The organism is Streptomyces sp. NPDC042371, from assembly GCF_056437465.1.
In genome coordinates this window covers 113,619-167,218 of sequence record NZ_JBWKAP010000009.1, presented here as the reverse complement: position 1 = coordinate 167,218, position 53,600 = coordinate 113,619, and the positions used below count along the sequence as shown (strand labels likewise).

Here is a 53,600-nt window from a genome sequence, read left to right as displayed (position 1 = left end):
GACGGGGGCGTCGAGAAAGGCCCCGGCGTCGGCCTCGAACGACATGACCTGGGAGAACAACGCGTCCTTGTTCCCGAAGTACTTGAGGATCAACGGCGCACTCACCCCGGCCCGGTCGGCCACGGCCTTGAGGGTGATGTCACCGTGCGCGTGCCGGGCGAGGAGATGGCGTGCGGCACGGATGATGGCCCCCTTGCTCGCCTCGGCGTCCCTGCGCCCGGCGGGAGGGGCGGGGTTCGGGCGGGGGTCGGCGTGCGAGAGCGCGTCGGCGTTCGACGGCCCGTCCGCCTCCGCAGCCGCGCCCCCCTGGGAATCCGCGCCCGCCGCCGTCGTGTTCCTCGCCGCCATCGTCAGCTTCCCTCCAGCGCGGTCTCCTGGGTCGGCCCGCCGCGTCCGGCGGTCTTCCGGTCGCTCTTCGGGGCCGTGTCCGAGGGTATGGCGAGTGCGGTGACACATGCGATGAGCGCGACCGTGCCCGCCAGGGTGAAGGCGAGTTGGTAGCCGCCGAGCGTGGGGAAGCGGACGCCGTCGGCGGACGAGGCGTGCCGGACGAGTACGGCGGCGACCGCCGCGCTGGAGACGCTCTGGCCGATCGTCCGCATCAGGACATTCACGCCGTTCGCCGACGCGGTCTGCTCGACCGGGACCGCGCGCAGGATCAGCGTGGGCAGCGCCGAGTACGCGAAGGTCGTCCCGGTCGACACGACCGCGGCGCCGATCATGATCACCCACAGCTCCCGGCTGTCGACGATGCGTACGGCATAGCCGAGCGCCATGATCGCGCCGCCGACCGCGAGGGTGACCCGGGGCCCGCGTGCCGTAGAGACGCGGGCCGAGAAGGGCGAGAGGACCAGCATGATCACGCCGTTGGGCAGCAGGCACAGACCGGTCGCCACGATCGACAGCTCCAGGCCGTAGCCGCTCTCCGCGGGCGCCTGCACCAATTGCGCGGTCACCAGCGAGTTGGCGTAGAAGGCGAACCCGGCGAGCAGCGCGGTCACGTGCGGCAGGGCGACGCGCCGTCCGGACGCCAGGCGCAGGTCCACCAGCGGCTGCTCCGCCCGCAACTGCATCCGCCACCAGACGGACAGGATGACGACGGCACCCGCGAACAGCCCGAGGACGGGCCCACTCCCCCACCCCCACTGACCGCCCTGCGACACCGCGAGCAACAGGCAGACGAGTCCGGCCGCCAGGCCGAGCGCGCCCCACGTGTCGAACCGCCCCGGCGAACGCACCGGAGACTCCCGCACGGCCCACCGGGCGAGCAGGAGACCGGCGGTGCTCAGTGCTGCCGTCACCCAGAACATGACGTGCCAGTCCGCGTACTGCACGATGAGCGCGGCCAGCGGCAGACCGAGCGCCGCGCCGATCCCGACCGTGGAGCTCATCAGGGCGACGGCGGACGCGGTGCGCTGCGGCGGGAGTTCGTCGCGCAGGATGCTGATGGACAGGGGCACCACCGCGGCGGACGCGCCCTGCAGGGCCCGTGCCGCGATCAGCAGCCGGATGTCGGACGTGAGCGCACAGAGCACCGAGCCCCCGGCCATCAGGCCGAGGGCGATCAGCAGGACGCGGCGCTTGCCGTACATGTCACCGGCCCGGCCGAGTACGGGTGTGAGCACCGCTCCGGACAGCAGTGTCGCGGTGACCAGCCAGGACACGGCACCGGCCGAGCTGTCCGTCAGGCGGGGCAGATCGGGCAGCAGCGGCACGACGACGGTCTGCGTGACGGCCATGAGGATGCCGCCGAAGGCGAGCACGGGGACAGCCAGCCGACTGCGCAGCCCTCCCGCGCCACCGGCTGTCGGAACAGGCGCCATGGCCTCTCTCCCCCTGCTGTGAGGTGAATAGCCATTCACCATATCGGGTGAATGGCTATTCACCGAGAGGTGCCGAGAGGAATTAGGGAGACAGTGGACCCTCGGACCCCGGCCGTACACCGTCGCCCCTTGGCCGTGAACCGCCCAGGCGGGCCGCGCACCTCCTGCCGCGACAGGTCCGCGGCGGGCGGCTTCGGTCATACTGCGGCCCATGAACCGACTCCGCTTCGGCCTGGTGGGCACGGGCCCCTGGGCCTCCGCCACGCACGCCCCCGCGCTGGCCCGGCACCCGGGCGTGGACCTCAGTGGCATCTGGGGCCGCCGCCCCGAAGCGGCGGCCGCGCTCGCCGCCGAGCACGGCACGCGGGCGTACGCGGACGTGGACGAGCTGTTCGCCGCGAGTGACGCCGTGGCGTTCGCGGTACCGCCCGACGTGCAGGCACCCCTCGCCGCGCGGGCCGCGGCGGCGGGCTGCCATCTACTGCTGGACAAGCCCGTGGCCACGACGCCCGCCGGGGCGCGGGACCTCGCGGCGGCGGCCGAGCGTGCGGGGGTGGCCTCCGTGGTCTACTTCACGCTGCGCTTCACCCGCGCCTCGGCGGCCTGGCTGGCCGACCAGGTCGCCACGGGCGGCTGGTTCACGGGCCGCGCCGACTGGTACGGCTCGTTCTACGCGCCGGACGGCAGCGCCGCGTTCTCGTCGCCCTGGCGCGCGAGCCGGGGCGGCCTGTGGGATGTCGGCCCGCACGCCCTTTCGATGCTGCTGCCCGTACTCGGCGACGTCACCGACGTGACCGCGGCACCGGGCCCCAGGGACACGGTCCATCTGATCCTGCGGCACACGGGCGGCGCCTCCAGCACGGCGACGCTGACCCTCTCGGCACCGGCGAAGTGCGAGGGCGTGGCGGTGGAGCTGCGCGGCGAGAACGGCACGGCGGTGCTTCCGTCGTGGGAAGACGCGGGCGACCCGTTCGGAGCGGCGGTGGACGCGCTCGTCGAGTCCGCGGCCACGGGCACGCCGCATCCGTGCGACGTACGGTTCGGGCTGCGCGTCTCGGAGATTCTGGCGCGGGCGGAGGAGCACATCACGGCCACGTGATCCGCCCGGGACAACCACGGGCGGCCGGTACCGTGGCCGCTACGTAATGGCGAGTGACGGCACCGACCGCATCCGGTGGTCCTACGGAACCGGCGCGGGGAGCAGAGCTGTGCGGTCCTGCGCTGCTCCGATTCCGACCACACGGATCAAAATACGAACAGTTGTCCCACACGCTTCCCACATCGGCCCTGTAGGCCTAGGGGGTACCCAATGCCGGGGAATTTCAGCCATTCTCGAACTCCCCGGACAAGATGCCCCGCTGTTGTGCACGGGCGCCCGCCGACGATCAAACCTGCAGGTCGGTGACCCCGCAAGCTCCATCATGCCCGAGCAACTGATCGTTTTCTTCGGGCAATGTTTACTACCAAAGCCGATGTGAATATTTAGACTGATCACGCTCCAACTCGGCGTGCACCAAGAGGGATTACCCACCATGAACAAGACGGCGCTCCGCGCTCTGCTCCGCGAACGACGCGCCCTCATAGCCCCCGAATCGCACGGCTTCGCCCGCCCGACAGGCCAGGGCCGGCGCGCCCCCGGCCTGTCACAGCACCAGGTCGACCAACTGCTCCACCGCACGTTCGGGACGTATCACCGTCTCGAGTCCGGCAATTACCCCAATCCGCCGACCTCGCTGCTCCGGGACGTGGCACGCCTGTTCGGGCTGAACGAACAGGAGTGGGTGTCCCTCTGCCGGTACGCACTGCTGCAGGACCCGCCGGGACCGCTCCACCTCTCCTCCGGCAAGGAGGTGCCCGGCGTCTGGCAGGAGGCGGTCGACGGCATCGGACACATGGCCTACGTGACCGACGCGTCCTGGGAGATGCTCGCGTACAACACCGCCTTCGCCGGCATGTTCCCGAGCGGCAAGGTCCCCGGCAACACGCTGCGCTGGATGCTCCTGGACCCGCACGGGCGCGAGACCCTGATGGACTGGCACACCGCCTGGGCCCCGATGGTGCTGCCTCAGCTGCGGGCGGCGCTCGCCACCAGGCCCGACGACGACATCCTGCGGCAGATCGAGAAGGAGATCCTGGCCGACCCCGAGACCGCCGATCTCTACGCCGCGGGCAACTCCCATCCACACCCCGACGGCGACGAGCGCCCCCTGCTGCACGCCCTGGAGGGCCCCGGCTGGGTCACCATGTGCGCGGCGCAGCCCCTGACGGCGCCCGGCTCCCGGCTGATGATCCTGGTGTTCCACCGCGGCACGCACCGCATCCACTCGCGGGCGCCCATCCTCCGCTCCGACTGAGCCCGCGCACACACCTCATACGCGCATCTCACACACGCGTATCGCACACACGCGCATCGCACACACATTCGAGAATACGGCGCTCGACAGGGCACTCCCGGCACAGTGCAGTACTTTGGCCACACCCCCACCCGCTTCGCCGATCCATGGGGAGTCGCCTCGTGACTGCTCACGTACTCAGACCACACACCGTCTTCGGCGACCACAAGGTCACCACGGCCGAGATAGCCGAGGACGTGAGCGCGCACCACGCCGACCACCCTCGGTTGCGCGCCATCCTCCGCGTCATCGGCAATTGCGGCGTGCAGACCCGCCATTTCACGCGCCCGCTCGGCTCCCCCACGGTGTCCGGGACGGCCGACGTCGGCGAACGCGCGCAAGTCGCCTTCACCGACGCGCTCGCCATGGCCGAGCGCGCCTCGGCCATGGCCCTGGACAGCGCGGGCCTCGCCGCGCAGGACATCGACGCGATCGTCACCACGCACACCACGAGCTGGGCCGTCCCCAACCTGGACATCCACCTCGTCACCCGCCTCGGCCTCCGTCCCGACCTGCGCCGCATCGCGCTCACCTCGGTGGCCTGCCCCGGCGGCACCCAGGCCCTCACCCGCGCCGCCGACCTCATCGCCGCACGGCCCGGCAGCAAGGTCCTGGTCGTGGCCTCCGAGGTGCTGTCCAGCATCTACCACCACAGCGACACCACCATCGAGTCGATGATCTACAAGGCGCTGTTCGGGGACGCGGCCTCCGCGACCGTCGTCACCGACACACCGCTGGGTCCCGGACTGGCCATCGAGGACACCTTCGAGTACGTCCTGGCGGGCAGCCTGGAGCGCCAGCGCGGCCGGATCTCCATGGACGGCATCCACTTCGACTCGACCAAGCAGGTCCTTGCCGCCGTCACGGACGTGATGCCGCACCTCCTGGAGTGGCTGGGCCCGCGGCAGCTCGACTTCGCCGTCATCCACCCCGGCAGCCCGCGCATCATCGCCGACACGGCGGCCGCGCTGCGCATGGACGAGCACGACTCCCGGCACTCCACGGACACGCTCAGCCACGAGGGGAACCTCGGCGGCGTGAGCATCCTGCGCGTCCTGGAACGCACCCACGCCGACCCTCCGGAGGACGGCGCGCACGGCGCGGCCATCGCCTTCGGACCCGGCTTCGCCACGGCGGCCGTGCGCTGCCGCTGGCAGACCTAGGCCCTCAGGCCCCCGGCGGAAAATCGGTTGCCGCCGCTTCGGCCCGCTGCTGAGGTGACCGCATGGATCATGCAGCGGTACTGGCCGCGTACGACCGCCAGCTTCGGCACGACACGCAGGGCGAAGGCGGTGACACCCGGGTCGAGCGGACCGGTGGCGTCGTCCGTGTGACCGGCTCGGCACACGACTGGAACGGCGTCCTGTGGACCGACATCGACGCGTCGACGGCGGACGCCGTGATCGCTGAGCAGGTGCGCCACTTCACCGACGCCAGGCGCGAGTTCGAGTGGAAGCTGCACTCCTACGACCGGCCCGAGGACCTCGGCGGGCGTCTTCTCGCGGCCGGGTTCGAGGCCGAGCCGGTGGAGACCGTGATGGTCGCCGAGGCCGCCGCCCTGCCCGCGGGCCCCGAACTGCCGGACGGCATCCGGCTGCTCCCGGTGACGGACGCGACAGGCGCACGGCTCATGGCCGAGGCGCACCTCGCCGCGTTCGGGGAGGACGACGCGGCGCTGAGCGAGCACCTCGCCCGGCGTGTGCTCGCCCAGCTCACCGAGGCGCCGGACGAGATCGTGGCGGTCGTCGCGATGGCCGGTGACCGGCCGGTGTGCGGCGCGCGGATGGAGTTCCGCCCCGGCACCGACTTCGCCGGGCTCTGGGGCGGCGGCACCGACCCGCAGTGGCGCGGCAAGGGCATCTACCGCGCGATGGTGGCCCATCGCGCCCGCATCGCCGTCGAGCGCGGCTACCGCTATCTGCAGGTGGACGCCTCGGACGACAGCCGCCCGATCCTGGACCGACTCGGTTTCGCCACGCTGTGCACGACCACGCCGTACGTGTACCGCCCGTAGGCCGTGGGCGTTCCTGCCGTGCGCGTTCCGGCCGTGGGCCGAGGCCTCATCCGAGGAGCTTGGCGATGGCTTCCGTGGTGTCCGTCTCGCCGAGGCGCGGGAAGATCTTCTCGACGCTGTTGCGGTGGGCGTCGGCGTCCATGTCGGTGACGGCGTCGACGGCCACGGTCACGTGGTAGCCGTGCTCGTGCGCCGCGCGGGCCGTCGACTCCACGCCGATGCTCGTCGCGATGCCCGCAAGCACGACCTGGGTGACGCCCCTGCGGCGCAGCTGGAGGTCGAGGTCCGTGCCGTAGAAGGCGCCCCACTGCTGCTTGGTGACGACGATGTCCGCGTCGGTGCGGCGGAGCTCGGGCACGAGCTCCGCCCAGTCCGCGGGCACGTCGCCGCCGCGCGCGGGGGCCTCGGTGCGGCCGGGGGCGCCGCCGGTCACCCGCACCAGGACCACGGGCAGTCCGCGCTCGCGGAAGGCGTCGGCGAGCGCGGCGGCCCGTTCGACGATCCGCTGCGAGGGGTGGGCGGTGGGCAGCGCGGTGATGCCCTTCTGGAGGTCGACGAGGACGAGAGCGGTGGTGGGGTCGAGGACGGTGGCAGTCATGGGTGTCGCCTTTCGCATCTGTTCTTGTCTCATACGTTCTTGTCTCATGCGTTCTTGGCTTCCTGGTCCCGGCCGGGGCGGCGGCGCAGCGCGCGGTCCGTGGCGGTCAGGACGATCAGGGCAAGCGCCAGGACGGCGCCGACGGCGGCCATGAGGTGCAGCCCGCCGTCGTCGGCCCGCTGCCCGTAGGCGAGGCCGATCAGGCCGGAGGCCGTGATGGCGCCGATGTACTGCGCGGTGCGCTGGAGTCCCGCCGCCGACCCGATGGCGTCGGCGGGCGCGAACTGCTGCACGGCGGCCTGGTTGCCGGTGCCCATGAGCCCCTGTGGAATCCCGAAGCAGGCCCCGGCCAGAAGCAGTACGGCGAGCGGCGTGGACCCCGTGGTGCAGAGCAGCAGCGCGCTGCCCGCGGTGAGGAGCACGGCGGCGACGGTGAGCGGGGCGCGGATGCCCTTGGTGCGCGCCCCGATCAGGGAACAGGCCAGCGCGGTCAGGGACATCGGCAGCATGACGAGTCCGGTGTGCAGCGAGGAGTAGCCGCGCTCCTCCTCCAGCCACTGTGTGAAGCCGTACATCACGCAGTACACGACGAGGTAGCTCAGTCCGTGCCGCAGATAGGTGCGGGCGAGCGCGTGGTTGGCGCCCAGCATGCGCAGGTCGATGAAGGGGTGCGGGTGGCGCAGCTGCCACCGGGTGAGCAGCGCGGAGAGCAGGACGACCGGGGCCAGTAGCAGCCACATCGGATGGCGCAGGTCGAGCAGGAACACGACGAGGCAGCTCAGTGCGCCCGTGAAGAGCGTGATGCCGAGCGGGTCGAGCGTGTTCGCCCGGCCTGCCGCCGGGGTCTCGCGCGGGATGTCCTTGGGGATCCACCGCAGGGCGGTGGCGTACGCGATGAGCGCCACCGGCACGTTGACGGCGAAGACGGCGCGCCAGCCCGCGGTCGCGACGAGGAGTCCGCCGAGCGTCGGGCCGATCGCCGCGCTGCCGAGCGCCGCGAAGGAGAGGCGGCCCAGGACGGTGCGCGGGGTCGGGCTGCCGAGCCGCGTGGACTCGTCGCGCAGGACGGCCATCGCGGCGGGGTACGCGGCGGACGAGCCGACGCCGAGCAGCGCCCGGGAGACGAGCAGCCAGCCGAATCCGGGGGCGAGCGCCCCGACGAGGCCCGACGCGACGACGAGCGCGAGTCCGCCGAGGAAGACGCGGCGCGGTCCGATGCCGTCGGCGAGCTTGCCGAGCACGGGCTGGGCGACGGCGCTCGCGAGGTAGAGCACGGAGACGAGCCATGCGGTGTCGGAGGCGCCGACGCCGAAGTCGTGGCCGATCGCCACCAGGCCGGTGGAGATCATCGTGGTGTTGAGGGGATTGAGCAGGGAGCCGAGGAGCAGCGGTGCGGTCAGCCGCGCGCCGAAGCCGGGCCGCTCCGGCGCCGGTCGTTTCGCCCTCGCGACGGACGTGACCCTCACTTCTGCACCAGTCGCTCCAGCAGCACGATGGCGTCGGCGAGTCTGCGCAGCTCCGCCTGGTCGAGCTCTTCGGAGACCGCGTCCGACAGCCAGCCCCGCTTGGCGGCCCGTCCGTCGGTGAGGGTGCGGCGGCCCTCTTCGGTCAGGGAGACCACGGACTGCCGCCCGTCGTCCGGGTCGGGCGCCCGCTCGATGAGCTCCATGGCTTCGAGGGCGGCCACGGTCATCCGCATCGACTGCGGCCGCACGAACTCGGCGCGCGCCAGGCCCGCGGTGGTGCTGGGGCCGCCACGGTCGAGGCGGGCGAGCACGGAGCGCTGCGAGGGGCTGAGCCCGTTCATCGGCGAGGCGCTGCGCAGTTTCCGTACGAGATGTCCGACGACGTGCGTGAGGTCGGCGGCGACTTGCTCGGGCGTCGGTTCGTGCACGGGTCCGCTCATACCGCCACGCTACGAGATCGACAGTCAGACTTGCAAGTCTGCCTTTCTAATATCGCCGCGACCGCATGCGGTTCCGTTTTCGCGATGGATACGCCGACCCGTCGGCATGCTGTCCGAGGAGGCCCGGGACGCGACGTCCGACCCCGTCGCCCTGGCGCGAGCCGCGGAACCGGCGCCCAACTAGGGGAACCTACGGCCGGGGCGCAGCCGGGGCCGCTTCGGCCGCGGGGGCGTCGCGCAGGCCGAGCCGCAGGTGCTCGACGTGGAAGAGGGCCTGTTCCAGCAGCTCGGCGACGTGGCCGTCATAGAGGGCGTAGACGATGGAGCGGCCCCGGCGTTCCCCGGCGACGAGGCCGAGATTGCGCAGCAGGCGGAGCTGGTGGGAGCAGGCCGAGGCTTCCATGCCCACGGCCTCGGCGAGGTCGCCGACCGCGCAGGGGCCTTCCTGGAGGCGGGCCAGGATGTACAGCCGCGAAGGGGTGGCCAGGGCCTGAAGCGTGGCGGCGACGTCGGTCGCCCCCACCGCATCCAGGCGCTCCCGGGGGCTGGCGTGGTGCGTGACGTCGACTCCGTGACCCATGGCGCCATCCTACTCGTCACATATGAAGACCTGTTCAGGTGTTCCTGTACGGTGGGCGCGTCGCCGTCCTCCGCCCCGAAGGGGTCTCTTTGCCATGCCTTCCGACCTGATCCAGCGGCCCGCACAGGCAGCGCCGACCGCCCCGGATACCGCGCCGAAGCGACGTACCCGGGTGTTCGCCCTGGCGGAAGCGCGCTGGGCCGCCGCGGCACTGGTGCTGTTCCTGATCGCGCTGCCGCTCCAGCTGACCGGCGCGTCCGCCTGGTCGTGGGGCCCTCTCTACGCCGCCGCCTACGTCACCGGCGGGTGGGAACCGGCCTGGGCGGGGCTGACGGCACTGCGGGAGAAGACCCTCGATGTGGATCTGCTGATGATCGTGGCCGCGATCGGCGCGGCCTCGATCGGGCAGCCGATGGACGGCGCGCTGCTGATCGTCATCTTCGCCACCTCCGGCGCGCTGGAGGCCCTGGCCACCGCCCGGACCCAGGACGCGGTGCGCGGCCTGCTCGACCTCGCGCCGACCGTCGCCACCCGCCTGGCCGACGACGGCAGCGAGTCGACGGTCCCTACGCAGGAGCTGGTGGTCGGGGACACCGTCCTGGTCCGCCCCGGCGAGCGGGTCGGCGCGGACGGCCGCGTCCTGTCCGGGCTCAGCGAGGTGGACCAGGCCACCATCACCGGTGAGTCGCTGCCCGTCGCGAAGGAGGCCGGGGACGAGGTCTTCGCAGGCACGCTGAACGGCACGGGTGCCCTGCGGGTCAAGGTCGAGCGGGACGCCTCGGACTCGGTGATCGCCCGGATCGTGGCGATGGTCGAGGAGGCCTCCGAGACCAAGGCGCCGACCCAGTTGTTCATCGAAAAGGTCGAGCAGCGGTACAGCGTGGGCATGGTCGTCGCGACGCTGGCCGTCTTCCTGGTCCCCCTCGCGTTCGGCGCGGACCTGACCGCTTCGCTGCTGCGGGCGATGACTTTCATGATCGTGGCCTCGCCGTGCGCGGTGGTCCTTGCGACGATGCCTCCGCTGCAGTCGGCGATCGCCAACGCCGGACGCCATGGCGTCCTGGTGAAGTCCGCGGTGGTGATGGAGCGCCTCGGGCAGGTCGACGCGGTCGCCCTGGACAAGACCGGCACCCTGACCGAGGGCACCCCGCGCGTCACCGACATCCGCCCACTGCCCCGCTCCGGGCTGTCCGAGGACGCCCTGCTGGCGCTGGCGGCCGCCGCCGAGCACCCCAGCGAACACCCCCTGGCCCGTGCCGTCGTCGACACTGCCCGCACGCGCGGCCTGGCCATCGCCGACACGCGGGACTTCACTTCCACGCCCGGCGTCGGCGTCACCGCCACCGTCACCGGCCGCACCGTCACGGTCGGCGCGCCCGCTCGCCTCCTCGACCACCACGCCGACACCGCGACGGTCAGCGCCGCCGAGGCCGCGGGCGACCTGGAGGACGGTGGCCGCACGGCCGTCCTTGTCCTGCTCGACGAGGTCCCGGTGGGGGTGCTGGGCATCGCCGACCGGCTGCGTCCCGACGCCGCCGCGACCGTCGCCGACCTGACCGAACTGACCGGCAGTTCGCCGATGCTGCTGACGGGCGACAACCCCCGCGCCGCCGCCCGCCTGGCCGCGGAGGTCGGCATCGCCGGTGACGACGTCCACGCCGGACTCCTGCCCCAGGACAAGGTCGAGGTCGTACGGTGCCTGGAGGCCCGCGGCCGCAGGACGATGGTTCTCGGCGACGGCGTCAACGACGCCCCGGCCCTGGCCGCCGCCCACACCGGAATCGCCATGGGCCGCGCCGGGTCCGACCTCGCTCTGGAGACCGCCGACGCCGTCGTCGTCCGCGACGAACTCGCCACCGTCCCCCAGGTCATCGCCCTGTCGCGGGCGGCCCGCCGCCTGGTGGTGCAGAACCTGGTCATCGCCGGGGTCTTCGTCTCCGGCCTGGTCGTCTGGGACCTGGCGGGCAACCTGCCGCTGCCGCTCGGCGTTCTCGGCCACGAGGGCTCCACCGTCGTCGTCGGCCTCAACGGGCTGCGTCTGCTGCGTGACGCGGCCTGGAACCGCGCCGCAGGGGCCATGCGGTGAGCCGCCGTAGCAGAATGTCCGTCACTCCCCACCCCTGACAAGGAGCACGACGTGACCACCCTCGCCCTGTACCTCCCCGGTTCGGGCGCCCTCCCGCGCTGGATGCAGATCACCGTCGGCGTAGTGGTTCTCGGGCTGGTCGCGGCCCGGATCTGGTTGACCTTCCGGCGCCGGAAATAGCCCCTGAAGACCTGAAGAGAAGCCCCTCGGCTCACAACGCCGAGGGGCTTCTCTTCAGGTCTTCAGGGGGTGGTCCTAGCGGATCGGCATCCCCGAAAGCGTCCGCGCGATGACGAGACGCTGGATCTCGCTCGTGCCCTCGAAGATCGTGTAGATCGCGGCGTCGCGGTGCATGCGCTCCACCGGGTACTCGCGGGTGAAGCCGTTGCCGCCGAGGATCTGCACGGCCTGCGCGGTGACCTTCTTGGCGACCTCGCTCGCGTACAGCTTCGACATGGAGCCCTCGGCCGACTCGAACTTCTTGCCGGTGGTGGCCATCCAGGAGGCGCGCCACACCAGGAGGCGGGCCGCGTCGATCTGGGTGCGCATGTCGGCGAGCTGGAAGGCGATGCCCTGGTTGTCGATGATCGGGCGGCCGAACTGGGTGCGCGTCTTGGCGTACTCCAGGGCCTCCTCGTACGCGGCACGCGCCGTGCCGACCGCCATGGCGCCGACCGCCGGACGGGAGGCCTCGAAGGTGGCCATCGCCGCGTTCTTGACGCGCTCGCCGCCGGACTTGGCGCGCTCCCGCGCACGGGCCATGCGCTCGTCCAGCTTCTCCTTGCCGCCGAGCAGGCAGTGACCCGGGACGCGGACGTCCTCCAGGACGACCTCGGCGGTGTGCGAGGCACGGATGCCGTGCTTCTTGAACTTCTGCCCCTGGGACAGGCCCGGGGTGTTCGGCGGAACGATGAAGGAGGCGTGCCCCTTCGAGCCGAGCTCGGGGTCGACGACCGCGACGACGACGTGGACGTTGGCTATGCCGCCGTTGGTCGCCCAGGTCTTCGTGCCGTTCAGGACCCACTCGTCCTTGGCCTCGTCGTAGACGGCGCGGGTGCGCATGGCCGCCACGTCGGAGCCCGCGTCGGGCTCCGAGGAGCAGAAGGCGGCGACCTTCACGTCGTTCACGTCGCCGTACATCTGCGGGATCCAGGTGCCGATCTGTTCCTCGGTGCCGTTGGCGAGCACGCCGACGGCGGCCAGACCCGTGCCCATGATGGACAGGCCGATGCCCGCGTCACCCCAGAAGATCTCCTCCGTCGCCATCGGGATGCCGAGGCCCGAGGGGTCGAAGAACTGCTGTGCGTAGAAATCGAGCGAGTAGATCCCCAGCTTCGCCGCTTCCTGGATGATGGGCCACGGGGTCTCTTCGCGCTCGTCCCACTCGGCGGCCGCGGGGCGGATCACATCGGCGGCGAACCCGTGGAGCCAGTCCCGGACCTCCTTCTGCTCGTCGTTGAGCTCCATGGTGAACTCGGCCATGACCCCTCCAGGACCTGCGATCATCTGCGACGTTACTTGCGGTAACCGCAGTCTGTTACTGGCCAGTAGTCCATGTCAACTCCCGATGGCCCGTTCGATACGCACGGGACGCCGGGTGTTACGTTGCGCGTGCGTCACCGATTCAGCACGGGCGGGGAGAAACGATGGAGACCACGCAGCGGACCGATCAGCAACGGTCCGCGGAGCACCGACGGCGAGAGCTGCTCGAGGCCGCCGACCGGGTCGTGCTCCGCGACGGCCCCGGCGCCTCGATGAACGCCATCGCCGCCGAGGCGGGCATCACCAAGCCGATCCTCTACCGCCACTTCGGCGACAAGGGCGGCCTGTACGCCGCGCTCGCCAAGCGGCACACCGACGCCCTCCTGGAGGCCCTGCGCGCCGCGCTCGACGCCCCTGCCGAGCGCAGGGAGCGGGTCGAGGCGACGCTCGACACCTATCTCGCGGCCATCGAGGCCCGCCCGCAGGTCTACCGCTTCCTCATGCATCCGTCGGAGGCCCCCTCCCCCGGCGAGCAGGGCTTCGACGTCGGGCTGCACTCGGCTCCCCTGCTGCGCCGCCTCGGCGAGGAGCTCGCGGAGGTCATCGAGGAGCGCGTCGACCTCGGCCCGGAAAGCGCCCAGCTCGCCCGGGTGTGGGGGCACGGCATCGTCGGCATGATGCACGCGGCCGGCGACTGGTGGCTCGGCGAACGGCCCTGCCCCCGCGCCCAATTGGTACGCAGTCTGGCCGACCTCCTGTGGGGGCGGCTCGCGGCGGCGGGCAACCGCGTCGGAGGTCCCGGGTTCTGACCTCACACGTTCCAGGGGGCCTTGGCTGCGGCCCGCAGCACCCTGCGGCGCCGCCAGCCCGTGACGCGCTCGGTGTAGACACCACCGTCGAGGTGGTCGCACTCGTGCTGGAGGCAACGGGCGAACCAGCCCGTGCCGTGCACCTCGATCGGCTCCCCCCGCAGATCGAAGCCTTCGACCACGGCGTGGTCGAAGCGCGGCGTGCCCGCCTCGAGGCCGGGCAGCGACAGACAGCCCTCCGGGCCGCGCAGCGTCACGCCGTCCGCCTCGACGAGCCTGGGGTTGACCACGTGCCCGAGGTGGCGGACGTCCTCGTCGTCGGGGCAGTCGTAGACGAACACCCGCAGGCCCACGCCGACCTGGTTCGCGGCGAGTCCCGCGCCCCGCGCGGCGTACATCGTCGCGAACATGTCCTCGATGAGGACCGCCAGTTCGGGGCCGAAGTCGGTGACCTCCTCGCACGGCGCGTGCAGCACCGGGTCACCGAGCAGGGTCAGAGGTCGAACGCGCCCCGAGGCGCCTGGGATCGTGCTGTGTCGCATGGCGGCAAGAGTACGGTCCGGGGGACGGAGCGCCACCGGCGAGGTGCCGAGGTGGTGCCGTGATTCGGGCTTGTCAACGGATCTCGATAGGCTGAGCAGCGAAACGATGCCGGGGGCAGGCGCGGCGCCGTACGCAAGGAGGATCTCGACAGATGTCAGGCAACACGGACCCGCTGTCGCCGCGGGCCAAGCTGGCCGTGACGGCGGGCAAGGCGGCCGCGGCGGTGTCCCGGGCAGCGGGCCGCGGCAGCGGATCGGTGATCGGCGGCAAGGTCGCGCTCAGGCTCGACCCCGAGCTGCTCGGACGGCTCGCCACGCACCTGGACGTGGTCCTCGTGTCGGCCACCAACGGCAAGACGACCACCACGCGACTGATCGCCGAGGCACTGGGAGCCAGCGGCCCGGTCGTCTCGAACGCGCTCGGTGCGAACATGCCCGCCGGAATCACCTCGGCGCTCGCGGGCGGCTCGGACGCCAGGTTCGGCGTGATCGAGGTCGACGAGAAGTACCTCGCGGGTGTCGCCCGTGACGTCGACCCCAAGGCGATCGCCCTGCTCAACCTCTCCCGCGACCAGCTGGACCGCGCCGGAGAGACCCGCATGCTCGCCGAGAAGTGGCGCGAGGGCCTGGCCGGTTCCAAGGCCGTGATCATCGCCAACGCCGACGACCCGCTGGTCGTCTGGGCGTCCTCCTCCTCGCCGAACGTGGTGTGGGTGGCGGCGGGCCAGGAGTGGAAGGACGACGCCTGGTCGTGCCCGTCCTGCGGCGGCGTCATGCAGCGCCCCGGGGACGACTGGTTCTGCGGCGAGTGCGGTTTCCGCCGCCCGGCGCCCAGCTGGGTCCTCTCCGGCGACCACGTCCTGGACCCGCACGGCTCCGCGTGGCCGATCCACCTGCAGCTGCCGGGCCGGGCGAACAAGGCCAACGCCGCCTCATCGGCCGCCGTGGCCGCCGTCTTCGGAGTGCCGCCGCAGGTGGCCCTGGAGCGCATGTACCAGGTGCAGGCGGTCGCCGGACGCTATGACGTCGTGCAGTTCCAGGGCCGCGACCTGCGGCTGCTCCTCGCGAAGAACCCCGCGGGCTGGCTCGAAACGTTTTCGCTGATCGACCCGCCGCCGACCCCGGTGATCCTCTCCGTGAACGCGCGCGGCGCGGACGGCACGGACACCTCCTGGCTCTGGGACGTCGACTACACCCGTCTCGCCGGTCACCCGATCTTCGTGCTCGGCGACCGCAAGCTGGACCTCGCCGTGCGCCTCGAGGTCGCGGGCCTGGACTTCCGGGTCTGCGAGACCGTCGACGAGGCGGTGCAGCTCGCCCCGCCGGGACGCATCGAGACGATCGCGAACTACACCGCGTTCCAGGACCTTCGCCGCCGCGTCGGCAACTGACCCGCCCGGATAAGGACATGAGCATGAGCGACAACAGCCTGCGGCTGGTGTGGGTCTACCCCGACCTGCTGAGCACGTACGGAGACCAGGGCAACGCCCTGGTGGTGGAGCGCCGCGCGCGTCAGCGCGGTCTCCAGGTCGAGCGCTACGACGTGCGCAGCGACCAGCCGGTGCCCACCTCCGGCGACATCTACCTGATCGGTGGCGGCGAGGACCGCCCGCAGCGTCTCGCCGCCGAGCGGCTGCGCCGCGACGGCGGCCTGGCGCGCGCGGTGGGCAACGGCGCGATCGTCTTCTCGGTCTGCGCCGGATACCAGATCCTCGGCAACGAGTTCATCAACGACCTCGGCCAGCGCGAGCCGGGTCTCGGCCTCCTCGACGTGGTCTCCACCCGCGGCGAGGGCGACCGCTGCGTCGGCGACGTGCTCGGCGACATCGACCCGCAGCTCGGCCTGCCGCCGCTGACCGGCTTCGAGAACCACCAGGGCATCACGCACGTCGGCCCGGCCGCGCGCCCCTTCGCCCGCGTCACCCTCGGCCGCGGCAACGGCACGGGCGACGGCACCGAAGGCGCGTACAACGGCACGGTCTTCGGGACGTACATGCACGGCCCCGTCCTCGCCCGCAACCCGCTCATCGCGGACCTGCTCCTGAAGCTGGCCCTCGATGTGAACGCGCTGCCGCCGACGGACGACCGCTGGTACGAGGCGCTGCGCACCGAGCGCATCAACGCCGCGCAGCAGCCCGCGTAACACCCCGCAACAAGGGCCCGCTTGACGCCCCGCCCGCACATGTGAGCGGGGGCGTCCAGCCCTCGGACGCCGGGTGCGGCCCCGCCCCCCGGCGCCTATAGGGTGGCGGGGATCCAGCCGGACGACGTGGTCCGGTCATCGACCCACGTTGCAAAGGTATTCCGGGCAATGCGCATTGGTGTCCTGACCTCCGGCGGCGACTGCCCCGGCCTGAACGCCGTCATCCGCTCCGTCGTGCACCGCGCGGTGGTGGACCACGGCGACGAGGTCATCGGCTTCCACGACGGCTGGAAAGGCCTCCTGGAATGCGACTACCGCAAGCTCGACCTCGACGCGGTGGGCGGCATCCTCGCCCGCGGCGGCACGATCCTCGGCTCCTCCCGCGTCCAGCCCGCGAATCTGCGGGACGGCGTCGAGCGCGCCAAGGGGCACGTCGCCGACCTCGGCCTCGACGCGATCATCCCGATCGGCGGTGAGGGCACCCTCAAGGCCGCCCGGCTGCTCTCGGACGCGGGCCTGCCCATCGTCGGCGTCCCCAAGACCATCGACAACGACATCGCCGTCACGGACGTCACCTTCGGCTTCGACACGGCCGTCGGCGTGGCGACCGAGGCCCTCGACCGACTCAAGACCACCGCGGAGTCGCACCAGCGCGTGCTCATCGTCGAGGTGATGGGCCGGCACACCGGCTGGATCGCCCTGCACTCGGGCATGGCCGCGGGCGCGCACGCCATCGTCGTCCCGGAACGCCCCTTCGACATCGAGGAGCTGGCCCAGAAGGTGGGGGAACGCTTCTCCGCGGGCAAGAAGTTCGCGATCGTCGTGGCCGCCGAGGGCGCCAAGCCCCGCGCGGGCTCCATGGAGTACGACGAGGGCGGCAAGGACGTCTACGGCCACGAGCGGTTCGCAGGCATCGCCCGGCAGCTCTCCCTCGAACTGGAGCAGCGCCTCGGCAAGGAGGCCCGCCCGGTCATCCTCGGCCACGTCCAGCGCGGCGGTACCCCGACCGCGTACGACCGCGTGCTCGCGACCCGCTTCGGCTGGCACGCCGTGGAGGCCGTGCACCGCGGCGAGTTCGGCAGGATGACGGCGCTGCGCGGCACGGACATCACGATGGTGCCGCTCGCCGAGGCCGTCGAGACGCTGAAGACCGTGCCCGAGGAGCGGTACGCCGAAGCGGAGTGCGTGCTCTAGTCCTGTTGCTCGTTGTACTACTTGCCCCCGGTCGCGTCAGCGGCCGGGGGCAGTTCTACTCTGGTGCCGACACACCTCGCACAATCCGCACGAATCAGGAGCCATTGGATGGATCACAGCGGGCACGGCATGAACATGGATCTGCCGCCGTTCACGCTGGGGCGAGGCCTCGAGCTGTCGGCCGACCCCTTCTTCCTCATCGGCTGCCTGGTGGCCCTCGCCCTGTACGGGTGGGGCGTGGCGCGGCTGGTGCGGCGCGGTGACAAGTGGCCGGTGGGCCGCACGATCTCGTTCGTGCTCGGCGTCCTGACCGTGCTCCTCGTGATGTGCACCAAGCTCAATGACTACGGCATGGTCATGTTCAGCGTGCACATGGTGCAGCACATGGTGATCAGCATGCTGTCGCCGATCCTGCTGCTGCTCGGTGCGCCGATCACGCTGGCGCTGCGTGCGCTGCCGACGGCGGGGCGTGGCCGCAAGGGTCCGCGCGAGTGGCTCCTCTGGCTGCTGCACAGCCGCTACATCAAGATCATCACGCATCCCGCGTTCACGATCCCGCTGTTCATCGCGAGCCTGTACGCGCTCTACTTCACGCCGCTCTTCGACACGCTGATGGGCTCCAAGGCGGGCCACATCGGGATGATGGTCCACTTCCTCGCCGTCGGCCTGGTCTTCTTCTGGCCGATCATGGGCGTCGACCCGGGGCCGCACCGGCCCGGTTATATCTTCCGGATGCTGGAGCTGTTCGCGGGCATGCCGTTCCACGCGTTCTTCGGCATCGCCCTGATGATGGCGACCGAGCCGATGATCGGTACGTACATGCACCCGCCCGCCTCGCTCGGCATCGACGCGCTCTCCGATCAGGAGGCGGCGGGCGGCATCGCCTGGGCCTTCAGCGAGATCCCGTCCGTCGTGGTCCTGGTGGCCCTGCTCTTCCAATGGCGCAAGTCCGAGGACCGCGAAGCCCGGCGCAAGGACCGCGCGGCCGACCGGGACGGCGACAAGGACCTCGAGGCGTACAACGCCTATCTGGCCTCACTGGCCGCACGCGGACGCTAGCGCAGGAGGGGCCTCCCGGGTGACGATGGTCTTCGGACCGCGGTCTGGGCGCATCGGCGCCGCAGGCTGCCGGGAGGAGGCTGAGCTATGCCAGGTTCCACGAAGACCATGGGTGGGTTCACCATCGGAGGTCTCGTCATGGTGACGGCCTATACGGTGGCGCTCGGAAGCAACGGCTGGTTGTGGTTCGGCTGGGTCGTGCTCGGTCTGATCACGCTGGCGATGGTGCTGTCGCGCACCGCATGACCGCGGTGCCGCGCGACCGTGGTCCGCTCGGCGCGGCGTCGCGCGACCGTCGTCGGCGCCGCTCAGAAGCGGAACACGTAGCCGGTGTCCGCGTCCATCGCGCAGGCGTTCGGGTACGTCTTGTGCCAGCTGGTCGCCCGGCCCTCGTACGACCCGGTCACCGTCGCCGTGACCGGGTCGAACTCCTTCGTGCACGCGTGCGGGTCGTCGGGCAGCGCGTTGAAGTCCCCGCCCGCCTGAGCGATCGCCTCGCAGGCCTTGGCCGCCTGCGGGTGGGCCCCCGACGGTTCGGGCGCGCAGTGCAGCAGCACGCCGCGGATCCAGGTGTGGTCGGCGCCCGACACGGTGAGGAAGAGTCCACGCTTCGGGGTGGGGACCGGGTCCGCCGCCGCGTGGGCGGGGGCGAGCCCTCCGAGAGCGATGAGAGTGGCGGCAGCGAGGGGAAGCGAGCGCAAGGAAGACCTCCGGGGTACGCGCCGGATGCACCGACGGCGGTGACGTTCCGTGGCGTCGCAGGACGCCGGGGAGAGGCCAGGGCACCCTCCGGCCGGGACGTCCGTCGAGCCGCCACGCCGGTCGTTCGCCCGTCCGGCGCCGCGCAAGGGCCCGAACGGGCTCTCGCTTCCACGCCGTCGATTGGCTACTGTGCGTCGGCACCGGGATCAGGGGGAAGGCGGCCGCCATGTTCTACCTACTGCTCAAGCACGTGATCCTCGGCCCGCTGCTCCGGCTGATGTTCCGGCCCAGAATCGAGGGCCTGGAACATGTGCCGGACGCCGGCGCGGCCATCGTCGCGGGGAACCACCTGTCGTTCTCCGACCACTTCCTGATGCCCGCGATCATCAAGCGCCGCATCACGTTCCTCGCGAAGGCCGAGTACTTCACGGGCCCGGGCCTCAAGGGGCGCCTGACGGCCGCGTTCTTCCGCAGCGCGGGGCAGATCCCGGTGGACCGCTCCGGCAAGGAAGCGGGGCAGGCCGCGATTCGCGAGGGCCTCGGCGTGCTGCGCAAGGGCGAGCTGCTCGGCATCTATCCGGAGGGCACCCGCTCGCACGACGGAAGGCTCTACAAGGGCAAGGTCGGCGTCGCGGCGATGGCGCTCAAGGCCCAGGTGCCGGTGGTCCCGTGCGCCATGATCGGCACCTTCGAGGCGCAGCCGCCCGGCCAGAAGGTCCCGAACTTCAAGCGGGTGACGATCCGCTTCGGCAAGCCCCTCGACTTCTCGCGGTACGTCGGCATGGAGAACGAGAAGGCCGTGCTCCGGGCCGTCACCGACGAGATCATGTACGCGATCCTCGGGCTCTCCGGACAGGAGTACGTCGACAAGTACGCGGCCGTCGTGAAGGCGGAGGAGGCCGAGGAAGCCGAGCGGGAGCGCTTGGCGGCCGGGGGCAAGGAGCCGCGCAAGTTCCCGCGGATGCCGCTGAGCTGACGGCCTCGGTACGGGGTGCGCCACAGCTAGGCACCGCCGCGGTTGGGCGCGAGCGTGTCCTGCGGCAAGGTGCAGCCCTCGTCCCGGTAGAGCGTCGCCACGGTGTCCGTGACGTTGTCGACGACGCCACCGCCGCCCGGCATCTTGATGCGCTCGTCGTCCGACGGGTTCTCCATGGCCTGCCGGAAGCCGGTGTCGGCGCGGTTGTCGGCGAAGGTGCCCGATGCGGCCTGGGCGCTGGTCGACAGCCCTGTCACCAGTGGCCCACCGCCCCTCGGCCGGGAAGACACCCGGACCGAGAGGCGGCGCGGCGTGCGCTCCGGTTCCGCTTCCGTTACGGCTTGGGCGTGGCGTGGGGGCCGCACGTCACGTCGGAGGCGTCCACCTTGCCGGTCAACAGGTAGGTGTCGACGCGGCTGTTGAGGCACGGGTTGACGAGGTTGGTGATGCCGTGCGAACCGGCGTCCTTCTCCGTGATCATGCGCGAGCCCTTGAGGCGCTTGTGCAGCTCGACGGCGCCGGGGTACGGCGTGGCCGCGTCACGCGTGGACTGCATGATCAGTGTCTTCGGCAGACCCTTGTGCGTGCGGACCTCCAGCGGGCGCTGCTGCTTGCTGGACCAGGTGGCGCAGGGCAGGTTCATCCAGGCGTTGCCCCAGGTCATGAAGGGGCTGGTCTTGTGGATGCGGGTGTTGTCGCGGTCCCACTTCCGCCAGCTGCGCGGCCACTTGGCGTCGGCGCACTCGACCGCGGTGTAGACCGCGTTGCCGTTCTCGCTGGCGATGTTGCCCGCGGTGTCGGACAGGTCGGGGCTCGCCGCCTCGACGAGGGGCTTCGGGTCGCCGGCGACGTACTTGCTCCAGTTCGTGGCGATCTCGACCCAGGACGAGTCGTAGTACGGCGCGTTCTGGAAGTAGGACTGCAGCTCGGCCGGGCCGACGACGCCGTCGAGGGGCTGCTGCTTGGCGGTGGCGCGCAGCTTGTCCCACTGGGCGCGGACCTTGCCGTAGGTGTCGCCGAGGTGGAAGGCGGAGTCGTTCTTCGCGACCCACGTCATCCAGTCGATGAGGCGCTTCTCGAAGGCCACGTCCTGGTCCAGGTTGACCTCGTACCAGATCTTGTCCGTGCGCGGGTTGACCACGGAGTCGAAGATCATGCGGCGCACGTGCGCCGGGAAGAGGGTGCTGTAGACCGCGCCCAGGTAGGTGCCGTAGGAGACGCCGAGGAAGTTCAGCTTCTTCTCGCCGAGCGCGGCGCGGATGACGTCCAGGTCGCGGGCGGTGTTGGGCGTCGTCATGTGCGGCAGGAGGTCGCCGCTGCGCTCCTGGCAGCCGTCGGCGTACTCGGCGGCGAGCTTGCGCTGGGCGCGCTTGTCGGCCTCGCTGTCGGGGATCGGGTCGAGCTTGGGCGCCTTCACGAACTCCTGCGGGTCGACGCAGGAGATGGGCGCGGAGTGCCCGACGCCGCGCGGGTCGAAGCCCACGAAGTCGTACGCCTTCGCGGTCTTCTCCCACAGCTTGCTCTTGGTGGTGACACGGCGCGGGAAGCGCATGCCGGAGCCGCCGGGGCCGCCCGGGTTGTAGACGAGGGAGCCCTGGCGCTCGTCCTTGCTCCCGGTGCTGCCGATGCGGTCGACAGCGAGCTTGATCTTCTTGCCGTTCGGCTTGGCGTAGTCGACCGGGACGGTGACCCAGCCGCACTGGATGGGCTTCTCCAGCCCCCAGTCGGCGGGGCAGTCCCGCCAGTCGATCCCGGCCTTCGCGGCGCGCTGCGCGGCGAGTTCGGCACCACGGGCCTCACGGTCCTTGCCGGAGCGGGCCGCGTCGGCCTTCGCCGCCGGGGCCGCGTCGGCGTTCGCCGTCGGGGCAGCGACGGCGCCCGCTATCAGCGTCGCCGCGACAAGCGCGCCCGCGGACCCGAACACCGTCGTCCGCCGTCTGGTCCCTGCTGACCTTCTCAAGTGGGGCCTCCCGCACATCGATTCGAGCAGATTCGATCAGTACGGGGGATCCTTGCGCCTGTGAGGTGGCTGAGAACAGATGTGGCGGGCGTTCTTTGCCAATCCGATAAACGGGGCGGGTGGTACCGGTGAGCGGTTCCGGCACGTCAGCCTGAACTTGTGGGAGGCGACGGGCTACCGGCAGCCCTCGGGCAGCGCGGCGCCGTTGTCGCGCAGATGACCGAGTGCGGCCGCGAAGGAGTAGCAGTCGAACAGCGCCGAGTGTTCTTGTCCGGCAGCGGGCTTGGGCAGTCCCAGTACGCTCCACAGACGGCCGACGTTCGCCTGCGCCGTGGCCGGTGCCACGGTGTTCAGCCAGGGACGGATGTTGACGAAGGCGGCGTCGAGGAAGCTGTTATTGATCTGTTCGCCGCGGGCGCGCGCCCAGCCGACGTTCTCGCCGAGCACCACCATGTCGTTGCCGTAGGACAGGACGGTCTGACCGCGGCAGAACCCCAGGAAGTCCCCCAGGGCCTCCGCGGCAGGGAGCCCGTCGCGGTCGACGGCCTGCTGGCTGATACCGGTGAGCTCGGTGAAGTACGAGGACAGCTCGGTGTTGAGCGTGGGGCGCACCAGAGCCTCGTACTCCTCGACGACTGTGCAGTCGTCGCGCAGGCGCAACGCACCGATCTGCACGATCTCGCGCAGCTGGCCGCGCGCTGACCAGTCCTGTTCCAGCGCGCGGGGCCACGAGGTGAATTCAAGGTCGAACACGACGAAGGTAGACATCCTGACACCCTGCCCGTCGCGCCCCCGGACGAGACGCCGGAGCACGGGATGTCCGGCACCTGTTCACGGTACGTGTATCCGGCATTGGCCTGACGGCTGGGCCATCGCCCGTGTCAGCGCCGGGCTGGTTGCGCGCGAAGAGCCCCTGAAGGTCACTCGGCTCGTCAGGCGCGGTCGTGGAGCGTGACGTGGTAACCGTCGGGGTCGGCGAAGGTGAAGGTCCGGCCGAACGGGCCGTCGATCGGCGCGGAGACGATGGTGTGTCCGTCGGCGACCAGAGCGTCGTGGATGGCCTGGACGTCGGTGGCGTGGAGCCAGATCGCGGCACCGATGCCGGGCTGGGCGACGGATGCGAGATCGATGCCGGGAACGACCTCGCGGAGTGCGAACGCGATCGGCTTCGTCTCGAAGACGACGGCGTGCGGAGGTCCGGCCTGCGAGCGGACGAGGCCGAGGTACTGCTCGTAGAACGCCCGCGAGGCGTCGAGGTCGCGCGCCTGGAGCGAGATGAAGTCGGGGCCGGTGACGGGCATGATGCTGCTCCTTCTCTTCGTGTCAGATTCCTGACACGCATCAACGTATGTCAGAATCCTGACATGAGTCAAAGCGGTGCCGGCGTCGACCTGGACAAATCACTGGGGTACCTCCTGAAGGAGGCTTCGAGCGCCCTGCGCGCAGCCATGGAGGAGGTGCTGCGGCCGCTCGGGATGAGCGTGACGCACTACTCCTGCCTCGAACTGCTGGCCCAACGGCCGGGCTTGTCGAACTCGGAGCTCGCGCGGGGCGCGTTCGTGACACGGCAGACGATGAACGTGCTGCTCCAGTCGCTGGAGCGAGAGGGCTACGTGACCAGGCCCGCGGAGGCACCCGTCGGAAAGGTTCTTCCCGCGAAGCTCACGGCCCGCGGCCGACGGAGCCTGGAGAAGGCGACCGCGGCGGTCCGGTCCGTCGAGGTCAGAATGCTGGCCGGGATGACCGAGACCGAGCAGGCAGGTGCGTTCCGGAGCCTGCAGAGCATGATTCATTCCCTGCGCGAAGGCGACGACGGCGCGTAGTCCGTTCCTCGGCGCACGGATTGCCGCGCCCGGACAGGCGCGGACCGGCTCCGGTGTCTCAACCCGTTGGACGCTGGGTGCCAGCGGTGCCGCCCTTGCTCCAGGGGCGGCACCGGTTGCTGGTATGGGGCGGCATCGCCGCCGTCAGGCCTCTGAGCGCTCGTAGACGACAGGGAGGGTCAGGCGGACGGTGAAGCCTCCGTCGGGGGTGGGGCCGCTGTGGAGTGTGCCGTCCAGCAACGTCGCCCGTTCGTACAGGCCAGTCAGGCCCGTCCCGCTGCCGGGCAGGGGCGCTGTCGGCAGTGGCGGGGCGGGGGTGTTGTCGACGGTGGTGCGGAGGTGGGTGCCGTCGGTGTCGATCGTGACGGTGGCGGTCGCGCCGGGCGCGTGTTTGCGGATGTTCGTCAGGGATTCCTGGACGGTGCGGTACACGGTGCGCTGGTGTGCGCCGGGCAGGGGACGGTCGGTGACGGCAGCAGAAATGTGCAGGTGGGAGTCGACGCCGCTCTGGTCGAGCAGTGCGGACAGGTCGGCGAGTCGGGGCTGAGGAGCCAGCGCGTTCGGGTGGGGGTGAAGGTGGGGGGCTTCGCTGCGCAGGACCAGTAGGACCGTGCGCAGGTCCTCGAGCGTGGCCACGGCGAGTTTCCGCAGCGTCTCGGCCTTGTCGCGGACCGTGGGGTCGGCGGCGGTCACCGAGAGGGCGCCCGCCTGGACGGCGATCAGTCCGGCCTTGTGGGAGACCACGTCGTGCATCTCCCACCGGATGCGTGCCCGTTCCTGACGGACGCCGTGCTCGACGTGCAGCCGCTGTTCCTGTCGGCGCAGGGCGTCCACCTCCTGGAGTCGGCGGGCCAGTTCCACCCGGGCCCGGTAGTGCAGTCCCACGACGACGGGCGCGCCGACGATCAGGATCGCGTACGCCAGGTGCCGGGCCATGTCGGGCAGCGTCGCCCCGGCGAGGCCGGGGCCCTCCCACATCCGGCACGGGCGCCAGCACAGCAGGTCGCCCAGCATCACCGTCACGAAGGCCACGGCGGTGGTGCCGCGCGGTCCGTTCCGGCGGGCCAGGGCGCACAGGGCGAAACAGCTCAGGGCCAGAGCCTGGGAGCCGAAGAGCGCGGGGACCGTGAGCGCGAACGGCGCCGCGGGACGGCTTCGGCGCACCCGGAGCGCGCCCGTGGCAGCCAGCACGCCCAACTGCTGCCACCAGGGCTCATGCACGAGTTCGGGCCAGCAGTCGGCCAGTCCCAGGGCTGCCAGAACCAGGTCACCGATCCAGCGCGGCCCCGCGGAGCGGGGAGCCAGGAAGTAGCGGTCCCACCACCGGTCCTCCTCGCGGCGAGCGGCGTCGCTCACCGGACTCGGTCCGGCGCGGTCACCAGGCCCGCCCGGGTGGCAAGTACCGCGGCCTGGACGCGGTTGTCGACGTGGAGTTTCGTCAGCAGGGCGCTGACGTGGTCCTTCACCGTGCTCATGCTCATGTGCAGGCGAGCTGCGATGTCGCCGTTGGAGAGCCCGTCCGCAAGTACCACCAGGACCTCACGCTCGCGCGGCGTCAGCGTGGCCAGTTTCGGCCCGGCCGGATCGGCGGCTCCCTGCTCGCGCAGGCGGCGCACCATGGGCAGGGACAGGCAGCCACTGCCCGTGCCCAGGGCCCGTACCGCACGGATCAGGTCGGTGGGGCTGGTGTCCTTGAGGAGGAACCCCGCGGCTCCCCCGCGGAGTGCCTCCCCCACGTACTCGTCCGTGTCGAACGTGGTGAGCATCGCGACCTGCGGCGGGCGGGGCAGCGCCCGCAGCCCCTCCAGCACGGTCAGGCCGTCCACGTCGGGCATGCGGATGTCCAGCAGCACCACGTCCGGCCCCTGCTCGCGCGCCACCTCCACCGCCTCGCCGCCGCGGCAGGCAGCCACCACGCGCACATCGGGCGCGACGGCGAGGATCTCCGACACCCCTGACCTCAGCAGCTCCTCGTCGTCCACGACCATGACCCGCAGTGCGGGGCACGCCAGTACCGGCATTGCGACAGACCTCTCGATGCGCTCCAGGGCCCGTCCTCGTCCTGGCGGGCAGCCTCCGAGGGCAGCAAACCCTGCCGCGGCCGACGAGCACCAGAAGGCTGTGCCTCGCGTGCCTCGTCCATGAGGGACGGCCGGACGGGCGCCCTACAATGCGGCGGCTGTCGTGCCCGGTCGTCGGTGCGGTTCAGGTGCTTGGCTGCCGCCCGCCGCCCAGCAGACCCAGCAGGTCCTGCACGAGGGGCTCGTCGCGATGCGGGTCGAATCGACGGCGGTACTCCCCCGCCAGGGCGCCGGGCAGCCCTCCGGCCAGCGCTGCGGCGTACCGGGCACTGTGCGCGGCCATGTCCAGCTCCCCCAGGGCCAGTTGGGCATCCACGGCGTACAGCAGGACACCTGCGGTGAAGGGCGAAGGAGCCGGACCGTCGGGACCGGTGGTGGCCTTGGCGTCGGTGAGCGGAACGAGCCACTTCAGGGCTTCGCGGGGCTGGTTCCGATGCAACAGGGACAGTCCACGGCACAGCCTCAGACGCATGTCGTCGAGGTCCCGTACCGGCAGGACGTCCGCCACGGCGGGTTCCCGGTGGCTGTTGCCCAGCTCCCGATCGGCCCGGTCCAGGGCCTTGGCGCCGGACGACTCGTGTCCCGTCCGGGCCAGGGCCAGCGCCTCCCAGCTGTTCACCAGCGCGGCCAGGCGCGGAGTGAGGGGCGGCGCGGCCCCGCGTGCGGCGCTCAGTACCGACAGGGCGTCCCTCGGCGCTCCGACCGCGGCGTGCAGCCCGGCCAGGTCCGCCAGGCAGACGACGCTCTGGCGCCGGGCGCCGACGGCGGTCGCGGCGCGCAGGGCGGCCAGGCTGTAGCGCTCGGCGGTGGCGAAGTCGCCCAGGCAGGTGCTGAGGCAGGTGCAGAGCCGCCCGGTCCTGGCCAGCAGGTAGAGCAGCCGGGCCCCGGTCGTCCGGTCGTAGCCCGCGTCGGTGAGCACTCCGCTGATCAGCCGGTACTCGGCGCGGGTGGCCAAGTACAGCGCACTCGGCGTGGCCGACGAACCGGCCTCCTGCCGTTCCAGGGCCCGTACGCGGAATTCGATCCAGTCAAGGGCTTCTGGAGGAACGGGAACGGCGGTTCCGCCCCGGGCGGGTGCGGGGCGCGGGTCGTCCAGTGCGGCCAGCGCTCCCCTGAGCTGAGCCAGGAGCGCAGGCCCCGTACAGGCGAGTACGCGCGCGGAGGCGCCCGCGCTGTCAACGGTGGCGGCGACGTCCCGCGCGGCGGCGACCGCGCTGTGCGCACGCCAGGGTTCCTCACTCGCTGCGACCGCCCGGGTGGCTGCGGTGAGCCACGTCGGCCACCCGAGCCGCAGCACATCGGCTTCGGGGACGCCGTGGATCCGGGCGATGGAGAGCTGCGCGGTCGGTGACGGCACGGTCCGGCCCGACTCCCAGCGCGACACCTTCTCCCGCCGCGCGAGCAGCGGCCCGAACCCCAGGTCAGCGTGGGTGTCGGCGACCAACTGCGCGTAAGCGGCATGCGACAGGCCGACGGATGCCCGCAGGACCGCCAGGGGATGCTGTGCCCTGCCCATGACGCTCACTCCCCAGGGGGAAGCCGCTCCGTATCGACGGCTCCAGCGTACGACCCGCCACGGAGTACAGCCATGTGAAGGGTGAAGCAGGGGCGTACTCGATGGTGGCTGGGTTCAGCTCAGGAGATGGGCGGCGGTGCCGAGTCGCCGCAGGGCGCGGCGCTGTTCGTCGGTGAAACCCGTGGCGTGTGGGTGGTGGGTGGAGACGACGCCGATCAGAGTGCCGTCCGCGGCGGTGATGGGCAGGGAAACACAGGCGCCGACGCCCGCTTCCTGCAGCACGTCCAGCGCCGGGGTGGCGTAGAAGAGTGCGCTGGCGGCCACGTCGTCGACGAGGACGGGCCGACGGTCCTGTGCGGCGACCCCGCAGGCGGTGTCCCGGTCGGCCACCGTTGCGAAGTAGGTCAGGAACGGTTGCCGGAAGCCGCGTTGGGCGACGATCTGCAGTGTGCCGTCCTGCGGCTGGTAGAGCTGGGCGTTTCCCATCGGGGCGCCGGTGATGGCGAAGGCGGCGGACAGGGCGGCCGAGAGCACCGAGAGCCGCGGGAGCCTCTCGTGCCGCGGCAGCGGCACCGTCGCCGACTCGCGGGCCATCCGCTCGCCCTCCGCGTCACCGCACAGTTGCAGCGCCCGCAGCACGCTGTTGTGGGCCCGCTGCAGTACGAGGCTGCCGCCTGCCGCTCTGGCCTGCCGGGCGGTGTGCAGCAGCAGCTCCACCCCCGCGGTCCCGCAGAACGTCACGCGGCTGGCATCCACCAGGACGCGGCCGCAGGGATGCTCGACAGCGCGCTCCAGTGCCTTGGCCAGGTCCGGCACGGAGGCGATGTCCAGCTCGCCGGCGATACGGACGAGGACTCTGCCGTCCACTTCGGCAACGCTGACGGGCAGCGCCGACGACGTCTTTGACCACTGCACTGCGATGTGGCTGGCGGCGCTGCTCATCGGATGCATGCCTGCCCACGCTAGGGCCACTGGCGCGCATGCCGGGCGCGCTTGCCCCAGGCGGTCGGCCTCGGCGCCGTATCGATCACAAACGTGCAGCGCGAGCGGGCGGATCGCCCGGCTGACACGGAGCTGGGTCAGCGCTGTCGTACGACTCTGCTCGCTGCCGTCTTCTGAAGCAGTCCGTAGGCCAGCACGGGCAGCAGCAGGTGTGGTTTGTCGGGCAGGGTGGTGGTGAGCAGGACCGCGCTCGCGCTGCTGTTGTTCATGCCGCAGGCGAGGGTGAGGGACGACGCCGCGGGGGTTTCCAGTCTCAGCAGGCGCGCAACGCCGTGGCCGAGCGCGAAGGACAGCAGGCAGACGAGCGTGGCCACGGTCAGCGCGGCGGCGAGCAGCAGCGGGCGCGGTCGGGTGAGGAAGGTGCCGAGTGCGCCGCTGGCGTTGACGTAGGTCAGCAGGAGCGAGCCGGTCAAGGCGCAGGGACCGACGACGGCGAGGGCCCGGGGCAGCCACGGTTCGGGCAGTGCCAGGCGGAACAGGATCCCGGCCGCGCAGGGCAGGACCACGCCGACCAGGGCGAAGCCGCCCTGTGTGGGGTGTCCGGCTCGGGTGAACGTGTGCGCGTATTCGCCGCTGAGCAGTGGCTGCAGGGTGCTGATGACCAGCGGGATGGTGAGGGGGCTGAGGAGCGTGGAGACGAGGACCAGCCCCACCATGGTCGGCTGGTCGCCATCCCCCTTGCCGGTCCATACGGTTGCTCCAGCGGCGACGGGCATGGCCACGATCAGGATCATCGCGGTGATCAGGCCGCTGCCGCCGTCGGCGTCGGGAGTCCGGTGCAGCAGGAACGCGACGGCAGGAACGGCGAGGAGCGGGATTGCCAGGTGCAGGACGAGTCCGGCCAGCAGGGCGGTCGGGCGCCGGAGCAGGGTGCCGAGCGCGCGTACGGGCACTTGGAGTCCCGCCGAGAACAGGACCAGGGAGAGCAGGAGTTGCGCGGCGGGCAGGGGGAGGTCTCCCGGCGTGCCGAGCGCCAGCGCGTGGGGTCGGCGCAGCCACAGCCCCGGACCGGGCAGCAGCAGGGCGGCGGCGTACGCGAGGACGATCGCGCGGCCGAGCCGGTGTCGCAGCCAGCTCGTTGCGCGGTCAGTCGGCGGTCGGGCGGCAGTCGGGGTGGTCACGGTGGCCTTCCTCCGTCGCTGGCATGGGAGCGGGAAGCAGTGCCGGTATGCGAGGGGCCAATGAGGGGTTCACGACATCCATGCTGCTGGTCGAAGACGTGCTGTGTGCGCGGTGCCGCGCAGCGGTCAGGATGCGTTCAGGTTTCCGGTGGCACGGTCGTCCGCCATGACCCACGAAACGTCTGAGACATCCGCGGTCCCCACGACCGGTGAGCCTTCCGTGTCCGCGCGGCACCGGCTGCGCTGGAACAAGGTGCCCGAGGTCACCGTCTACTTCTGGATCATCAAGGTGCTGTGCACGACGGTCGGTGAGACCGCGGCCGACCTGCTCGACGAGAAGGCGGGGCTCGGCCTGACCGGTGTGTCGGTGCTGATGAGCGTGCTCCTTGCCGGGGTGCTGGTCGTGCAGTTCCGCACGCACGCATACCGGGCGGGCGTGTACTGGCTCGCCGTGGCCCTGATCAGCGTCGTCGGCACGCTGATCAGCGACAACCTCACCGACAACATGGGGGTGCCACTGGAGACGAGCACGACGGTGTTCGCGATCGCCCTCGCGGTGGTCTTCGTCGTCTGGTACCGGCGGGAGCGGACGCTGTCCATCCACAGCATCGACACCACAGGACGGGAGTCCTTCTACTGGCTCGCGGTGCTGTTCACGTTCGCCCTGGGCACCGCGGCCGGGGACCTGGTCTCCGAGCGCATGGCCCTCGGCTACTGGCTCGCCGCCGTCCTGTTCGCGGTGGGCATCGCGGCGGTGGCCGTCGCGCACTTCGCACTGGGGCTCGACGCGGTGTGGAGCTTCTGGGTCGCGTACATCCTCACCCGGCCGCTCGGCGCTTCGATCGGCGACTACCTCTCCCAGCCGACCGGGGACGGCGGCCTGGGCCTGGGCACGGTGGTGACCAGCGTCCTGTTCCTGGCCGTCATCCTCGGCCTGGTCGTGTATCTGGCGGTGACACGCAAGGACGTCACCGAACCGGAGAGGGGGGCCGGGCTCCCGGCCTGACCTGCCGAACCGGCCCGCGTTCAGGATGCGTTCAGGCTCTTGGCGCCAGGGTCGGTGTGCGCGACCGCCGTCGGTGGGCGGTCCAGCATCCCTCAGGGTGCTCGTCCGGTTCGCGACGAGCACCCTGTCGTACGACTGGAGTGGAGAAGCTGAAGTGGAGAAGCCGGAAGTCCTCACCAATCCCGACGTGACGAGCAGGTCGAGTGCGTCGGGCCCGTCGGGTACGCCGAGTGCCGCGAAGTCGGTGATGAAGAAGCTGCCCGAGGTCACACTCACCTTCTGGATCATGAAGGTCGCCGCGACGACCCTGGGCGAAACGGCGGGCGATCTCTTCGCGCAGACCCTGAAGCTCGGCTACTTCCTCACCACGATCGCGCTGTTCCTCGTCTTCGTGGTGACGCTGGTGGTCCAGCTGCGGTCACGCCGTTACAACCCGTTCTTCTACTGGACCGTGATCCTGTCGACCAGCATGGCCGGTACCACGATGTCCGACTTCATGAACCGCGACGCCAGCGCCAAGTACCTTGCGGGCAACGCCACTTCGCTGGGCTGGGGGCCGCAGGGCCTCGGCCTCGGCTACCCCGTCGGGGCGGCGATCCTCATCTCGATCCTCCTGGCGATCTTCGTTGCCTGGAGGGCGCGCGGGATGACGTTCCAGATCCGCGACATCGTCACGTTCAAGGGCGAGGCCCTGTTCTGGTCGGCGATCCTCGTGTCCAACACGCTCGGCACCTCCATGGGCGACTTCCTGTCCGACAGCTCCGGCCTCGGCTTCGCGGGCGGGGCGCTTCTGGTGACCGGTCTGCTCGCGGTGCTCGTCGCGCTGATGAAGGCGCCCGTGGTGCCCAACGTGCTGCTGTTCTGGATCGCCTTCGTCCTCACCCGCCCGCTGGGCGCCACCGCGGGCGATTTCCTCACCAAGCCGGTCGCCAAGGGCGGGCTCGATCTCGGCACCGCGGGCTCGTCCGCCGTCCTGCTCGCCGTGCTGTTCGGGATGATGGCCTACGCCCAGGTGCGGGAGCGCCGGGCCTCAGCCGTCCCGGTCACCCGGCGGGCAGCCTCACGGTGAAGGCGGCTCCGGGGGTGTGCCCGGGGTCGTGGGCCACTTCGCCGCCGACGGCGCGGGCCAGGCGTCGTGCGAGGGGCAGCCCCAGGCCCGCGCCGTCGTGTCCGTCGTCGGTGTCGGCGCGTCGGCCGGGCTGGAAGAGTTCGCCCACGAACGTCTGCGGCACTCCCGGGCCGTCGTCGACGACATCGATGCGTACGACTCCGGGGAGCTGCCGCGCGGACACGGTCACCTGGGAGCGGGCGTAGCGGGCGGCGTTGGCGAGCAGGGGGCTGAGGACGCGTTCGAGGAGAGCGGGGGCAACTCCCGCCTCCAGCACGGGTGTTGCCGGTTCCAGCACGGTTCTCACCCGGCCCGGTGGGGCGAGGTTGTGGAGCAGGCTATCGATGACGGGCACGACGTCGGTGGCACCGGGGGCCGTCGCCGGGGTGAGGGCGTTCACTCGCGCGTCGTCCAGGACGGTGTCGCAGATGGCGCGCATGGACCGGGCGGCCTCGGCGATCACCTCCACGGTGGCCCGGGTGTCGGCGTCCGTGCGGGGGCGGGATCGCCACCAGTCGAGTTCCATGACGATCCGGGTGAGCGGTGTGCGCAGTTCGTGGGAGAGCTCGCCCGTCAGCTGCTGCTCGTGGCGCAGCACGGTGCGGATGCGGTCCAGGAGCGCGTCCAACGAGGCGCCGAGGCGGGTGAGTTCGACGGGGCGGCCTGCGGTGTCGAAGCGCTCGTCGGAGGCCACCGCGCTCCACTGGGTGGCCTGGTCCGTCATCGCCCGCACCGGGCGCAGTGCCCGGCCGACGGACAGCCGGGTCAGGGCGTACGTGCAGCCGAGCATCATCACGTCCAGGACGAGCGATCCAAGGAGCAGGGTGTCGGCCGAGTTGCGGTACGGAGTCAGGTCCAGGGCGGTGACGACGGTGGCAGTGGCCCGGCGGTCGGTGAGGGGATGCGAGCACAGCCGGACGGTGTGGACGGTGGCGCAGGCGCGCCCGGCGTGCGCCGCCAGCCCGTCGGCGGCGCGGGTGAGCGGGCTGCCAGCCGTGGCGGACGGCGGTTTCTCCAGCAGCCGGGTTCCTTCGTAGATCCACACATTCGCGTCGAGCAGGCGGTCGTTGGCGGTCTCCAGGATGCGTACGCGAGGACCGCTGGTGTCGACGGTCGTGGCCACCGCTGCCGCCCGGTCGCGCAGTCCGTGGTCCGCCTGGCGTCGCAGGTGCTCGTCCATCGCGACGTTGAACACCACGGTCAGCACCGTCATCAGCAAGGCGGCGGTGGCCAGTGCCACAAGGGAGAGGCGGCCGCGCAAGGTGCGCGGGGCAAGGCGGCGCGCGACGCTGCGGGTGCGGTTCACGACAGGCGGTGCCCGACCCCGCGCGCGGTGCCGACCGTCAGGGCACTGCCTGCCTCGCGCAGTTTGCGGCGCAACCGGCTCAGGTACTGGTCCAGGGTGTTGTCGCTGACGTGCGCGCCTTCGGGCCAGCCCGCCCTGACCAGGTCGCGGCGGCGCACGAGGTCGCCGTCCGCGGCGACGAGCGGGGCGAGGAGCCGGAACTCCGTGGGGGACAGCAGGACGCGGACACCGTGCACGGTGGCATGGTGGCCGACCGCGTCCAGGACCAGGTCGCCGGTCGTGGCCGGGGCGCGGGGGCCGGTGCGTTTGAGTGCGGCGCGCAGCCGGGCGGCGAGTTCGGCGAGGTGGAAGGGCTTGGGCAGGTAGTCGTCCCCTCCGGCGGAGAATCCGGCGAGCCGGTCGGTGAGGTGGTGACGGGCGGTCAGGAAGATGACCGGGGCGAGGAATCCGTTGGCGCGCAGCGCCTGGCACACGTCCCGGCCGTCCGCGTCGGGCAGCCCGACGTCCAGGACGAGTGCGGCGATGTCGGTGGTGGCCAGCCGCAGGGCCGTGGCGCCGTCGGCGGCGGGCACGGGGTCGAATTCCTCGTCCCGCAGACCGCGGCGCAGGACGTCACGCAGGGCGTGATCGTCCTCCACCACCAGGATCTTGGGGCGCATGGTTCTCCTGGTTCTCCATCGACTGCGGGGCGGAAGCCGTCGGGTGAGTGAGGAACGGGGCGGGCAACAGGTGGACGGCCGCGCACAGACACGCCCCCAGCCAGCCGAGGGCGAACAGCCAACCGCCCAGGACATCGGTGAACCAGTGCACGCCGAGGAAGACCCGGCTCACTCCGACCAGCAGGCCCCAGCAGCCCACGGCGACCCGGAGCGCGGTGCCGCCGCGCGGGCGGCGCAGAGTGAGCGCGGCGAGCAGCAGACCAGCGGTCAGCGCGGCCGTGGTGGTGTGCCCGGACGGGAAGGCCCAGCCGCTCGCGTGCGCCGTCCAGTCGCCCCGCGGCGGCCGCGCGCGGTGCACGAACTCCATCACGGCGTACCGCAGCGCTTGTCCCGAGCCGAGGCAGACGAGCGCGAGGACGGCGGCGAGCAGCCGGTGCCGCGCCGTGCGGCCCGCCACGACCCCGGCCAGGACGACGAGTACGTACGGAACCACGCCGGTACCGGAGGCCGTCACACCCCGCGCCACCGCGACAGCCACCTCCGGGCGGTGGCCGACCGACCAGGCGAGGAAGCCGTCGTCCAGCCACAGCGGCGAACCGCCCCGCCCTATTACGACCAGGGCCAGGACCCCGAACGCCGCCCACGCACCCAGCGCGACGCTGACGAGCAGATCGGCGGCGTCCCTCCGGTTCACGGGCTCGAAGCGGTTCATGAGGCCGTGAGCAGCAGACGCAGTGGAGCCGCCACCGTCATCCGCCCGGCCAGTGCCGAGGACCGACGTCCCACCACGGGCATGGCGCCGAGCGCGACGAGCCCGCCCACCAGGAGCCCGGCCAGGACGTCGTGCGGATAGTGCACGCCGACCCAGACCCGCGAGGCCGCCATGGCGGCCGCCGCCACGCAGGCCACTGCGCCCAGGCGCCGCGAGACGATCAGCAGCGCCACGGCCGCCGCTGCGGCGATGGCCGCGTGATTGCTGGGGAAGGACCAGTCACCGGGCGCCGGGCACGCCTCCAGGGGCCGCACCCGCAGGCTCCGGCACGGCCGGTCTTCCCGGACGAGCAGCTTCAGGACGTCGTCCAGGACGAACGCCAGGGCCGCCACCACCGGAACGGCCAGTGCCGTCACCGCCGCCGCGGCGCCCACGCGCCGGGCCCGCCACCAGCCCAGGACCATGAGCAGCGCGAACACCGCAAGGCCGTACGCCGACCACACCGTCACCGCACTGTCCAGCCAGCCCGGCGAGCGCTGCGCCAGGTCCGCCACATCCCGGTAGCCGGAGCCGTCGATCGATGCCCCGTCCAACGCGAGGATCATCCTCGGGCCTCCTTCGTCCTGCCCCGCCCCCGCCCGCGTCCGCGGTACGGCTCGGCGGCGGGCACCCCGAAGGCGGCAAGGAGCGGTCGAGCGTTGAGCGGGTCCACCGCGAGCTGCGACGATGGGACCACGGGTGTGGTCATCGGCATGAGTCCTCTCTCTGCTGACGACCGGAAGTGCGGCACTCGCGCGCACAGCAACCGGCATGCACAGCACCTGACTGACTACAAACCTGTAGACGGTCTACGTTACTGTAGACGACGCGGGGGTGAGGATCGTTCCCATGAACACCGAGAAGGACGACCGTCGGTCGGCGGGCGAACTGGAGGCCGCGGTGCTGGCCGCGCTGTGGGCGGCGGATGCCGCCCTCACGCCGTCCGAGGTCCAGGCCGAGCTCGCCTCCGGACTCGCCCGGACCACCGTGACGACGATCCTGTCCCGCCTGTACGAGAAGGGGACGCTCCAGCGGGAGCGACAGGGCCGTGGCTACGCCTACCGCCCCATACAGGACCCGCACGGCCTGACCGCCCTGCGCATGCACGGCGAACTCGACCGCGACAGCGACCGCGAGACGGTGCTCGCCCGATTCGTCGCCCAACTCGCCCCGGACGACGAGCAGGTCCTGCGCCGCCTCCTCGAGGAGGGCCCATGACGCTGGCGGTGCTGTTGATCCCCCTGCTTCTGCCCTGTGTCGCGCCGCCGCTGGCACGCCGGATCCTGAGCCATCGCTCGCCCGGGGTCACCCTGTGGACGCTCACCGCCTCGGCGCTCCTCCTCGCGGCGAGCACCGTCGCAGCACTCGGCACGCTGGCCCTGACCGGGCTGTTCAAGATCCCGGCCTTCGCCCCGCTCGGCGAGCTGGTGCACCCGCTGCGGACACCCACCGTTCGGCTGGTCCTGCCCTTGGCCGCGCTCGCCGCCGGACTGCTCGTGCTCGCCGCGCTCACCCTGGGGCGCTCGGTCGTGCGGCAGACCACGGCGCTGCGTACCGCCCGGTCCGAGGCCGACCGCAGGCCCCCCGCGGGCGACCTGTGCGTCGTCGAGTCCCCGCACCCCGACGCGTACGCCCTGCCCGGCCGACCGCACCGCATCGTCGTCACCACCGCCATGCTGCGCAGCCTCGACGCCCGCGAGCGCGAGGCGCTCTTCGCGCACGAGCGCGCCCACAACTCGGGCGGCCACCACTACTTCCTGGCCGCGGCGGAACTCACCGCCCACTGCCATCCCGCCCTGCGCCAGGTCCGCGAGACCATCCGGCTCGCCGCCGAGCGGGCCGCCGACGAGGCCGCCGCCACCGCCGTCGGCGACCGCCGCCTGACCGCGCGCGCCATCGCCCGAGCGGCCCTGGCCGCACACGCGAGCGACACCGTGCGGCCCGTCGTGATGCCCGCGGCCACCACCAGCCCCGTGCCGCAGCGCGTGGCCGCTCTCCTCTCCCCCACCACACGCTCCCCGCGGGCCACGCCCTGGATCGCCGCCCTGCTGGCCGTCTGCGCGCTGGTGTCCTGCGGCACCGCGGCAACCGTCGCGCTCAGCGTTCACCAGGACATCGAGGTCGCCCAGGGCGAAGCGGGCCGCTGAGCGGCCATGTCATCGCTGGATCGGGAGCGTACGGGCAAGGAGTTGAAGGAAGTCGCCCGTGGCGTCGGCGGCGCCGATGGCCGGGAGCAGGCCGAGGGTGAGGACGGCGGCGACCAGGGGCAACAGACGCGGGGGCGGTGCAGCCTGGAGGGCGGCCACGCGGCGAGTGACGGCGCGGTCGGTGAAGTTCAGTGCGCGGACGGGCCTGGTGTGCACCGCGATGAGGGCGGCACGGGCCAGGGCGCGGGCGGCGGTGGTCCGGTCGCCGACGGCGGTGGCGGCGCGTTCGTCCGCCCAGCGTTCGATGAGGAAGACGACGGTCGTGCGGACGGGCACCAGCAGGGGGTTGGCGGCGACGGCCACGGTGACGGCGGCCGAGACGAGTGCGTGCCGGTGAGTCAGGTGGGCGCGCTCGTGGGCCAGCAGGACGCGGCGCTCGGCGGGTTCGAGGGCGCCGAGCATGGCGGCGGTGACCAGGATCCGGCCGGGCGCCCCGGGTCCGGCGGGGATGGCGAAGGCTCGGGGTACAGGGGAGGCCGCGACGATCAGCTCGGTGTCCTGCGGGTGGCCTTCGCACAGGCCGCGCAGGGTACGGCGGGTGGCGCACTCCGCGCGCAGGGCGCGGCAGACCCGGTACGCGATCACGCCGAGGGCCAGGACGGCGGCGACGGCGATGACTTCGGGGACGGGGTCGGGCAGGCTCCGGCCGTCCTCGTGCGCTTCGGCGGCCACGGGCGGAGCCTCGCTGACGAGGGTGCCTGCCAGCAGGACGAGCGCCCAGGTGGTGGCGGCCGCGGTGACGACCGCGGCGGCGGTGAGCACGCGAACCGCCAGGGCAGGGGCCACCCGCCTGCCGACCACGGGGCTGACGGCGGCGAGCAGCAGGGACAGCACGAGCGGGGTGTAGACGTCGATCCTCATGGGCCGCTCCCCCCGAGGAGGTCACGCAGCGCGCGCTCCTCCTCGACGCTCAGGCCGGTGACGAACTGCTGGAGCGCGGCGATCGGGTCGGGGCCGCGGTCGAGTGCCTGGTGCATGGCCTCGGCAGTCATCTCGGCGGCGTTCTTCACCGGTCGGTACGCCCCGCGCCGCCCCTCCGCGTCCCGCAGGACCAGGCCCTTGTCGTGCAGCCGCTTGAGGATGGTGTGGACCGTGTTGTACGCGAGGTCGCCGCCGATCCCGGTCTGGATCTCGGCGGGAGTGAGGGCCTTGTCGGTGGCCCACAGGGCGGCGAGCACTTCGCTCTCCAGCTCTCCGGAGTTGCGCCGTTCCGCTCTGCCCGATCCGCCTGGGGAGTTGGTGCCTGCCATGCCGTCACCTTACAGCGCGTAGGGTCAACGGGAGATGGGACTGCCGGATGCGCCGGACCGGGCTCCGGTGCGCCCGCCGGGCCCGCTAAGCTCTGCGAACAGGGCCTCCCACTGTTCGCGGATGCGTCCGGGCGCGTAGCGCCTGGCGGCGAGGGCCGCCGACTCCCCCAACTTCTCGCGCAGCTCCGGGTGTTCGATCAGGAGGGCGAGGGCCTCGGCGAGAGCCACGGCATTGCCGGGGGCGACCAGGAGCCCGTCCTGGCCGCCGGTGATGATCTCGCGGGGGCCTTGCGGACAGTCGAAGCTGACCGGCGGGACGCCGTGACTCATCGCCTCCGCCAGCACCATGCCGAATCCCTCGTGGCGGGAGGCGAGGGCGAAGACGGAGGCCTTGGCGAGTTCGGTCTCCAGGTAGGGCGTACTGCCCATGAGGTAGACGTGGTTGTACAGGTGCCGTTCGTGGATGAGGGCGCGCAGCCGGTCGCGTTCGGGGCCGGATCCGTAGATGCGCAACTGCCAGTCGGGGTGGGCCCGGGCGACACGGGCGAAGGCCTCGATGAGGGTGTCGAACCCCTTGGCTTTGACAAGGCGTCCGGCGCTGACGACGAGCGGCCGGTCCAGGGACGAGCGTGCGGGGGTGACATCGGGCAGCGGGTTGGGGATGCGCTCGATGCGGACGTGGGCGTCGGCCAGACGCGCGGCGTAGGTCTGCCGGTCGGCCTCGGTCAGCACCGTCAGCGCGTCGAGCTGGGGGTACCAGAGGTCGATCTGCTGGGTCAGGGCGAGCTTGTGGCGCTCGTAGTGCAGGTGTTCCTGCCCGATGCGGAGCACAGCGGGCGGGGCGAAGCGGGCGGAGAGGATGTTGAGGCCGGGGCGGGTCGCGATGAGGACGCCGTCCTTCAGGGAGCGCAGGTAGCGGGTGATGCGGTGGTCGGTGAGGCGGCTGAAGCGCGTGAACTTGACCTCCGCACGCGGGATCAGCCCGCTGGGACGACGCCGCTGCCACGCCTCGACGTGACGGCGCCCCCAGGGGCCGGTGACGGTGGTGTCGGTGAGGGCGTGCAGGCGGATGCCGTGGTGGAGCGGGAAGGCCGGATCGGCGCGGTGCCGATGGACGCTGGCGATCTCCACCTCGTACCCGGCGGCGGCCAGCGCGTTCGCCTGGTTGACGACCGTGCGGACGGTGCCGCCGACCGCGTACGCGTTCAGGAGCAGGAAGCGGATCTTCACTTCGCCTCCCGGCGGCAGGCGATCGAGAGGTTGTCCTTGACCGTGTAGTACGGCTCCACCCAGGCACCGGCGGCGAGCTGCGCCGGGTACACGAAGATCTTCTTCTTGCCGACGACGTCATCCAAGTGCCGCCCCACACGCAGGAGTCCGGCCCCCGGGCCGACGTCGAGATAGAGGTCCCAGACCTGCTCCGACACACCGCAGGAAGCACCCAGGGGCTCCAGAGGGATGCGCACACCGAACCAACCGTCGCCACCGCCGTCCACGGGCAACCGCACCTCTCCACCGCCCTCCCCCCGCACCTTCAGAACGAGCACGGCCCGCGCGCCCCGTCCGCCCACCACGGCCAGACACAGCCGGATCCGCCCGTCGCGCGGCCAGACCTCCTCGACCTCCACGCCGTGCACCCCGTCGGCACCCCGCTCTTCACGCATGTCCGGCCCACCCCTTCACCTGAACCCTACAGCTCGTAGGGTGGAATGAACCCTACAGCCTGTAGGGGTAGTGGGGGCATAAATGACGAGGACCACGCACACCGCGCTCGTCGCCGTCACGGCGGCCTTCACAGTGGCCCAACTGGTGTTGGTTCGCCCGGAGATGGGGCTCGGCTGGGACGAGACGGTGTACGTCAGCCAGGTCAGCTCGCACACCCCGGCCGCGTTCTTCAGCGCGCCGCGCGCCCGGGGGCCCCCTGCTCGTGGCGCCGGTGGCGGCCTGGTCGTCGTCCACCGCACTGCTGCGGGTCTATCTGACCCTCCTCTCCGGCATCGGTCTCTACGTCGCGCTGCGCTGCTGGCGGGGGCTGCTGCCCGTGCGGGTTCTCGCGCTGGCCGGGGCCCTGTTCGGGTCGTTGTGGGTGACGGTGTTCTACGGGCCGCAGGCGATGCCCAACTACTGGGTGGCGACAGGGTCGTTGGCGGCCGTGGGCTGTTTCCTGCGCGCTCAGGGGGACCTCCGCGACCGGGGGGCCGTCCGGGGCCTCGCGGCGAGCGCGGCGCTGATGGCGCTGATGCGGCCCACCGACGCGGCCTGGGTGGCACTGCCGTTGTGCGCCGCGCTGATCGGCGTACGTCGGTGGCGGCAGCCGCGATTGCTCGGGGCGCTTCTCCTCGGGCTCTCCGCCGGAGCCGCCGAGTGGGTCGTCGAGGCGTACGTCCGCTACGGCGGACTCGGTGCGCGACTTGCCGAGGGCGCCCGGATACAGGGCGGTCTGGGCCTGCACCTCGCCGTCGGGGATCAGCTGCGCAGCCTGGGCGGGCGGACGCTGTGCCGACCGTGCACCGGGGCGATGCCGGACGCGGCCGTGACCGCGTGGTGGTTCGCGCTGCCCGTGCTCGCGGCGGCGGGCCTGGTGGTCGCGGTGCGGGCGGGCCGAGTGGCGGGCACACTGCTGGCCCTGGCCTGCGCGGTGTCAGCGGCCGTCCCGTACCTCTTCCTGATCGGCTACGCGGCGCCGCGCTTCCTGCTGCCCGCCTACGCGCTCCTCGCGATCCCAGCTGCCGACACCCTCACTCGTCTCGTCACCGCACCCGAGGGACGGTGGCAAGCAACGGCCATCACGCTGGTGGCAGCCGTACTCGCGGGTCACCTGGTCGTGCAGTACGCGGTGCTGGAGCACACCGTGCACCGCTCCACCGCGGCCCGCCGCGAGTACGCCCGCGCCGCCGCCGAGCTGCACCGCCTCGGCGTACGACCGCCCTGCCTGCTCACCGGCCGCCAGGCCATCCCCATCGCCTTCTACGCCGGGTGCGCCTCCGCCCACATCCGCGGCCACAACGCCAACACCACCGCGACACGCATCACCGGGGCAGCCCGGCGGATACGAGTCGCCGCCCTGGAACCGCCCAAGAGCTCCCCGCCGACGTACGCTCACGCCTGGCGCCCCCGTCGCCTGGAGGACCCGAGGGGGCACGACGACTATCGCGCCTACCTCTCTCCGGTACCGGACCGGACCACATGAAGAACGGTCTCGGATGTCGAGAACGTGTCACCGGCTCCGTCCCAGGGACATCAGCGGCCACCACCGGCCGCGCCAGGAAGAAGAAGCAGAAGGAGAAACCAGCATGGCCATTCAGCGGATGGACAACGTCGGCATCGTCGTCGAGGACATGGACGCCGCCATCGCGTTCTTCGTGGAACTCGGTATGGAGCTGGAGGGCAGGGCGGAGGTCGCGGGGCTCGTCGCCGACCAGTGCACCGGACTCGACGGCGTCCACTGCGAGATCGCGATGGTCCGGACCCCTGACGGTCACAGCCGACTCGAACTGTCGAAGTACCGCAGCCCCGCGGCGATCAGTGCCGGGCAGCCCAACCCGCCGCACAACATCCTCGGCACGCACCGCGTCATGTTCGCCGTCGACGACATCAAGGACACCGTGGCCCGCCTGCGCCCGCACGGCGCCGAACTCCTCGGCGAGATCGCCCGGTTCGAGGACAGCTATCTGCTCTGCTACGTCCGCGGCCCGGAGGGCATCATCGTCGGACTCGCCGAGCAACTGACCTGAGCCCCCTCCACAGGCACCCGCGTCCTCACCCGGACGGTCAGTTCGGCGGGTCGTCCAGGGCGAAGCGGCGCTGGACCCCGTCGGGAAAGAACTGCCGCACGATCGTGCCCGACTGCACGCTCCCCAGGCAGATCCTGTCTCCGGGGTCCCGTGCCGGTCAAGGGCCGCCCGATGGGCTCACGTCATGGACGACGAGGATGCGGCGGTCGCCTGTGAACGGTTCGCGGCCGTGGGCCATCAGGAGGTTGTTGACGAGCATGATGTCGCCCGGCCGCCAGGGGATGACGAGGGAGGCGCGGTCGTAGGCGGATCTGATCGCGGCGAGGTCGTCCTCGGGGATCGGGCTGCCGTCGGCGAGGTGCGCGTTGCGGGGCAGGCCGTGGTCTCCGTACCTGGGGTTCTCACTATTGATTGACCGTCAGCGGAGCCGAATCGTGCCGAACGGGCCCCCATTACCGCCCCGCGCGCGGATCGGCTCAGCTCAGCCGGCGCACCGCCTCGTCCAGCGCCCGGCGCACCAAGAGCGCGTCCGGCGCGACGGCGGTGACCAGGACACCGGGGCCCGCGAGCGGGGTGAGTGCGGCCCACTCCCCCAGGAGCGCGGGCTGCGGTGCGGAGCTTTCGAACTCCGGTCGTACGACGACGAGTTGCCCGATCGCGCGATGTCCTGCCAGGACCGCGGGGCCGTCCCAGCCGCCGGGTGCGCCAGGGCCGCAGGCCAGTTCCTGGTCCAGGAGGAGACGGCCCGCGCGGCGGACGGTGAGGCGGCTGGTGAGGCGGCCCGGTTCCTCGCCCGTGCGGCCGAGCACCTGCTCCTCGCGCAGCACCAGGCGGGCCCCGGCCGCCAGCTCCGCGCGGGTGGTGACGCGCAGATCGCTGCCGCGCACCGAGATCAGTTGCTCGGGCAGCCAGCGCAGTTCGCCGCCGTCGGCAACGGTGAGGCGTACGTCGTAGCGCGCCGCGGCCTCGGTCTGGCCCGGCAGCGCGATGGTGGCCGCCGCCGAGTCCATGTGCAGCGACGCCCCCTGTTGGACGGCGGCCTCGACGGCGAGGTGGTCGCCGCCGAGGGGGCCGCTCATCGCCCCGACGAGCGTGACGCGTGCCGTGGGGCCGGTGGCGCGGGTGCGACGCAGCGCGAGCGGGCCCTCTCCGTCGAGTACCGGCAGGGCGATGCCGCCGCGGCCGTCGGGGCGTGCCTCGACGCGGGCGGTGGCGCGGACGCCCGCGCCATCGGTTCGCGCGGCGCGGGCTACGGTGTCCGCGGCCCGTGTGTCGCCGGTTCGCACATCACCGACCGCTCCCGTGGCCACCCGCGCCGCAAGGTCCGCCGTCATTCCGACGCGGTCCACGCCGCGTACTGCGCACGCACCCACGCGGCGACCGGTCCGACGCCCTCGGCGGAGCGCAACGACTGGAAGGCGACGGGGAGTTCGGCGCGCTGCGCCTTCGCGTCGGCGGCCATCCGGGCCAGGTCGGAGCCGACGTGCGGGGCGAGGTCGGTCTTGTTCACGACGAGCAGGTCCGCCGTGGAGACGCCGGGGCCGCCCTTGCGCGGGATGTCGTCGCCGCCCGCGACGTCGATGACGAAGATCTGCGCGTCGACGAGGCCCTTGGAGAAGGTCGCCGTGAGGTTGTCGCCGCCGGACTCGACGAGGATGAGGTCGAGCGGGCCCACCTCGTCCTCCAGGTCCTCCACGGCCTCCAGGTTGGCGGAGATGTCGTCGCGGATCGCGGTGTGCGGGCAGGCGCCGGTCTCCACCGCGGTGATGCGCTCGGGCGGCAGGACGGCCTCGCGCAGCAGGAACTCGGCGTCCTCGCGGGTGTAGATGTCGTTGGTGACGACGGCGAGGGACAGCTCGTCGCGCAGGTCGCGGCAGAGCGCGGCGACGGTCGCGGTCTTGCCGGAACCGACCGGTCCGCCCAGCCCTATGCGCAGGGCGCGGCGGCTTCCGTCGGGGCGGTGGGCGTCGGCGGATACGGCGGCGGGGCCGTCGTGGGAGTGGTCGAGGTGCATGCTTCTGCTCCTTCAGGTGGTGCCGGTGTTGCCAGTCGTGCGGGAGTAGATGAGTGGATGGGTGGAGTCGTGTCGCCGCTGGGAAGCGCCGCCAGGACCCGCCGCCAAGACGCGCCGCTAGGACGCGAAGAGCCGCACGGGCCAGGCCGCATGCGCCTCCGCGCTGATCTCCAGGAGCGGCGCGGAGGCCGCGGGCAGCGCGTCGACGCCCTCGTCGACGGCGCGTCTCGCGGCCTCGGCCGCCCGGAGCGCCACGTGGTCGACGTCCGGGGCGAGCCGAGCCAGGACCGCCGTGGCGTCGAAGGGGTCGAGGCTGAGCAACCGCACGGTGGCGGTCGCGGGGCCGCTGATCCCTTCGTACGCCGAGCAGTACGCGGCGTCCTCGGGGCCGAGCCCGGCGGCGCGGGCGGCGAGTCCGAGGACGACGGGCTGGTGCGTCCCCTTGGGGAACTGCTGTGCCAGTGCGTCGAGTTCGGGGTGGGGCCAGGTGGCGCGGGCGGCCCGCGTCAGCTGCCTGCCGAGGCGTCGCGCGGCATGGCGCAGCGCGGCCGACGGCGTGCGGGCGTCGGCCGCCGCGTCCAGGTCGCCAGGGTCGATGCCCAGGGCGGCGGCCGCCGCCAGTGCCGCCGACACCAGGCCGGAGGTGTGCAGCCGACCCCGGCAGAAGGCCTCCAGGCTCGCCGCGCCGGTGATGCGGCCCGCCTTGACGGCCGCCTCGGCCCCGCCGGAGTGGGCGTGTCCACCGGCGGGGAAGCGGCCGTCGGCCAGGACGAGGAGTGCTGCTCGTGACATGTGATCGTCGCCAGGCTGTTCGGGGCCGTCAGAAGAGGAAGTACCGCTGCGCGAGCGGCAGTTCCGCGGCCGGTGACGGTTCAACGAGTTCACCGTCGATGGTGACGGCGAAGCTGTCGGCGGCGACCTCGACCCGGGGCAGCGCGTCGTTCTCGCGCATGTCGGCCTTGCTGCGGCCGCGGGTGGAGCGGATCGCGGCGAACGGCTTGTCGAGGCCGAGGCGCTCCGGCAGGCCGTCGTCCAGCGCCGACTGCGTGACAAAGTTGACCGAGTTCAGGGCCGGGGCCTTGCCGTACGCCCCGTACATCCGGCGGGGCAGGACGGGCTGCGGGGTCGGGATGGAGGCGTTGGCGTCGCCCATCTGCGCGTAGGCGATCTGACCGCCCTTGAGGACGAGCTGCGGCTTGACGCCGAAGAACGCCGGTTCCCACAGCACCAGGTCGGCGAGCTTGCCGGACTCGACCGAGCCGAGCTCGTGGTCGATGCCCTGGGCGACGGCCGCGTTGATCGTGTATTTGGCGACATAGCGACGCGCGCGGCGGTTGTCGGCGCGGATGTCCCCCGGCAGGAGGCCGCGGCGCTTCTTCATGACGTGCGCGGTCTGCCACGTACGCATGATCACTTCGCCGATGCGCCCCATGGCCTGGGAGTCCGAGGACATGATCGAGATGGCGCCGAGGTCGTGGAGGATGTCCTCCGCTCCGATCGTGCTGGGCCGGATGCGGGACTCGGCGAAGGCGAGGTCCTCGGGGACCGCCGGGTTGAGGTGGTGGCAGACCATCAGCATGTCGAGGTGCTCCTCGACGGTGTTCACGGTGTGCGGCCGGGTGGGGTTGGTGGAGCTCGGCAGCATGTTGGGCAGCGAGACCGCCGTGATCATGTCGGGGGCGTGCCCGCCGCCCGCGCCCTCGACGTGGAAGGCGTGCAGGGTGCGGCCCGCGACGGCGTCGAAGGTGGCGTCGATGAAGCCCGCCTCGTTCAGCGTGTCGGTGTGGACCGCGAGTTGGGCGCCGGTCTCCTCGCAGACGTTCAGGCAGGCGTCGATGGTGGCGGGCGTCGCGCCCCAGTCCTCGTGGATCTTGAAGCTGACGGCGCCCGCGCGGAGCTGGGCGTGCATCGACTCGGCGTTGACGGTGTTGCCCTTGCCGAGGAAGCCGATGTTGACCGGGCTGGACTCCAGCGCCGCGAACATCCGGGACAGGTGCCAGGCGCCGGGCGTGATGGTCGTCGCCTTGCTGCCCTCGGCGGGTCCCGTGCCGCCGCCGAAGAGCGTGGTGACGCCGGAGGCAAGCGCCTCGTCGATGATGGTCGGCGAGATGAAGTGGATGTGGGTGTCGATACCGCCCGCGGTGAGGATCTTGCCGTTGCCCGCGATGACCTCGGTCTCGGGGCCGATGACGAGATCGGGGTGGACGCCGTCCATGGTGTCCGGGTTGCCGGACTTGCCGATGCCGGTGATGCGGCCGTCGCGGATGCCTATGTCGGCCTTGACGATGCCCCAGTGATCGATGACCACGGCGCCGGTGATGACGGTGTCGGGGGCCCCGTCGGCGCGGGTGGTGCGGGACTGGCCCATCGACTCGCGGATGACCTTGCCGCCGCCGAACACCGACTCGTCGCCGGAGCGTCCGGGGCCGCCCGAGCGGTCCTCCTCGATCTCGATCAGGAGGTCGGTGTCGGCGAGCCGGATCCGGTCGCCGGTCGTGGGGCCGAACAGATCGGCGTACGCGGCACGGGACAGCTCAGGCATCGAGGGCACCTCCGGTCTCGCCGCGCAGACCGGGCACGATGCGCTTGCCGGCCAGCGGGACGAGTTCGACGTCGACAGGGATTCCGGGCTCGAAGCGCACGGCGGTTCCGGCGGCGATGTTGAGCCGCTTTCCGTGCGCGGCGCCGCGGTCGAAGTCAAGCCCCGGGTTGGCCTCGGCGAAGTGGTAGTGGGAGCCGACCTGGACGGGCCGGTCGGCGGCATTGAGGACGGTGAGGCGGGTGACCTCGCGGTTCTCGTTGAAGGGGACGGGCTCGTCCGCGAAGAGGATCTCTCCGGGGATCAGCCCTCGTCCGGTGCCGTGCGATGCGGCATGCATGAAGCGTGAACTCCCGTCAGACGATCGGCTCGTGGACGGTGACGAGCTTGGTGCCGTCCGGGAAGGTGGCCTCGACCTGTACGTCGTGGATCATCTCCGCGATGCCCTCCATGACGTCGTCACGGGTGAGGATCCGCCGCCCCGAGGACATCAGCTCGGCGACGGTACGGCCGTCGCGGGCGCCCTCGAGGATGTGGGAGGTGATGAGGGCGATCGCCTCGGGGTGATTGAGCAGCAGTCCCCGCGCCCTTCGCTTCTCGGCCACGTCAGCAGCCACATGAATGAGCAGTCTCTCCTGCTCGTGCGGGGTCAGTCGCACGCGTCCCACCTCACAGTCCTCGCTCCGAACCATGCGGGGTCCGGCTGCCGCGGCCACCGCGACGGATATAGATGTAACACACAGCGAGTGCGCACGATCTTGCGCACCCCGGATAGAGAAACCGCTGGTGGCGTGGCACGGGAGGGTAGTTGGGAGGAGTTTCAACGAGGTTAACCAGTCATTGACCGTCACATGACCGTCTACTGGTCTACGCCATACCTTTCGATGCCCTGGGCAACTTTCGATACCCTGGGTGCGGCGCGAGGCACCGACGGATTTCCTACGTGGCGTGGGGGCCGCGATGCTCGGCCGCGATGCCGAACCGCTGCCGCTCCGAAGACGTGGGCGTCGCGGACCCGAGGGAGGTGACCGTGCTGACCGTCCGCTCCTCCGAGGCGTCCGCGAGCGCTTCGAGGCGCTCCAGGTCGGCGGCGGAGACGAGCGCCACGAGCGGCTTGCCGTGCCGGGTGACGACGACGCGCTCGCCGCCGTAGACGACACGGTTGATCAGCTCGGCGAGCTCTGCACGGGCTTGCGTCACCGGAATCTCGTAGGCCATGGATTCAGCTTAAACGCCGCACCTCGCCCCGATCCGGTGGCCGGGGCCCCGCTGAACAGTGAAGCTGCGCAGTGAACTCCGCGGGAGCGCGCGAGGCCGGGTGTTCGCTGCGCGCCACGAAGTCCACCCTGACGAGTTCGGCGACCCGGGACGAAGCAGGGGCTCAGCGCACCGTCCAGATCCAGCCCAGCGGCGCGAGGCCCAGGGTGCGGGCCACCGAGCGGGAGGCGTGGTTGTCGGCCGTGGTGCTGTAGAAGAGCACCTGCTTGTCGTGGTGCGCGCGGCGGGACCAGGCGGCGACCGCGGCCGGGGCGAGGCCGCGACCCCGGAAGTCCGCCCGGGTCCAGATTCCCGCCTCCGCCGCGCGGGTGTTGGCGGCCGGGGTGTGACAGATCGACACGGGCGAACCGTCGCGCACGGCCATCGCCCACTCCCCCGCCGCACCGGAGATCAGCTCCGCCCACTCGCCGGGCTGCCAGTTGCCCGGGCGGGTCAACTCCCCTGCGGCTGCGCGCCCTTCCGCATCGGAGAGCAGAAGCGGAAGCGGCGACGGAAAGTCCTCGCTGAGCCGCTCGGGGAAGGTGAAGCTGGGGCCTCCCCGAAGCGAGGCCCGGTCGCCCTCGGCCGCACACGCGTCGGCGATCCGCACGAGGACATCCGGCGGCTCCCCCGGCGCGTACGCCTGCTCCATGTCACCAAGATCACCGAATCCGTCGGCGGCACGCAGGACGTCAGGGCCCTCCGCACCCAGCGCCAGCACGCGCGCCCCCGGCGACCAGGCCACCACCGCCCGCACCGACGGGTCGGCCACCCTCAGCGCGCCGTCGCCCTCGCCCGGCCCGAGGCCGTGGATGACGTCCACTTCGAGGGCCAGTAACTCTCGCTCGCCGCTGCTCCGTTCCATGCCTCGGAGAGGGTACGCGGCGCCCCGGACGAGAACCCATCCCGGCTCCACCCCCCTGACGGAACGTACGTCCTGTACATTTTTTACAGAGACCGGGCCGCTCAGCGACCGGAGGAAGAGAGGCGTGCCATGAATCGTCCGTCTGCCCGTTACGTCCTGCCCGAGTTCACCGAACGCACCACGTCGGGGACGCGGACCATGGATCCGTACTCCAAGCTCCTCGAAGAGCGGATCGTCTTCCTCGGCACCTCCATCGACGCCACCTCGGCGAACGACGTGATGGCCCAGTTCATGCACCTCGAACACCAGGCGCCGGACCGCGACATCTCGCTGTACATCAACTCCCCCGGCGGCTCGTTCAGCGCGATGACCGCGATCTACGACACGATGCAGTTCGTCAGCTGTGACGTGGAGACGACCTGCCTGGGCCAGGCCGCGTCGACGGCCGCCGTCCTGCTCGCCGCGGGCACGCCAGGCAAGCGGTTCGCGCTGCCCGGCGCGCGCGTCCTGATCCACCAGCCCGCCATCGGCGAACCGGTCCGGGGCCAGGCCTCGGACCTCGCGATCCAGGCCGACGAACTGCTGCGCACGCGGCGCCTCCTGGAGGAGCTGCTCGCGCGCCACACCGGGCAGAGCCAGGAGCGGATCACCGCGGACATCGAGCGGGACAAGATCCTCGACGCCCCGGCCGCCCTGGCGTACGGACTCGTGGACCGGATCATTCCGAGCCGCAAGACCTCGCTCGCCGCCCGGGACCCGAGGTGACCCGCCGATGCTGCCGCCCGAACTGCCGCCGCTGCCTGCGCTGACCCGCGCCGAGGCGGAGCTGATCGACCGCTATCTCGAAGTCGTCGACCTGCTCGGCCGGATCAATCCGGCCCGCGCCGAGCACACCTACGGCGGACTCCGCGCCGCCCAGGCCCTCGTCGGCCGGGCGAGTGCCCTGCGGGACGCGCTCGCCCTCATGCACCAGCGCGGTGAGAGCGAAGTGCACGCGCAGACCCTCGCCCAGGCTCTGCGCGTCCTCGACGGCGAGCGGCGGGCCGGGCGGATCACCGTGCCGCCCCCGCAGGGCGGCTGAGCCCCCGCCGACCCGCCCCGCCCCGGACACCGTGACGTCCGGGGCCACTTCGAAACGGACCAGTCGGGCTACCTCGGACGGCGTAGGAAGAGGTCGTCGTCCGCACCGACGAAAGTTGCGTCGAGCGAGTACAGCACCGGCGGAATTGCGCATTCCGGTGCTGGTCGAACCGTCGTCGGACCACGTGCCAACGCGACGATTTCGGCAGTGTCCACCTGAACAGGTCAGTCGTGAGGAGCCTCACAAAACGCCGTTTCGGCTCGGTTTTTTGGCCCATGTCGGGTCAAGATCCCTTCCGACGACAAGCCCCCGCCACCGCGGCGGGGCGGTCCGGGCGGACGCCGAGTCCTGCCGCCACCCGGATGACCGGTCGACATCTGTGCAACGGCAGGAGTGGAGGACCCAGGCACGACGGGCCCGTCCGGACAGTCCGGACGACGCCCTTGGGGTGAAGCCGCAGAGCACGACGCGGCCGGGCATCTTCGCCTGCCCGAACCCGACAGGTCATCTTTCACAGGCGGCTGACGAAGGGTTGCGCATGACTGCGCTGAATCATGTTCCGTCGCTGCTCAGCAGGACCGGTGCCGCATCGGTCCTCACGCTCGCCGTCGTAGGCGGCACCGTCCTGGCCCCCGGGCTCGCGTCGGAGGCCCAGGCGGCCACTCACGGGACGAAGGCGCTCAAGATCGCGGCGTCCAAGAAGGGCTCCCCGTACGGCTACGGGTCGGCAGGGCCCAACCGGTTCGACTGCTCGGGCCTGACTCTCTACTCGTTCAAGAAGACGGGCAAGAAGCTGCCGCGCACCGCCGCCGCGCAGTACAACAAGACCAAGCACGTCTCCAGGTCCCAGCGGACCCGCGGCGACCTGGTGTTCTTCCACTCCGGTCGGAACGTGTACCACGTCGGGATCTACGCGGGTAACAACCGCATCTGGCACGCCCCCAAGAGGGGGACCGTGGTCCGCCTGGAGAAGATCTGGACCAAGAGCGTCTGGTACGGCAGGGTCCGCTGACCCACCGCGCCCGCTCCGGCGCGCTCCCCGCACGGTCAGGTGCCGATGCTTGGAGCGCGCCCGCGGGGATACCCGTGCGGGATGTCCGACGACTATGCCTGCACGGCCCGCAACGAAACACCGTTGGAGCGCGCCGACCGCAACTTCGCGGAGCTGCTCCAGGAGCTGAGAGTGACGCAGACGGGCGTCCAGATCCTCTTCGCCTTCCTGCTCACCCTCGCCTTCAGCCCGCGATTTCCCTCGCTCGACGCGGTGCAGCGCGCCACCTACGTCACGACGCTGCTGCTCGCGGTGCTCGCGGCGGCGCTGTTCACGGCGCCCGCCGCGTTGCACCGCTCGCTGTTCCAGCAGCGGGCCAAGCCGCTCATCGTGCGGGTGTCGTCCCGGCTCGCCGGGGTCGGCCTGGGCGTTCTGGTGCTGACGCTCGCCGGTTCGGTGCTGCTCGTCGTCGATGTGACGTCGGGTCGGACCGAAGGCCTCCTGGCGGGCGCGGGCACGCTGCTGATGTGCGTCGGGCTGTGGGGCGTACTGCCGCGGCTCGCGCGGCGCCCGCTGGCGCGTGTCGAAGCGGCGCTCGACGAGGAGCCCGACGCCAGGCCGTCAGGGGCCCGTGGCGGAGCACCGCGTCCCCAGCGCAGAGAACGGCACCGCTGACGGTGTCCATCCCGACGACCCGGCCGGGGCACACCCCGGTCAGTGCGTGGCGTCACGGTCCTTGCGCTGGACCGGAGCGCGCCACGGCAGCGCGATCCACACGGTCTTGCCCCCCTCGTCGGTGGGACTGACCGAGAGCCTGCCGCCGCACTCGGCGGTCAGCCAGCGGATGATCACCATGCCCCGGCCGTTGTCCTGCTGGACGGCCGCAGGGAGGCGCTTGGGGTAGCGCGGGTGGCTGTCGGTGACTCCGATCCTCAGGTGCTCGTCGCGTTCGAGCTCGACGTCGACCGTGAAGGTGGGCGACTGCCCCAAGGTGTGCTGCACGGCGTTGGTCGCGAGCTCGGAGACGATCAGTCTGATCGTGTCGGCCACCTCGGCGTCACCGGGCAGGCCCCATTCCACGAGCACACGCGAGACGTATTTCCGGGCGGCGGGGACCGAGGCAGGATCGCTCGGCAGGGTGACGGAGGCTTCCTGGTGGTCTGCCATGGCGGCGCTGTCCCTTTCCCACCGGGACTGGTCTCCGACCCGCGGCGGATGACTCGAGGACAGTCCCGGACTGGTGCTTCGCGCCAGCCTGCCACTCCTTGGCCGGTCACGGGTGGCGATCCACCGAGATGTGCATATATCTGTCGCTCGAAGCGGTGAACTCTGCTACGGCAGACCGTATTTGGGCGTGGGACCGGTACTTCCTCTAATCTCGCCTACTGCCCCGCCCCGCCGCCGGGATATCCGACGGCTCCGTCCGAAAGGAGACGGGCATGCAGTACGGCCCCGCGGTGCGCCGTCGTCAGCTCGGTGCCGAACTGCGCGCGCTGCGCCTGAACGCCGGACTCACCAGCAGCGAGGCCGCCGCCAGGGCGGGCTGGCACCAGTCCAAGGTGAGCCGGATCGAGACAGGACGCAGCGGTGTGAAGGCCGCCGACGTGCGGCTGCTCCTGGACGTCTACCAGGTCGAGGACCCGCAGCTCAGCGAGCTCCTCATAGCCTTCACGGGCGCCGACGACCCGGGTGCGGGACGCCACCACTGGTGGAAGGCGTACCGCGATCTGCTGCCTGCCACCTACCGCGACTTCATCAGCCTGGAGTCACAGGCGCGTTGGGTGCGCACGCTCGAAACCACCGTGGTTCCCGGCCTGTTGCAGACGCCCGACTACGCGCGAGCGGTGACCCGGGCCGCGCTCGGCGGGCTGCCGGAGAAGCAGGTCGACGCGCTGGTGGAGGTCCGGCTCGCCCGTCAGGACGTGCTGCGGGCGGATCCGCCGCTGCGCCTGAGCGTGGTCATGGACGAGGCCGTGCTGCGGCGGCCGGTGGGCGGGGAGAAGGTGCTCGCCGAACAGCTGGTCCGGTTGCGACAGGCGTCCCTCCTGCCCCATGTCCAGCTGCAGGTACTGCCGTTCGCCGCCGGCGAGCATGTAGGTCTGATCGGTTCTTTCGTTATTTTTTCGTTTCCGGACATTGCTGATCTGGATGTGGTTGTTCTCGACCATTTGACGAGTAGCCTCTACCTCGAACGGAAAGAAGACCTCCAGGCGTACTCGGAGGCCTTCACTTCCCTTCAGGTACAAGCGCTCTCACTCGAGGACTCAACGGAATTCATCGCCGGGCTATGCGACGGCGCGTAAGGAGGCACCATGACCGCAATGCCTCGGTACGTACCTTCCAGCACGAGACTTCAAGGTGCGCGGTGGCAGCGCAGCAGCTACAGCAACGGAATGAACAACTGCGTCGAGACCGCCACACTCGACTCGGGTCCGCTGACCGGCCTGTACGCCGTGCGTGACTCGAAGAACACCGCAGGGCCCGCCCTGCTCATCTCCCCCGGCCCCTGGGAGTCGTTCCTCAACAGCCTCCGGTAAGCGGTTTCCGGCCCTTGTAGGGGCCCGGCACGCTACCGGTGTGCACTGCGGCTGATCACCCGTACGGCACCGGCGATCTGTGCGTCGGTCAGATCCGCGCGGGCGGTCAGCCGCAGCCTCGAGATGCCGTCCGGCACCGACGGCGGCCTGAAGCAGCCCACGGCCAGGCCCGCGGCCCGGCAGTCGGCCGCCCACCGCACGGCCCGCTCCGGCGACGGCGCGCGCACGGAGACCACGGCCGCGTCGGGACGCACCGCCGCAAGCCCTTCGGCCGTGAGCTGCCGGTGCAGCTCGGCCGCGACCTCGCGGGCCCGCGCCGCACGTTCGGGCTCGCGGCGCAGCAGCCGCAGGGCCGCGAGCGCGGCGCCGACCGCGGCCGGAGCGAGACCCGTGTCGAAGATGAAGGTGCGGGCCGCGTTCACCAGGTGCTCGATGACCTTGGCAGGGCCGAGCACGGCGCCGCCCTGGCTGCCGAGGGACTTGGA

63 protein-coding genes, 1 pseudogene and 1 riboswitch (2 of these 65 cut by a window edge) are annotated in these 53,600 nt (G+C 71.5%); of the genes and pseudogenes, 26 read left to right on the top strand and 38 right to left on the bottom strand.

Annotated features, from left to right (window positions below; translation table 11 throughout):
* Positions 1-348, bottom strand: partial view of a TetR/AcrR family transcriptional regulator gene (locus AC068B_RS27480; RefSeq protein WP_478674304.1) — the 5' portion only. It extends 330 nt beyond the left edge of the window; 348 of the gene's 678 nt are visible here — the first part of the coding sequence; it begins with the start codon at positions 346-348; its stop codon lies beyond the left edge, outside the window.
* A gap of 2 nt (positions 349-350) precedes the next feature.
* Positions 351-1,823, bottom strand: a complete 1,473-nt coding sequence (locus tag AC068B_RS27475) for an MFS transporter (protein ID WP_478674303.1) — start codon at positions 1,821-1,823, stop codon at positions 351-353.
* A 211-nt stretch (positions 1,824-2,034) separates the two neighbouring features.
* Here AC068B_RS27475 and AC068B_RS27470 point away from each other — a divergent pair, with 211 nt between their 5' ends.
* From AC068B_RS27470 to AC068B_RS27455, 4 genes are all read left to right on the top strand, one after another.
* A complete protein-coding gene (locus AC068B_RS27470; protein ID WP_478674302.1) occupies positions 2,035-2,922 on the top strand; it encodes a Gfo/Idh/MocA family protein in 888 nt (295 codons plus the stop codon).
* A gap of 433 nt (positions 2,923-3,355) precedes the next feature.
* On the top strand, positions 3,356-4,177 hold the full coding sequence (locus AC068B_RS27465) for an MmyB family transcriptional regulator (protein ID WP_356267703.1): 822 nt from the start codon (positions 3,356-3,358) through the stop codon (positions 4,175-4,177).
* Between the two features lie 161 nt (positions 4,178-4,338).
* Complete coding sequence (locus AC068B_RS27460; RefSeq protein WP_478674301.1) at positions 4,339-5,379, top strand: PhlD; 1,041 nt, start codon at positions 4,339-4,341, stop codon at positions 5,377-5,379.
* Between the two features lie 62 nt (positions 5,380-5,441).
* On the top strand, positions 5,442-6,230 hold the full coding sequence (locus AC068B_RS27455) for a GNAT family N-acetyltransferase (RefSeq protein ID WP_478674300.1): 789 nt from the start codon (positions 5,442-5,444) through the stop codon (positions 6,228-6,230).
* Between the two features lie 46 nt (positions 6,231-6,276).
* On the opposite strand, the gene AC068B_RS27450 is transcribed toward AC068B_RS27455, so the two are convergent.
* The 4 genes from AC068B_RS27450 to AC068B_RS27435 form a co-directional block, all read right to left on the bottom strand.
* The gene (locus AC068B_RS27450) at positions 6,277-6,828 is read right to left on the bottom strand and encodes an isochorismatase family protein (RefSeq protein ID WP_478674299.1); all 552 of its coding nucleotides are present in this window, start codon (positions 6,826-6,828) and stop codon (positions 6,277-6,279) included.
* Between the two features lie 44 nt (positions 6,829-6,872).
* Complete coding sequence (locus AC068B_RS27445; protein ID WP_478674298.1) at positions 6,873-8,294, bottom strand: MFS transporter; 1,422 nt, start codon at positions 8,292-8,294, stop codon at positions 6,873-6,875.
* The gene (locus AC068B_RS27440; RefSeq protein ID WP_478674297.1) at positions 8,291-8,734 is read right to left on the bottom strand and encodes a MarR family winged helix-turn-helix transcriptional regulator; all 444 of its coding nucleotides are present in this window, start codon (positions 8,732-8,734) and stop codon (positions 8,291-8,293) included. Before AC068B_RS27440 ends, AC068B_RS27445 begins: the two co-directional genes overlap by 4 nt.
* 190 nt (positions 8,735-8,924) lie before the next feature.
* A complete protein-coding gene (locus tag AC068B_RS27435) occupies positions 8,925-9,314 on the bottom strand; it encodes an ArsR/SmtB family transcription factor (RefSeq protein ID WP_478674296.1) in 390 nt (129 codons plus the stop codon).
* Between the two features lie 94 nt (positions 9,315-9,408).
* Here AC068B_RS27435 and AC068B_RS27430 point away from each other — a divergent pair, with 94 nt between their 5' ends.
* Positions 9,409-11,400, top strand: a complete 1,992-nt coding sequence (locus AC068B_RS27430; protein ID WP_478674295.1) for a heavy metal translocating P-type ATPase — start codon at positions 9,409-9,411, stop codon at positions 11,398-11,400.
* 51 nt (positions 11,401-11,451) lie between these two features.
* Positions 11,452-11,580: a hypothetical protein gene (locus AC068B_RS27425; protein WP_306337737.1), complete on the top strand. Its 129-nt coding sequence runs from the start codon at positions 11,452-11,454 to the stop codon at positions 11,578-11,580.
* A gap of 75 nt (positions 11,581-11,655) precedes the next feature.
* Here AC068B_RS27425 and AC068B_RS27420 read toward each other — a convergent pair whose 3' ends face one another.
* Entirely contained in the window at positions 11,656-12,882 is a 1,227-nt protein-coding gene (locus AC068B_RS27420) for an acyl-CoA dehydrogenase family protein (RefSeq protein ID WP_150181991.1), read from the bottom strand.
* Positions 12,883-13,046: 164 nt separating this feature from the next.
* Here AC068B_RS27420 and AC068B_RS27415 point away from each other — a divergent pair, with 164 nt between their 5' ends.
* Positions 13,047-13,691 (top strand): TetR/AcrR family transcriptional regulator, encoded by a 645-nt coding sequence (locus AC068B_RS27415; protein ID WP_150164114.1) that lies wholly within the window; start codon positions 13,047-13,049, stop codon positions 13,689-13,691.
* A 2-nt stretch (positions 13,692-13,693) separates the two neighbouring features.
* Here AC068B_RS27415 and def read toward each other — a convergent pair whose 3' ends face one another.
* A complete protein-coding gene (gene def / locus AC068B_RS27410; RefSeq protein ID WP_468567020.1) occupies positions 13,694-14,233 on the bottom strand; it encodes a peptide deformylase in 540 nt (179 codons plus the stop codon).
* Between the two features lie 152 nt (positions 14,234-14,385).
* On the opposite strand from def, the gene AC068B_RS27405 reads away from it, so the two are divergent.
* From AC068B_RS27405 to AC068B_RS27385, 5 genes are all read left to right on the top strand, one after another.
* Positions 14,386-15,624, top strand: a complete 1,239-nt coding sequence (locus tag AC068B_RS27405) for a MurT ligase domain-containing protein (RefSeq protein ID WP_478674294.1) — start codon at positions 14,386-14,388, stop codon at positions 15,622-15,624.
* A gap of 23 nt (positions 15,625-15,647) precedes the next feature.
* The gene (locus AC068B_RS27400; protein WP_055568086.1) at positions 15,648-16,376 is read left to right on the top strand and encodes a type 1 glutamine amidotransferase; all 729 of its coding nucleotides are present in this window, start codon (positions 15,648-15,650) and stop codon (positions 16,374-16,376) included.
* A gap of 168 nt (positions 16,377-16,544) precedes the next feature.
* Positions 16,545-17,570 carry a 6-phosphofructokinase gene (locus AC068B_RS27395; RefSeq protein WP_356267727.1) on the top strand — a complete coding sequence of 342 codons (1,026 nt, stop codon included), beginning with the start codon at positions 16,545-16,547 and terminating at the stop codon, positions 17,568-17,570.
* 108 nt (positions 17,571-17,678) lie between these two features.
* Entirely contained in the window at positions 17,679-18,629 is a 951-nt protein-coding gene (locus AC068B_RS27390; protein WP_356267729.1) for a cytochrome c oxidase assembly protein, read from the top strand.
* Positions 18,630-18,716: 87 nt separating this feature from the next.
* Complete coding sequence (locus AC068B_RS27385; protein WP_107098122.1) at positions 18,717-18,875, top strand: hypothetical protein; 159 nt, start codon at positions 18,717-18,719, stop codon at positions 18,873-18,875.
* A 62-nt stretch (positions 18,876-18,937) separates the two neighbouring features.
* Here the strand turns inward: AC068B_RS27385 and AC068B_RS27380 are convergent, their stop codons facing one another.
* Positions 18,938-19,330, bottom strand: coding sequence for an SSI family serine proteinase inhibitor (locus AC068B_RS27380; RefSeq protein WP_478674293.1), 393 nt, complete (start codon positions 19,328-19,330; stop codon positions 18,938-18,940).
* A 227-nt stretch (positions 19,331-19,557) separates the two neighbouring features.
* On the opposite strand from AC068B_RS27380, the gene AC068B_RS27375 reads away from it, so the two are divergent.
* Entirely contained in the window at positions 19,558-20,307 is a 750-nt protein-coding gene (locus AC068B_RS27375; RefSeq protein ID WP_468567011.1) for a lysophospholipid acyltransferase family protein, read from the top strand.
* A 26-nt stretch (positions 20,308-20,333) separates the two neighbouring features.
* On the opposite strand, the gene AC068B_RS27370 is transcribed toward AC068B_RS27375, so the two are convergent.
* From AC068B_RS27370 to AC068B_RS27355, 4 genes are all read right to left on the bottom strand, one after another.
* The gene (locus AC068B_RS27370) at positions 20,334-20,564 is read right to left on the bottom strand and encodes a hypothetical protein (protein WP_478674292.1); all 231 of its coding nucleotides are present in this window, start codon (positions 20,562-20,564) and stop codon (positions 20,334-20,336) included.
* A gap of 77 nt (positions 20,565-20,641) precedes the next feature.
* A complete protein-coding gene (locus AC068B_RS27365) occupies positions 20,642-22,267 on the bottom strand; it encodes an alpha/beta hydrolase (protein ID WP_478674291.1) in 1,626 nt (541 codons plus the stop codon).
* A gap of 174 nt (positions 22,268-22,441) precedes the next feature.
* The gene (locus AC068B_RS27360) at positions 22,442-23,035 is read right to left on the bottom strand and encodes an exonuclease domain-containing protein (protein ID WP_478674290.1); all 594 of its coding nucleotides are present in this window, start codon (positions 23,033-23,035) and stop codon (positions 22,442-22,444) included.
* Between the two features lie 164 nt (positions 23,036-23,199).
* Positions 23,200-23,568, bottom strand: coding sequence for a VOC family protein (locus AC068B_RS27355; RefSeq protein WP_478674289.1), 369 nt, complete (start codon positions 23,566-23,568; stop codon positions 23,200-23,202).
* 63 nt (positions 23,569-23,631) lie between these two features.
* Here AC068B_RS27355 and AC068B_RS27350 point away from each other — a divergent pair, with 63 nt between their 5' ends.
* Positions 23,632-24,090, top strand: a complete 459-nt coding sequence (locus AC068B_RS27350; RefSeq protein WP_478674288.1) for a MarR family winged helix-turn-helix transcriptional regulator — start codon at positions 23,632-23,634, stop codon at positions 24,088-24,090.
* 144 nt (positions 24,091-24,234) lie between these two features.
* On the opposite strand, the gene AC068B_RS27345 is transcribed toward AC068B_RS27350, so the two are convergent.
* The 5 genes from AC068B_RS27345 to AC068B_RS27325 form a co-directional block, all read right to left on the bottom strand.
* Positions 24,235-25,446 (bottom strand): sensor histidine kinase, encoded by a 1,212-nt coding sequence (locus tag AC068B_RS27345; protein ID WP_478674287.1) that lies wholly within the window; start codon positions 25,444-25,446, stop codon positions 24,235-24,237.
* Positions 25,443-26,111: a response regulator gene (locus tag AC068B_RS27340; protein ID WP_478674286.1), complete on the bottom strand. Its 669-nt coding sequence runs from the start codon at positions 26,109-26,111 to the stop codon at positions 25,443-25,445. Before AC068B_RS27340 ends, AC068B_RS27345 begins: the two co-directional genes overlap by 4 nt.
* 184 nt (positions 26,112-26,295) lie before the next feature.
* Complete coding sequence (locus AC068B_RS27335; protein WP_478674285.1) at positions 26,296-27,687, bottom strand: helix-turn-helix domain-containing protein; 1,392 nt, start codon at positions 27,685-27,687, stop codon at positions 26,296-26,298.
* 114 nt (positions 27,688-27,801) lie between these two features.
* On the bottom strand, positions 27,802-28,638 hold the full coding sequence (locus AC068B_RS27330; RefSeq protein WP_478674284.1) for an anti-sigma factor antagonist: 837 nt from the start codon (positions 28,636-28,638) through the stop codon (positions 27,802-27,804).
* A 128-nt stretch (positions 28,639-28,766) separates the two neighbouring features.
* The gene (locus AC068B_RS27325) at positions 28,767-29,810 is read right to left on the bottom strand and encodes a bile acid:sodium symporter family protein (RefSeq protein ID WP_478674283.1); all 1,044 of its coding nucleotides are present in this window, start codon (positions 29,808-29,810) and stop codon (positions 28,767-28,769) included.
* Positions 29,811-29,976: 166 nt separating this feature from the next.
* Here AC068B_RS27325 and AC068B_RS27320 point away from each other — a divergent pair, with 166 nt between their 5' ends.
* Together AC068B_RS27320 and AC068B_RS27315 are read left to right on the top strand one after the other, a co-directional pair.
* On the top strand, positions 29,977-30,816 hold the full coding sequence (locus AC068B_RS27320) for a COG4705 family protein (protein ID WP_478674282.1): 840 nt from the start codon (positions 29,977-29,979) through the stop codon (positions 30,814-30,816).
* A 154-nt stretch (positions 30,817-30,970) separates the two neighbouring features.
* On the top strand, positions 30,971-31,885 hold the full coding sequence (locus AC068B_RS27315; protein ID WP_478674281.1) for a COG4705 family protein: 915 nt from the start codon (positions 30,971-30,973) through the stop codon (positions 31,883-31,885).
* Here AC068B_RS27315 and AC068B_RS27310 read toward each other — a convergent pair.
* From AC068B_RS27310 to AC068B_RS27290, 5 genes are read right to left on the bottom strand one after another with little or no spacing between them, the layout of a single operon-like run.
* Complete coding sequence (locus tag AC068B_RS27310; protein WP_478674280.1) at positions 31,860-33,230, bottom strand: sensor histidine kinase; 1,371 nt, start codon at positions 33,228-33,230, stop codon at positions 31,860-31,862. The two genes, AC068B_RS27315 and AC068B_RS27310, sit on opposite strands and share 26 nt — an antisense overlap.
* Positions 33,227-33,889 (bottom strand): response regulator transcription factor, encoded by a 663-nt coding sequence (locus AC068B_RS27305; protein WP_478674279.1) that lies wholly within the window; start codon positions 33,887-33,889, stop codon positions 33,227-33,229. The genes AC068B_RS27310 and AC068B_RS27305 overlap by 4 nt, the downstream gene beginning before the upstream one ends.
* Positions 33,843-34,583 (bottom strand): phosphatase PAP2 family protein, encoded by a 741-nt coding sequence (locus AC068B_RS27300; protein ID WP_478674481.1) that lies wholly within the window; start codon positions 34,581-34,583, stop codon positions 33,843-33,845. The genes AC068B_RS27305 and AC068B_RS27300 overlap by 47 nt, the downstream gene beginning before the upstream one ends.
* Positions 34,584-34,597: 14 nt before the next feature.
* Positions 34,598-35,206, bottom strand: a complete 609-nt coding sequence (locus tag AC068B_RS27295; protein WP_478674278.1) for a phosphatase PAP2 family protein — start codon at positions 35,204-35,206, stop codon at positions 34,598-34,600.
* Positions 35,203-35,349 carry a hypothetical protein gene (locus AC068B_RS27290; RefSeq protein ID WP_478674277.1) on the bottom strand — a complete coding sequence of 49 codons (147 nt, stop codon included), beginning with the start codon at positions 35,347-35,349 and terminating at the stop codon, positions 35,203-35,205. Before AC068B_RS27290 ends, AC068B_RS27295 begins: the two co-directional genes overlap by 4 nt.
* A gap of 140 nt (positions 35,350-35,489) precedes the next feature.
* Between AC068B_RS27290 and AC068B_RS27285 the strand changes: the two genes are divergently transcribed.
* Positions 35,490-35,858, top strand: coding sequence for a BlaI/MecI/CopY family transcriptional regulator (locus AC068B_RS27285; RefSeq protein WP_478674276.1), 369 nt, complete (start codon positions 35,490-35,492; stop codon positions 35,856-35,858).
* Entirely contained in the window at positions 35,855-36,787 is a 933-nt protein-coding gene (locus AC068B_RS27280; protein ID WP_478674275.1) for a M48 family metalloprotease, read from the top strand. The genes AC068B_RS27285 and AC068B_RS27280 overlap by 4 nt, the downstream gene beginning before the upstream one ends.
* Before the next feature lie 9 nt (positions 36,788-36,796).
* On the opposite strand, the gene AC068B_RS27275 is transcribed toward AC068B_RS27280, so the two are convergent.
* From AC068B_RS27275 to AC068B_RS27260, 4 genes are read right to left on the bottom strand one after another with little or no spacing between them, the layout of a single operon-like run.
* Positions 36,797-37,708, bottom strand: a complete 912-nt coding sequence (locus AC068B_RS27275) for a M48 family metalloprotease (RefSeq protein WP_478674274.1) — start codon at positions 37,706-37,708, stop codon at positions 36,797-36,799.
* On the bottom strand, positions 37,705-38,097 hold the full coding sequence (locus tag AC068B_RS27270) for a BlaI/MecI/CopY family transcriptional regulator (protein ID WP_478674273.1): 393 nt from the start codon (positions 38,095-38,097) through the stop codon (positions 37,705-37,707). Before AC068B_RS27270 ends, AC068B_RS27275 begins: the two co-directional genes overlap by 4 nt.
* A gap of 24 nt (positions 38,098-38,121) precedes the next feature.
* Positions 38,122-39,327 (bottom strand): glycosyltransferase family 4 protein, encoded by a 1,206-nt coding sequence (locus tag AC068B_RS27265; RefSeq protein WP_478674272.1) that lies wholly within the window; start codon positions 39,325-39,327, stop codon positions 38,122-38,124.
* Complete coding sequence (locus AC068B_RS27260; protein ID WP_478674271.1) at positions 39,324-39,761, bottom strand: hypothetical protein; 438 nt, start codon at positions 39,759-39,761, stop codon at positions 39,324-39,326. The genes AC068B_RS27265 and AC068B_RS27260 overlap by 4 nt, the downstream gene beginning before the upstream one ends.
* 82 nt (positions 39,762-39,843) lie before the next feature.
* On the opposite strand from AC068B_RS27260, the pseudogene AC068B_RS27255 reads away from it, so the two are divergent.
* A pseudogene (locus tag AC068B_RS27255) lies at positions 39,844-41,287 on the top strand (hypothetical protein).
* A gap of 103 nt (positions 41,288-41,390) precedes the next feature.
* The gene (locus AC068B_RS27250; RefSeq protein ID WP_478674270.1) at positions 41,391-41,831 is read left to right on the top strand and encodes a VOC family protein; all 441 of its coding nucleotides are present in this window, start codon (positions 41,391-41,393) and stop codon (positions 41,829-41,831) included.
* A gap of 157 nt (positions 41,832-41,988) precedes the next feature.
* On the opposite strand, the gene AC068B_RS27245 is transcribed toward AC068B_RS27250, so the two are convergent.
* The 9 genes from AC068B_RS27245 to AC068B_RS27205 form a co-directional block, all read right to left on the bottom strand.
* Entirely contained in the window at positions 41,989-42,147 is a 159-nt protein-coding gene (locus tag AC068B_RS27245; protein WP_478674480.1) for a TauD/TfdA family dioxygenase, read from the bottom strand.
* A gap of 160 nt (positions 42,148-42,307) precedes the next feature.
* Positions 42,308-43,165 carry an urease accessory protein UreD gene (locus AC068B_RS27240; RefSeq protein WP_478674269.1) on the bottom strand — a complete coding sequence of 286 codons (858 nt, stop codon included), beginning with the start codon at positions 43,163-43,165 and terminating at the stop codon, positions 42,308-42,310.
* Positions 43,162-43,845, bottom strand: coding sequence for an urease accessory protein UreG (gene ureG, locus AC068B_RS27235; RefSeq protein ID WP_466140732.1), 684 nt, complete (start codon positions 43,843-43,845; stop codon positions 43,162-43,164). Before ureG ends, AC068B_RS27240 begins: the two co-directional genes overlap by 4 nt.
* Positions 43,846-43,962: 117 nt before the next feature.
* Positions 43,963-44,637 carry an urease accessory protein UreF gene (locus AC068B_RS27230; protein ID WP_478674268.1) on the bottom strand — a complete coding sequence of 225 codons (675 nt, stop codon included), beginning with the start codon at positions 44,635-44,637 and terminating at the stop codon, positions 43,963-43,965.
* A 28-nt stretch (positions 44,638-44,665) separates the two neighbouring features.
* Complete coding sequence (locus tag AC068B_RS27225; protein ID WP_478674267.1) at positions 44,666-46,387, bottom strand: urease subunit alpha; 1,722 nt, start codon at positions 46,385-46,387, stop codon at positions 44,666-44,668.
* The gene (locus AC068B_RS27220; protein WP_306338787.1) at positions 46,380-46,691 is read right to left on the bottom strand and encodes an urease subunit beta; all 312 of its coding nucleotides are present in this window, start codon (positions 46,689-46,691) and stop codon (positions 46,380-46,382) included. Before AC068B_RS27220 ends, AC068B_RS27225 begins: the two co-directional genes overlap by 8 nt.
* Positions 46,692-46,740: 49 nt before the next feature.
* Positions 46,741-47,043 carry an urease subunit gamma gene (locus AC068B_RS27215; RefSeq protein ID WP_356252468.1) on the bottom strand — a complete coding sequence of 101 codons (303 nt, stop codon included), beginning with the start codon at positions 47,041-47,043 and terminating at the stop codon, positions 46,741-46,743.
* A 280-nt stretch (positions 47,044-47,323) separates the two neighbouring features.
* Positions 47,324-47,602, bottom strand: a complete 279-nt coding sequence (locus tag AC068B_RS27210; protein ID WP_478674266.1) for a type II toxin-antitoxin system Phd/YefM family antitoxin — start codon at positions 47,600-47,602, stop codon at positions 47,324-47,326.
* A 163-nt stretch (positions 47,603-47,765) separates the two neighbouring features.
* Positions 47,766-48,506, bottom strand: a complete 741-nt coding sequence (locus tag AC068B_RS27205; RefSeq protein ID WP_478674265.1) for a GNAT family N-acetyltransferase — start codon at positions 48,504-48,506, stop codon at positions 47,766-47,768.
* A 129-nt stretch (positions 48,507-48,635) separates the two neighbouring features.
* On the opposite strand from AC068B_RS27205, the gene AC068B_RS27200 reads away from it, so the two are divergent.
* The 4 genes from AC068B_RS27200 (at position 48,636) to AC068B_RS27185 (ending at position 51,253) form a co-directional block, all read left to right on the top strand.
* Positions 48,636-49,271, top strand: a complete 636-nt coding sequence (locus tag AC068B_RS27200; RefSeq protein WP_478674264.1) for an ATP-dependent Clp protease proteolytic subunit — start codon at positions 48,636-48,638, stop codon at positions 49,269-49,271.
* Between the two features lie 7 nt (positions 49,272-49,278).
* Complete coding sequence (locus AC068B_RS27195) at positions 49,279-49,587, top strand: hypothetical protein (protein ID WP_478674263.1); 309 nt, start codon at positions 49,279-49,281, stop codon at positions 49,585-49,587.
* 358 nt (positions 49,588-49,945) lie between these two features.
* Positions 49,946-50,122, top strand: a riboswitch (cyclic di-AMP (ydaO/yuaA leader).
* Positions 50,123-50,125: 3 nt separating this feature from the next.
* The gene (locus AC068B_RS27190; RefSeq protein WP_356252482.1) at positions 50,126-50,599 is read left to right on the top strand and encodes a C40 family peptidase; all 474 of its coding nucleotides are present in this window, start codon (positions 50,126-50,128) and stop codon (positions 50,597-50,599) included.
* An 81-nt stretch (positions 50,600-50,680) separates the two neighbouring features.
* A complete protein-coding gene (locus AC068B_RS27185; protein ID WP_478674262.1) occupies positions 50,681-51,253 on the top strand; it encodes a DUF6328 family protein in 573 nt (190 codons plus the stop codon).
* Between the two features lie 39 nt (positions 51,254-51,292).
* Here AC068B_RS27185 and AC068B_RS27180 read toward each other — a convergent pair whose 3' ends face one another.
* The gene (locus tag AC068B_RS27180; RefSeq protein ID WP_468566972.1) at positions 51,293-51,745 is read right to left on the bottom strand and encodes an ATP-binding protein; all 453 of its coding nucleotides are present in this window, start codon (positions 51,743-51,745) and stop codon (positions 51,293-51,295) included.
* Between the two features lie 272 nt (positions 51,746-52,017).
* Here AC068B_RS27180 and AC068B_RS27175 point away from each other — a divergent pair, with 272 nt between their 5' ends.
* Positions 52,018-52,881: a helix-turn-helix domain-containing protein gene (locus AC068B_RS27175; RefSeq protein ID WP_478674261.1), complete on the top strand. Its 864-nt coding sequence runs from the start codon at positions 52,018-52,020 to the stop codon at positions 52,879-52,881.
* Positions 52,882-52,890: 9 nt separating this feature from the next.
* On the top strand, positions 52,891-53,115 hold the full coding sequence (locus AC068B_RS27170; protein ID WP_478674260.1) for a DUF397 domain-containing protein: 225 nt from the start codon (positions 52,891-52,893) through the stop codon (positions 53,113-53,115).
* 32 nt (positions 53,116-53,147) lie between these two features.
* Here the strand turns inward: AC068B_RS27170 and AC068B_RS27165 are convergent, their stop codons facing one another.
* On the bottom strand, positions 53,148-53,600 hold the 3' portion of the coding sequence (locus tag AC068B_RS27165; protein ID WP_478674259.1) for an 8-amino-7-oxononanoate synthase. Its footprint extends 741 nt past the window's final position; 453 of the gene's 1,194 nt are visible here — the last part of the coding sequence; the start codon falls outside the window, past its right edge; the stop codon is at positions 53,148-53,150.

Bases quoted from the DNA above. Each gene is read 5' to 3' on its own strand.
- AC068B_RS27475 (WP_478674303.1), bottom strand. From the start codon at position 1,823: ATGGCGCCTGTTCCGACAGCCGGTGGCGCGGGAGGGCTGCGCAGTCGG.
- AC068B_RS27470 (WP_478674302.1), top strand. From the start codon at position 2,035: ATGAACCGACTCCGCTTCGGCCTGGTGGGCACGGGCCCCTGGGCCTCC.
- AC068B_RS27465 (WP_356267703.1), top strand. From the start codon at position 3,356: ATGAACAAGACGGCGCTCCGCGCTCTGCTCCGCGAACGACGCGCCCTC.
- AC068B_RS27455 (WP_478674300.1), top strand. From the start codon at position 5,442: ATGGATCATGCAGCGGTACTGGCCGCGTACGACCGCCAGCTTCGGCAC.
- AC068B_RS27450 (WP_478674299.1), bottom strand. From the start codon at position 6,828: ATGACTGCCACCGTCCTCGACCCCACCACCGCTCTCGTCCTCGTCGAC.
- AC068B_RS27440 (WP_478674297.1), bottom strand. From the start codon at position 8,734: ATGAGCGGACCCGTGCACGAACCGACGCCCGAGCAAGTCGCCGCCGAC.
- AC068B_RS27435 (WP_478674296.1), bottom strand. From the start codon at position 9,314: ATGGGTCACGGAGTCGACGTCACGCACCACGCCAGCCCCCGGGAGCGC.
- AC068B_RS27430 (WP_478674295.1), top strand. From the start codon at position 9,409: ATGCCTTCCGACCTGATCCAGCGGCCCGCACAGGCAGCGCCGACCGCC.
- AC068B_RS27420 (WP_150181991.1), bottom strand. From the start codon at position 12,882: ATGGCCGAGTTCACCATGGAGCTCAACGACGAGCAGAAGGAGGTCCGG.
- AC068B_RS27415 (WP_150164114.1), top strand. From the start codon at position 13,047: ATGGAGACCACGCAGCGGACCGATCAGCAACGGTCCGCGGAGCACCGA.
- def (WP_468567020.1), bottom strand. From the start codon at position 14,233: ATGCGACACAGCACGATCCCAGGCGCCTCGGGGCGCGTTCGACCTCTG.
- AC068B_RS27405 (WP_478674294.1), top strand. From the start codon at position 14,386: ATGTCAGGCAACACGGACCCGCTGTCGCCGCGGGCCAAGCTGGCCGTG.
- AC068B_RS27400 (WP_055568086.1), top strand. From the start codon at position 15,648: ATGAGCGACAACAGCCTGCGGCTGGTGTGGGTCTACCCCGACCTGCTG.
- AC068B_RS27395 (WP_356267727.1), top strand. From the start codon at position 16,545: ATGCGCATTGGTGTCCTGACCTCCGGCGGCGACTGCCCCGGCCTGAAC.
- AC068B_RS27390 (WP_356267729.1), top strand. From the start codon at position 17,679: ATGGATCACAGCGGGCACGGCATGAACATGGATCTGCCGCCGTTCACG.
- AC068B_RS27385 (WP_107098122.1), top strand. From the start codon at position 18,717: ATGCCAGGTTCCACGAAGACCATGGGTGGGTTCACCATCGGAGGTCTC.
- AC068B_RS27375 (WP_468567011.1), top strand. From the start codon at position 19,558: ATGTTCTACCTACTGCTCAAGCACGTGATCCTCGGCCCGCTGCTCCGG.
- AC068B_RS27360 (WP_478674290.1), bottom strand. From the start codon at position 23,035: ATGTCTACCTTCGTCGTGTTCGACCTTGAATTCACCTCGTGGCCCCGC.
- AC068B_RS27355 (WP_478674289.1), bottom strand. From the start codon at position 23,568: ATGCCCGTCACCGGCCCCGACTTCATCTCGCTCCAGGCGCGCGACCTC.
- AC068B_RS27350 (WP_478674288.1), top strand. From the start codon at position 23,632: ATGAGTCAAAGCGGTGCCGGCGTCGACCTGGACAAATCACTGGGGTAC.
- AC068B_RS27340 (WP_478674286.1), bottom strand. From the start codon at position 26,111: ATGCCGGTACTGGCGTGCCCCGCACTGCGGGTCATGGTCGTGGACGAC.
- AC068B_RS27335 (WP_478674285.1), bottom strand. From the start codon at position 27,687: ATGGGCAGGGCACAGCATCCCCTGGCGGTCCTGCGGGCATCCGTCGGC.
- AC068B_RS27330 (WP_478674284.1), bottom strand. From the start codon at position 28,638: ATGCATCCGATGAGCAGCGCCGCCAGCCACATCGCAGTGCAGTGGTCA.
- AC068B_RS27320 (WP_478674282.1), top strand. From the start codon at position 29,977: ATGACCCACGAAACGTCTGAGACATCCGCGGTCCCCACGACCGGTGAG.
- AC068B_RS27305 (WP_478674279.1), bottom strand. From the start codon at position 33,889: ATGCGCCCCAAGATCCTGGTGGTGGAGGACGATCACGCCCTGCGTGAC.
- AC068B_RS27295 (WP_478674278.1), bottom strand. From the start codon at position 35,206: ATGATCCTCGCGTTGGACGGGGCATCGATCGACGGCTCCGGCTACCGG.
- AC068B_RS27290 (WP_478674277.1), bottom strand. From the start codon at position 35,349: ATGACCACACCCGTGGTCCCATCGTCGCAGCTCGCGGTGGACCCGCTC.
- AC068B_RS27285 (WP_478674276.1), top strand. From the start codon at position 35,490: ATGAACACCGAGAAGGACGACCGTCGGTCGGCGGGCGAACTGGAGGCC.
- AC068B_RS27280 (WP_478674275.1), top strand. From the start codon at position 35,855: ATGACGCTGGCGGTGCTGTTGATCCCCCTGCTTCTGCCCTGTGTCGCG.
- AC068B_RS27275 (WP_478674274.1), bottom strand. From the start codon at position 37,708: ATGAGGATCGACGTCTACACCCCGCTCGTGCTGTCCCTGCTGCTCGCC.
- AC068B_RS27270 (WP_478674273.1), bottom strand. From the start codon at position 38,097: ATGGCAGGCACCAACTCCCCAGGCGGATCGGGCAGAGCGGAACGGCGC.
- AC068B_RS27260 (WP_478674271.1), bottom strand. From the start codon at position 39,761: ATGCGTGAAGAGCGGGGTGCCGACGGGGTGCACGGCGTGGAGGTCGAG.
- AC068B_RS27250 (WP_478674270.1), top strand. From the start codon at position 41,391: ATGGCCATTCAGCGGATGGACAACGTCGGCATCGTCGTCGAGGACATG.
- AC068B_RS27240 (WP_478674269.1), bottom strand. From the start codon at position 43,165: ATGACGGCGGACCTTGCGGCGCGGGTGGCCACGGGAGCGGTCGGTGAT.
- ureG (WP_466140732.1), bottom strand. From the start codon at position 43,845: ATGCACCTCGACCACTCCCACGACGGCCCCGCCGCCGTATCCGCCGAC.
- AC068B_RS27230 (WP_478674268.1), bottom strand. From the start codon at position 44,637: ATGTCACGAGCAGCACTCCTCGTCCTGGCCGACGGCCGCTTCCCCGCC.
- AC068B_RS27225 (WP_478674267.1), bottom strand. From the start codon at position 46,387: ATGCCTGAGCTGTCCCGTGCCGCGTACGCCGATCTGTTCGGCCCCACG.
- AC068B_RS27210 (WP_478674266.1), bottom strand. From the start codon at position 47,602: ATGGCCTACGAGATTCCGGTGACGCAAGCCCGTGCAGAGCTCGCCGAG.
- AC068B_RS27205 (WP_478674265.1), bottom strand. From the start codon at position 48,506: ATGGAACGGAGCAGCGGCGAGCGAGAGTTACTGGCCCTCGAAGTGGAC.
- AC068B_RS27200 (WP_478674264.1), top strand. From the start codon at position 48,636: ATGAATCGTCCGTCTGCCCGTTACGTCCTGCCCGAGTTCACCGAACGC.
- AC068B_RS27195 (WP_478674263.1), top strand. From the start codon at position 49,279: ATGCTGCCGCCCGAACTGCCGCCGCTGCCTGCGCTGACCCGCGCCGAG.
- AC068B_RS27190 (WP_356252482.1), top strand. From the start codon at position 50,126: ATGACTGCGCTGAATCATGTTCCGTCGCTGCTCAGCAGGACCGGTGCC.
- AC068B_RS27185 (WP_478674262.1), top strand. From the start codon at position 50,681: ATGTCCGACGACTATGCCTGCACGGCCCGCAACGAAACACCGTTGGAG.
- AC068B_RS27180 (WP_468566972.1), bottom strand. From the start codon at position 51,745: ATGGCAGACCACCAGGAAGCCTCCGTCACCCTGCCGAGCGATCCTGCC.
- AC068B_RS27175 (WP_478674261.1), top strand. From the start codon at position 52,018: ATGCAGTACGGCCCCGCGGTGCGCCGTCGTCAGCTCGGTGCCGAACTG.
- AC068B_RS27170 (WP_478674260.1), top strand. From the start codon at position 52,891: ATGACCGCAATGCCTCGGTACGTACCTTCCAGCACGAGACTTCAAGGT.